Origin of the sequence: Bradyrhizobium sp. AT1 (assembly GCF_001590795.1) — a bacterium.
Classification (GTDB): Bacteria; Pseudomonadota; Alphaproteobacteria; order Rhizobiales; family Xanthobacteraceae; genus Bradyrhizobium.
In genome coordinates this window covers 4,377,012-4,421,115 of sequence record NZ_JXDL01000001.1, presented here as the reverse complement: position 1 = coordinate 4,421,115, position 44,104 = coordinate 4,377,012, and the positions used below count along the sequence as shown (strand labels likewise).

The window sequence follows — 44,104 nt, the reverse complement described above, 5'->3', positions numbered from 1 at the left end:
CTTCATGCCGCAGGGCGTTTCGGCCGATCTGATCGCCACCAAATACGGCTTCTCCCGCGACGACGTCGATGCCTATGCGGTGCAGAGCCAGCAGCGCGCGGCGAAGTCCTGGGAAGAGGGCCGCTTCGACAAGTCGATCGTGCCGGTGAAGGACATCAACGGCCTCACCATCCTCGCCAAGGACGAGCACATGCGTCCCTCGACGACGATGCAGTCGCTGGCGCAGCTGCAGCCCTCGTTCACGATGATGGCGCAGATGGGCGGCTTCGACGGCGTCGCGCTGCAGTCGCACCCGGAGATCGAGCGCGTCAATTACGTGCACCACGCCGGCAATTCCTCCGGCATCGTCGACGGCGCCGGGGCCGTGCTGCTCGGCAGCAAGGAAGCAGGTAGCAAATACGGCCTCAAGCCGCGTGCAAAAATCCGCGCGTTCGCCAATATCGGCTCGGAGCCGGCGATGATGCTGACCGGTCCGGTCGACGTCACCGAAAAGCTGTTCGCGCGCTCGGGCATGAAGAAGTCGGACATCGACCTGTTCGAGCTGAACGAGGCCTTCGCCTCCGTCGTGCTGCGCTACATCCAGGCCTTCGACATCGACAACGCCAAGATCAACGTCAATGGCGGTGCCATCGCGCTAGGCCATCCGCTTGGTGCGACCGGTGCGATGATCCTCGGCACCGTGCTCGACGAGCTCGAGCGCACCAACAAATCCACCGCCCTGGTCACGCTGTGCATCGGCGGCGGCATGGGCACCGCGACCATCATCGAGCGCGTCTAAGGGTAGGGAGCAACCAACATGGCTTACAAGAACTTCAGGGTTGAGACCGATTCCGACGGCATTGCGCTCGTCACCTGGGACATCCCGGGCCGTTCCATGAACGTGCTCGACGAAACCTCGACCAACGAGCTCGACGCCATCGTCAAGGCGACCACAGCTGACGCCGCCGTGAAGGGCGTCGTCATCACCTCCGCCAAGGACGCGTTCTGCGCCGGCGCAGATCTCTCCATGCTTGAAGGCATGAACCAGGAATATGCCAAAGTCCTGAAGGAGCAGGGCGAGACCGCGGCGAACCAGATGCTGTTCGACCAGAGCCGGCGCTTCTCGCTGGTGCTGCGCTCGATCGAGACGTCAGGCAAGCCGTGGGCGGCCGCGATCAACGGCCTCGCGCTCGGCGGCGGTTTCGAGATCACGCTGTGCTGCCACTATCGCGTCGCCGCGGAGAATCCCAAGACGCGCCTCGGCCTGCCCGAGGTCAAGGTCGGCCTGTTCCCGGGCGCCGGTGGCACGCAGCGCGTGCCGCGCCTGGTGCCGCCGCAGGACGCCATGACGATCCTGCTCAAGGGTGATCCCGTCACGGTCGAGAAGGCCAAGGCGCTGAACCTGATCCACGCCATCGTTCCCGCCGCCGATCTCATCAAGGCCGCCAAGGACTGGATCAAGGGTGGCGGCAAGGCGGTCGCGCCCTGGGACGAGAAGGGCTTCAAGCTGCCCGGCGGCCCGGTGTTCTCCAAGGCCGGCATGATGATGTTCCCCGCCGGCAACGCGATCTATCGCCGCGAGACCTATGACAACTACCCGGCCGCGCGCGCGATCATGAGCTGCGTCTATGAGGGTCTGCAGCTGCCGATCGACGCGGCGCTGCGCGTGGAGTCGCGCTACTTCACCTCCGTGCTGCGCTCGAAGGAAGCGGCTGCGATGATCCGCAGCCTGTTCCTCTCGATGCAGGAGCTCAACAAGGGCGCGCGCCGTCCGAAGGACGTGCCCGCGACCAAGGTGAAGAAGATCGCCGTGATCGGCGCCGGCTTCATGGGCGCGAGCGTCGGCTACGTGTCGGCCCGCGCCGGCCTCGACGTCGTCCTGATCGACCGCGACCAGGAAAGCGCCGACAAGGGCAAGGCGCATGCGCAGAAGGTGATCGAAGAGCAGATCAAGAAGGGCCGCGCCAAGCCTGCGGACGCCGAAGCGCTGCTCGCGCGCATCACGCCGACCGCGGATTATGCCGCACTGAAGGACGTCGACCTCGTCATCGAGGCCGTGTTCGAGGACCGCAAGGTCAAGGCGGACACCTTCGCCAAGGCGCAGGAGCACATGAAACCGGAGGTGATCTTCGCGTCCAACACCTCGACGCTGCCGATCACGTCGCTGGCCGAGAGCTTCAAGGATCAGGGCAAGTTCGTCGGCATCCACTTCTTCTCGCCGGTCGAGAAGATGATGCTGGTCGAGATCATCAAGGGCAAGAACACCGGCGATCTCGCGCTGGCGACCGCGCTCGACTACGTCCGCCAGATCGGCAAGACGCCGATCGTGGTCAACGATAGCCGCGGCTTCTTCGCCAACCGCTGCGTCGGCCGTTATGTCGCCGAGGGCAACGAGATGTTCCTCGAAGGCGTGCCGCCGGCGATGATCGAGAACTGCGCCAAGATGGCCGGCATGCCGGTCGGCCCGCTCTCGCTCTCGGACGAAGTCGCGCTCGACCTTGGCCTGAAGATCATGAAGGCGACCGAAGCCGATCTCGGCCCCAACGCCATCAACCCCGATCAGAAGAAGCTGATGGTGGAGATGGTCGAGAAGCAGGGCCGTCTCGGCCGCAAGAACAGCAAGGGCTTCTACGACTACCCCGAGAAGGGCAAGGGCTCGAAGAGCCTGTGGCCGGGCCTCTCAGCCTTGCAGCCGAAACAGCTCGACCCCGACACGCTCGATGTCGAGGAACTGAAGCAGCGTTTCCTGGTGGTGCAGGCGGTGGAGGCTGCGCGCACGGTCGAGGACCACGTCATCACCGATCCGCGCGAGGCGGATGTCGGCTCGATCCTCGGCTTCGGCTTCGCGCCGTTCACCGGCGGCACGCTGTCCTATATCGACTTCATGGGCACGAAGAAGTTCGTCGAGCTCTGCCACAAGCTGGAAGCGAAATACGGCTCGCGCTTCACGCCGCCGAAGCTGCTGGAAGAGATGGCGGCGAAGGGCGAGACCTTCTACGGCCGCTTCGCGCCGAAGAAGGCGGCGGCCTGATCTGATCTTGTAGCCCGGATGGAGCGCAGCGAAATCCGGGACAGCATCTCCTCGGATGCAGTGACCCGGATTACGCTTGCGCTCCATCCGGGCTACGCAGAATCAAAAAGGCCGGATCATCGATCCGGCCTTTCATCTTTGGAGAAGCCTTCCTCACTTCGCCTGCGCCAGCCCTTCCTTCTGCAGCGCTTCCTGCACCTGCGGCCGCGCCGCGACTCGGGCCTTGTAGGCGGCAAGGTTCGGCATCGCCGAGAGGTCGAACTTCATGCGGTCGGCCCAGGTCAGCATCGTGAACAGATAGCCGTCCGCCACCGTGAACTGCTTGCCCATCAGGTAGTCGCGGCCGGCGAGCTGGCTGTCGATATATTTCAGCTTGCCCATGACGCGATCCCTAAAGAAGGCCTTGGCCTCGTCGTTCAGGGCCGGCGCGAACAGCGGGCCAAAGCTCTTGTGCACCTCGGAGGTGAGGAAGTTCAGCCACTCCAGCAGCTTGTAGCGCTCGGAACTGCCGTGGGCCGGAGCAAGCGCCTTGGCCGCTGCCTGATCGGCGATCATCTGGACAATCACCGGGCCTTCGGTCACGATCTCGCCGCTGTCGAGGCCCAGCGCAGGGACCTGGCCCTTGGGGTTCAGCTTCAGATAATCCTCACCATTTTCGAGCTTCTTGGCCCGGATATCGACCTTGACCAGCTCATAGGGCAGGCCGGCTTCCAGGAGCGCGATGTGGGGGGACAGCGAACAGGCACCGGGCGAATAATACAGTTTCATGGAATTTCCTTCTCTTGTGCTTGGTTCGGCCGAAAGAGCGATTACATGCAGCTGCTTGGAATAGTCAAGATTGATGCAGCTGCATCAAATAGGGTAAGAGTCGGGCGACGAGCTTGAGCGGGACCATGAAACGCAAACCATCGACCGAGGCGACTTCGGCCTGGATCCGCCTGATGCGGGTGCAGAGCCGCGTGCTCGATTGCGTCGAGCAGGACTTGAAGAAGGCCGGTTTCCCGCCGCTGGCATGGTACGACGCGCTGCTCGAATTGTCGCGGGCTCCGTCGGGCGAACTGCGGCCGGTGGAGCTCGAACGGCAGATGCTGATTCCGCAATATTCCACCTCGCGCCTGATCGACCGCCTGGTCGACGAGGGCCTCGCCTCGCGGCGCGAATGCAAGATCGACAAGCGCGGCCAGTTCGTCGAGATCACCGAAGCCGGCCGCGAGCTGCAGAAGCGGATGTGGGGCGCCTATTCGGCCGCGATCGAGAAATATGTCGGTTCGAAACTGTCCGATGCCGATGCCGTCAAGCTCAGCGGTCTGCTCGACCGGCTGGGCTGCTCGTGCGGCGAGATGAAGCTGCCGCCCGTCGCCAACGTCAACGAAACCTCGCCGTCGCGATGATTGCGCGGCACACCAACTCGTCCGTGCGCCCGGTGGGTTCGCGGACCATCCCGTCACCCGCGCGCATTCGGTCGAAGCGCCTTTTGATTAGAGTTTGATATGGCGCGAGACCAGATCGATATGACGCCGCTGCAATCGCGCGACGAACTCGTCGCGTGGTTCGAGGAAGGCTGCAAGCCGGCCTCCGAGTGGCGCATGGGCACCGAGCACGAGAAGACGCCATTCACGCTCGAAGGCCACCGTCCGGTGCCTTACGAAGGCGCGCGCGGCATCGGCGCGTTGCTCGAGGGCATGAAGCTCCTGCTCGGCTGGGAGCCGATCATGGAGAAGGGCAACATCATCGGCCTCTACGACGTCACCGGGGGCGGTGCGATCTCGCTCGAGCCCGGCGGACAGTTCGAACTGTCAGGCGCGCCGGTCGAGAACGTGCACCAGACCCAGAGCGAGCTGATGGCGCATCTGGCGCAGGTGCGCGAGATCGCAACGCCGCTCGGCATCGGCTTCCTCGGTCTCGGCATGACGCCGTCCTGGTCGCGCGCGGACATCCCGATGATGCCCAAGGGCCGCTACAAGATCATGACCAATTACATGCCGAAGGTCGGCCAATACGGCCTCGACATGATGTACCGGACCTGCACGGTGCAGACCAATCTCGACTTCTCCTCCGAAGCCGACATGGTCAAGAAGCTGCGCGTGTCGCTCGCGCTTCAGCCGGTTGCGACCGCGCTGTTTGCCAATTCGCCGTTCACCGAAGGCAAGCCGAACGGCTTCCTCTCCTTCCGCTCCGAGATCTGGCGCGACACCGACAATGCGCGCTCGGGCATGATGCCGTGGGCGTTCGAGGACGGCATGGGCTTCGAGCGCTATGTCGACTACGCGCTCGACGTGCCCATGTATTTCGTCAAGCGCGACGAGGATTACATCGACGTCTCGGGCTCCTCGTTCCGCGCGTTCTTCGACGGCCGCAACAACAACCTTCCCGGCGAACGTCCGACGCTGTCGGACTGGGCCAACCATCTCTCGACGATTTTCCCGGAGGTGCGGCTCAAGCGCTACCTCGAGATGCGCGGCTCCGACGGCGGTCCGTGGGGACGGTTGCCGGCGCTGCCGGCGTTCTGGGTCGGGCTGCTCTATGACGACGTCTCGCTCGATGCGGCCTGGGAGATCGTCAAGCACTGGACCGCGGCCGAGCGTCAGGCCCTGCGCGACGACGTGCCGCGCTTCGGCTTCAAGGCGCGGATCAAGGACCGCTATCTGTTCGAGATCGCCAAGGAATGCCTCGTTCTGGCACATGCGGGCCTGCGCCGGCGCGGCCGGATCGACCAGCTGGGCCGCGACGAAACGCGGCACCTGGAGCCGCTCGACCACATCATCGATTGCGGAAGGACGCCGGCCGAGGAAATGTTGGACAAGTTCAACGGCCCCTGGAAAGGCTCGGTGGAACCGGCCTACGCGGAATACGCTTTCTAGACCATAGACCAACGACCGGATTTCAGCCGTTCATCGCCCATACAGGTTTGCGGCGATCAAATGACCGGCTGAAAAAACCTGAGCGTCGTCAATAACTCGAAAGCTGTTCCGATGTGGAAGGGCCGCCTGTCCGGGGCCGTCATGGCCAGCGCCGTGGCATGTGTCACGCTGCTGTCGCTCGCCTTCGCGAGCGTGCCGGTGCGCGCCCAGACTGCGTTCGATCGGCCCGGCGGCGACTATTTCAGCGCGCCGGTGGCATCGGGCGACCCCGAGGATTGCGCGCTGCTGTGCGAACGCGATCGCCGCTGCCGCTCGTGGAGCTTCAGCTATCCCGACGTCGAAGGCGGCTCGGCGGTGTGCTGGCTGAAGAACACCGTGCCGGCGCGCGTGCCGGGCAGCTGCTGCATCTCCGGTGTGCGCGGCGCCGGCGTGATCGAGCCGCGGGTCGAGGGCGTGGAGACGTCGATCGACCGTCCCGGCGGCGATCTGCGCAATTTCGAGCTGAAGGAAGGCGACGGCGTGGAGGCCTGCAAGGCGGCGTGCACCGCCGACAACAAATGCCGCGCCTTCACCTATGCCCGCCCCGGCTACACCGGACGCGAGGCGCGCTGCTTCCTGAAAAAGGAAATCAAGCCGCCGCGCAGGAAGGCAGGGTTCACGTCGGGCGTGGTGCGGTAGGGTTCGTCCTCGTGCCCCGGACGCAGCGCGGCGCTCCTTCAGCGCTGCGCTGCAGAGCCGGGGCCTACGCTACACCGCATTCGGTTGCACCATGGGTCCCGGCTCTGCGCCGCATCGTTTCACGATGCGTCTTGTCCGGGACACGTAGACCTATGCGGTCGCCGCGATCACCGTGAGCTCCGGCCACAGCGCTTTCCAGCGCGCGGCCTTCGCCTCGTAATTCGCGATGGAGAAATTCTGCGCCTTGTTCGGCCGCACGATCAGCCGCGCTACGTCGTCGAAGCCGTGGGGCGCATATACGTCGAAATCTCCGCCTGCGCGTCTCACTCCGAATTGCGTGTTCTGCGTGAGGAAGCGGTCGATGCCGTCGGTCGAGCGCGTCAACGGCGGGTAGGGCAGGCCGTGCTTGGCGGGGTACCACAGATGCACGCGCGCCTGGTTGCGAATCTCGATCTTGGCGCCGAGATGCGCGAGCCGCGCATGCAACTTGCGTATGACCGCATCCTCCGCCTCCCACGACGTGTCGGAATCGAAATAGAACACGTCGTAATCGGCAATGCCGTGATCGACCGCGCGGCCCGTGAGCCCATTCCACACCGACTGCACGAGGCAGCCTGCAACCAGCCACGCATCCGGCAGTGCGAGGCGATCGAGTTCATCGATGACCGCGGCGTTGACGGGATTTCTCAGCGCGAGCGCGAGGAATTCGTCGCGCTTCATGGCGCGACGGGGAGGCTCAATGCACCGCGGTGAAGAACCGCGCGAGCCGGAATCCGGACAGCCAGGTCCACACCGGCTGACCGCGCATGCCGAGATCCCAGGAGCCGAGCACCGCATCCGCGCGGCCGATCAGATTGTCGATCGGCAACAGGCCGACGCCGCCGGAGCGCAGCGGCACGCGGCTGTCGGCGGAATTGTCGCGGTTGTCGCCGAGCACGAAGAGATGGCCGGCCGGCACCGTCACTTCCTGTGTATTGTCGAGCGGCCCGTTGTCGCGCATCTTGAAGATCAGATGCGAGACGCCGTTCGGCAGCTTCTCGACATAGCGGTAGGCGGGCTCGCTGCCGCCATTGTCGTCCTCGGCAGCTCCGACGCCGTCGGGCTTCAGCTCGGCGGGACGGTCGTTGATGAAGAGCTGGCCCTGCCGCATCTGGATGCGATCGCCGGGCAGACCGACGACGCGCTTGACCCAGGCCTGCGAACGATCGCCGGGCCAGCGGAACACCACGACGTCGCCCTGCTTCGGCGTCTCCGCGAACACGCGGCCGCTCTCGGGCAGGCTGATCTGGATCGGCAGCGACGAGGTGCCGTAGCCATAGGGGAATTTCGAGGCGAGCAGCGCATCGCCGATCAATAGCGTCGGCTCCATCGAGCCCGACGGCACGTAGAACGGCTCGGCGAGCGCGCCCTTGGCGATGAAGACCGCCGCGACGATGCCGGCCAGTTGAGCGATCTGCCCGGCCCAGCCGCTGCTCTTCCGCTTGGCGGTGACGGTGATCTTTTCTTCTACGCTCATGCGCCTGTTCCACCCACCGTGATGCGTTCCATCAGCAGCGACGGCTGGCCGACGCCCACCGGTACGCCCTGTCCATTCTTGCCGCAGGTCCCGATGCCGGTATCGAGCGCAAGGTCGTTGCCGATCATGCGGATGCGATGCAGGTCGGTCGGCCCGTTGCCGATCAGCATGGCGCCCTTCAGCGGCGCGCCGATCTTGCCGTTCTCGATCTTGTAGGCCTCGGTGCACTGGAACACGTACTTGCCTGAGGTGATGTCGACCTGGCCGCCGCCAAAATTCGCGGCGAACACGCCGTTCTTCACCGAGGCCAGGATCTCTGCCGGATCGCGGTCGCCCGCGAGCATATAGGTGTTGGTCATGCGCGGCATCGGCACATGGGCATAGCCCTGACGGCGGCCGTTGCCGGTCGGCTTCATGTTCATCAGCCGCGCGTTCTGGCGGTCCTGCATGTAGCCGACCAGGATGCCGTCCTCGATCAGCACGGTGCGATTGGTCGGCGTGCCCTCGTCGTCGATCGACAGCGAGCCGCGCCGCGAGGCCATGGTGCCGTCGTCGACCACGGTGACGCCCTTGGCCGCGACCTGCTGGCCCATCAGGCCGGCAAAGGCCGACGTCTTCTTGCGGTTGAAGTCGCCCTCGAGGCCATGGCCGACTGCTTCATGCAGCATGACGCCGGGCCAGCCTGCGCCGAGCACGACGTCCATCTCGCCGGCGGGGGCGGGAATCGATTCCAGATTGACCAGCGCCTCGCGCAGGGCGCCATCGGCGGCGTCGCGCCAGTTCTTGCTCTCGATGAATTCGGCATAGCCGGCGCGGCCGCCATAACCTTTGCTGCCGCTCTCCTGGCGGTCGCCCTGGCCGGCGACGACGGAAATGTTGACGCGCACCAGCGGGCGGATGTCGCGATAGCTCTCGCCGTCGGGCCGCAGGATCTCGACCACTTGCCAGGTCGCGCCCAGGCTGACGCTGACCTGCCGCACCCTGGGATCCTTGTCGCGCAAGTAGGCGTCGATCTCGGCGAGCAGTTTGACCTTGGTCTCGAAGCCCGGCGCGTCCAGCGGATTGTCGTCGCCATAGAGGCGCACGTTGGTATGCGGCGGCGGCGCGGCGAAGCTGCCGGAATAGCCGCCGCGCACGGCCGCGACCGCGTCCGCCGCGCGAATCAGCGCCGGCAGCGACACGTCGGAGGAATGCGCATAGCCGACCGCATCGTCCTTGACGGCGCGTAAGCCAAACCCCTGCGAGGTGTCGTAGGTCGCCTGCTTCAGCCGCCCATTGTCGAACATCAGCGCTTCGGTCTGGCTGTACTCCAGGAACAGCTCACCATCGTCGGCACCGGAAAGCCCGCGTGCGACCTCGTGGCGAACCTGGTCGCGATCGAGATTGGCGCGGTCGAGCAGGGAGGTCGTGGCAGGGTTTGTCATGCGTCCGTCCATTAGCGGAAGATGTGGGGCAAGATAATGGTTTCCCGGCGGTTCCGCGAGGGGGCGGGGGGCAGATTACGGAAAGGATAGGAAGGGGCGGCGGTCGGAGCCACTAGTGGCGATAACGAAGGCCCTTGGCCACGCGTCGCCAGCACCGTACTCAGCCCGACCAAGACGAGTTGCATGCCTTGCAGGCCTATCCTGTTGCGGGTGGGGCCGCCTTCAAGATAATGTTTCCGCGAGCAAATAGCTGGCCGCGGCTGTCGGGTGCACCTGTTAGATATTTTGAGCCTTTCATTATGACGGGAGCGGCCTTGAGCCAGCCCAAGAACTATAGCGCAATTATGCTGTCGAGCACCTTCACGGACTTGAAGGAGCATCGCCAGAACGCAATCGACATCATCAACCGGTTCGACCTCAAGCCGAAGGTCATGGAACATTCGGGCGCGCAGGCGGACACGGATGTCATCGACACGTCGCTGAAGATGGTGCGGGATGCGGCGGCCTATGTCCTCGTTATCGGCCGCAAGTACGGCCAGACGCCGCGTGATCCGGTCCGAAACCCGAACGGGCTGTCGATCACTGAGCTTGAATTCAACGAAGCGATGGCGCTCGGCCGTCCGATCCTGCTGTTCATCATGAGCGACCAGCATCCCCTGACCGAAGCGGATTTCGAGTTCGATCCGGAGAAGCGAGCCAAGCTCGCCGCATTCCGTGAGCGCGCTAAACTGATGTATCGCAACTGCGAGGTGCACCGAATTTACGAGATCTTTGACAGTATGGGAAAATTTTCGACGTCGGCTGCAATTGCGATCGCCGGTTTGGTGCGGCATTTGCCGGCGCAGGGTAAGCCCGGACCTGCGATTGACAACGTGCCTTTTCGCGAACTTCGCAATTTCCTGGGTAGGGATGACGATCTGGCCGCGATCGACACTGCATTCAAGACTGGCTCCGGCCGCGCTGCCGTTAGCGCCTTGCACGGCCTGCGCGGAGTAGGCAAGACCACGCTCGCCGCCGCCTACGCCGAACGCAGACGCACTAATTATCGAGCGACTTGGTGGATCAGGGCGGGAACCGAGCACACGATACGCGCCGATCTGGTGGGTCTCGGCGTTCAACTTGGCTGGGTCGTTGACGATGCGGCGGAAGACCCGGCTATTAAGGCAGTGCTGCAGCGGCTTCGCATCGATGGAAATGGCATCTTGCTAATCTACGACAACGCAATCGGGAGAAACGAACTTACCGAATTCCTGCCCCGCGGGGGGGCATCCCACATCATCATCACTTCAAACGCACCGGACTGGCGCGGGATCGCTGATCCCGTGGAGATCGCGGTCTGGCCAAAGGAGATCGGGGCCGACTTCCTGATCGCTCGCACTGGTCGAGTCTCGGAACGCGCAGAAGCTTTGGCGCTTTCTCATGCCTTGGGAGGACTACCGCTTGCGCACGAACAGGCGTCAGCTTACTGCGATCGTGTCGGGTTGCCGTTTCGTGAGTATATTGCGCGGTTCGAAGTTACGTCTGTCGAGTTTCTGGATAAGGCGGAAGATGCGCCTCGTGATTACCGACTAACGGTGGCGAAGACTTTTGAAATTGCGATGGCGGAGGCCGCCAGCAGGCAAGCTGTCAGCTATTTCTTTCTTCTTGTTGCTGCATCGCTCGCGGCTCAGCCGATCCCAACACATTTTTTCTTTGAATGGCGAGAGAAAGTTGAAGGGGCATTTGCGGCAAACATCAAGGACGTCGACTTGGACGACGTCATCGGAACGCTCCGCGCCTTTGCGTTGATCGACCGTAGATCTATTCGCGACGAACGCGACCTTTCCGTTTGGACGGACTGTATCTCAGTGCATCCTCTGATAGGTAGGATTGCACTTGCACGGATCGGTATGGACCTTCTGAATGAAATTAGATGGGAGTCGATCAGAGCTATGGCCCTGATCTTTCCGGCTGGTGACGTTCTTTCAAATCCTGATTCATGGCCAAGAGCGAGGAGACTTGACGTAATCGCATCCTCGCTCGTCAGGTGCGATACGCTGCCTCAAGAAGCCGAGGCTGGAAATTGGCGCTCGATCATTGCAGCTTCAATGATAACTGTCTTGAATCAACTGGCTCTTTATCGCCAAACCGTTTTGGGCAGCTACGAGGAGGCTCAACGCAATTTCGAAGTGGCGCTGCTTTTGAGCGTGCGGGAACTTCTTGCGGACAATCCCTTTGAAGGCGTCATCCAGAATAATCTGGGTCGGATGTATCAAGATCTAGGTAATGTCTCTGAGGCGCGCAGTTGCTTTGAGCTAGCGGCGTCTTTTTATGAAACGAGAGGTGAGCCGAATTCCCCTGCTCTTAAAACGGTTCTGACCAATCTGGGGAGCATCCTTACCCAAGCAGGTGACTACGCGAACGCGCAATTATCTTTCGAACGTGCCTCAACAATTGCTGACGATTGCACCACTGTCTCAAGTGGGATCGCTTTACTGAATCAGCTTGCAATCCTGAAATGGAAAAGGGGGGAGCGGGATGCTGGCTTGGCTGATCTTGAGCGATCAGTTGAGAGCTGTAAGAAGATGTTTCCCCCGAATCACCCCTACATGGCGGCAACCATAGCCAGTTTGGGTGGCATTGTACTGGAACAAGGGGACCTCGCGCGGGCTGATGAACTCATAAGGAACGCGCTAGCTATTCGCGAAACCGTGCTGGGCCCAGATCACCCCGATACCGCGCTGAGTCTCTATGACTTAGGATTGCTACTGGAGGAGGGGAAAGATCTGGTGGGAGCTCGACCTTGCTACGAGCGTGCGCTGACTATCTTCGAACAAAAATTCGGACCCGCTCACCCTCGTGCGAGAAATATCGCCGAGAAATTGGTCGCACTCTTGGACCGGCTCGATGCTTCCGATCGTGCTGCCGCTGTTCGTCAGAGATTTAAATTATAAGAGCCAGCAGCTAATCCCATCTTACGGCAGCTTGTCATACCCCTCACCCAGCCCGTTCAGGCTGAGCGGAAAGCCAATCCCTTCTTCCGGGGTCTCGAAGATGATGAAGGTGGCGGTCTTGGCGGTGCGGAGCTGGCCGAGCAGCTTGTCGTCCATGACGACCTCGGCGACGCAGCCATTGGGCAGGCAGCGGACGAAGCCGGCGCGGCCGACGTCCTGATTGTCGAGCTTGAGGCCGAGACCGGAGGGCAGCAGGACCCCTAAGGGGGCCACCACGCGCATCAGGCGGCTCTTCTGGTCGGCGGTCTTCAGCACGATGACGGTCAGGCCGGCATTGGAGCGGTCTTCCGCCACCACGCTCTGGATCAGGGCGCACTGCTCGCTCTGGGCGCCGGGGGGCGTGTCGCAGCGAATCTGCCAGTCGCCATGGACGGAGCGCACTGCGCCCTGCGCATGAGCAAGGCCGGGAAGCGCCAGAAGGAGGATCGCCGCCAGCAGGCCTGCCAGCGCCGGGAGGCGGTCAGCCCGCCTTTTCGCCTGCCTTGCCATCGATTTCGAAAGCCCCATCGGGTCGGTCCCTTTGCTCGCCTGGGCCGCTCGCGCTCGGCGGACTAATCTGGCGGACTGATACGGGAATGACGGCGTCTTGAAGGCGATTCCCAAGCAAATTCCACGCCGCCTCGCACCGCCGCCGCCCGCACGAATCAGGTTCCTGCGCGGCCATCCGCCAGTGCCTAACGCGGGCAATTCCGCTGTCAAGCCGCAGCATCCCGGCCAACGGTATTTTTGTCTGATGTTACTAGGAAATATCTTGCGGGTGATGGCTGGCAGTCGGGGCTCAAGACTGCATTGCGATAGATCAAAAATTATGGTTTGAGAGGCTTGATTTCGGCGTTCTAGCGATCTGGCCCCAATTCCTCTTAGAGGTATTCTTGCGCGGCGGTTTGTCAGGCGGACGGGTCGAATAAGCGTTTCCCGGACATAGGGCGGCGCACTTGGGGTGATTTCGTAAGGGGAGCGCGAACGGCATGAGGATGTCGATGGGCCGGATGGGCCGGCAGTTGCTGGGATTGGCCGTGGCGGGTCTGACGCTGGCGACCGGCGGTTCGGCCTTCGCCGAGCTCGGGCAGCCGAAGCCGTGGGAATGGACGCTTCAGGAGTCCGGTTCCCCGGTGATGGACAACATCGTCTGGTTCCACAACTTTCTGTTCGTGCTGATCACGCTGATCACGCTGTTCGTTCTGGCGCTGCTCGTGGTGGTGGTCATCAAGTTCAACGCGCGGGCCAATCCGGTGCCGTCGCGCACCACCCACAACACGCTGATCGAGGTGGCCTGGACGCTCGTTCCGGTGCTGATCCTGGTCGGAATCTCGGTGCCGTCGTTCCGGCTTCTGTTCCTCGAGCTCGACGTGCCGAAAGCGGATATCACCGTCAAGGCGACCGGCAAGCAGTGGTACTGGTCCTACGCCTATCCGGACAACGGCAAGTTCGAGTTCGACTCGCTGATGGCGCAGGACAAGCAGCCCCGCCTGCTCGGCGTCGACAACGAGATGGTGGTGCCGGTCAACAAGGTGATTCGTGTCCAGGTCACCGGCGCGGACGTCATCCACGCCTTTGCGCTGCCGGCTTTCGGCGTCAAGATCGACGCCATTCCGGGGCGGCTGAACGAGACCTGGTTCAAGGCCACCAAGACCGGCATGTTCTACGGCCAGTGCTCGGAGCTCTGCGGCAAGGACCACGCCTTCATGCCGATCGCGATTCGCGTCGTGGAGGACCAGGAATTCGCCTCCTGGGTCGAGACCGCGAAGAAGAAATTCGCGAGCGGTGGCACCAGCACCTACGCCTCCGCGGCCGGCCCGACGCAGTAAGCGTCGGGTGACGGCTGACAGGGACTGAAGCGATATAAGGGCGGGACCTCCTGGAGGTCCGAACGGGACGCAAGGCAGGATTTGAAAATGGCAACGAGCGCAGCGGCACACGGCGATCACGCCCACGGACATGACGAGCACGCCCATCCGACCGGATGGCGGCGCTACGTCTATTCGACCAACCACAAGGACATCGGCACGATGTACCTGATCTTCGCGGTGATCGCCGGCGTCATCGGCGCCGCGATGTCGATCGCGATCCGTGCCGAGCTGATGTACCCGGGCGTGCAGATCTTCCACGAGACGCACACCTACAACGTGTTCGTGACCTCTCACGGCCTGATCATGATCTTCTTCATGGTCATGCCCGCGATGATCGGCGGCTTCGGCAATTGGTTCGTGCCGCTGATGATCGGCGCGCCCGACATGGCGTTCCCGCGCATGAACAACATCTCGTTCTGGCTGCTGCCGGCCTCGTTCGCGCTGCTGTTGATGTCGACCTTCGTCGAGGGCGAGCCGGGCGCCAACGGCGTCGGCGCCGGCTGGACCATGTACGTGCCGCTGTCGGCCTCCGGCCATCCGGGTCCGGCCGTCGACTTCGCGATCCTGTCGCTCCATCTGGCAGGCGCTTCGTCGATCCTCGGCGCCATCAACTTCATCACCACGATCTTCAACATGCGCGCGCCGGGCATGACCCTGCACAAGATGCCGCTGTTCGTGTGGTCGATCCTGGTAACGGTGTTCCTGCTGCTGCTGTCGCTGCCGGTGCTTGCCGGTGCGATCACCATGCTGCTCACCGACCGCAACTTCCACACGACGTTCTTCAACCCCGAAGGCGGCGGCGACCCCGTGCTGTTCCAGCATCTGTTCTGGTTCTTCGGCCACCCCGAGGTTTACATCCTGATCCTGCCCGCCTTCGGCATGATCAGCCAGATCGTCTCGACCTTCTCGCGCAAGCCCGTGTTCGGCTATCTCGGCATGGCCTACGCCATGGTCGCGATCGGCGGCATCGGCTTCGTGGTGTGGGCGCACCACATGTACACGGTCGGCATGTCCTCGGCGACACAGGCCTATTTCGTCGCCGCGACCATGGTCATCGCGGTTCCGACCGGCGTGAAGATCTTCTCCTGGATCGCCACGATGTGGGGCGGTTCGATCGAATTCCGGGCGCCGATGATCTGGGCGGTGGGCTTCATCTTCCTGTTCACCGTCGGTGGCGTCACCGGCGTCGTGCTGGCGAATGCCGGCGTCGACCGCGTGCTGCAGGAGACCTACTACGTCGTCGCGCACTTCCACTACGTGCTGTCGCTGGGTGCGGTGTTCGGAATCTTCGCCGGCTGGTACTACTGGTTCCCGAAGATGTCGGGCTACATGTACAACGAGACGCTCGCGAAGGCGCACTTCTGGGTGACCTTCATCGGCGTCAATCTGGTGTTCTTCCCGCAGCACTTCCTCGGCCTGTCCGGCATGCCGCGCCGCTATGTCGACTATCCCGATGCGTTCGCGGGCTGGAACCTGGTCTCGTCGGTCGGCTCCTACATCTCCGGCTTCGGCGTGCTGATCTTCCTCTACTGCGTGCTCGACGCCTTCATGAAGAAGGTGCCGGCCGGCGACAATCCGTGGGGTGCGGGTGCGACCACGCTGGAGTGGACCTTGCCCTCGCCGCCGCCGTTCCACCAGTTCGAAGTGCTGCCCCGCGTGCAGTAAGCGACCTCCCGCGGCGCCCGTGACGGGCGCCGCGACTCTATAACGAAGCGAGTTGAATTTAGTGTCCGTCCTCGATCAGAACGCCATCGACATCAATCCCCGCATCTCCGAGGCGGAGGTCGGCGACTACATCGCGCTGTTGAAGCCGCGGGTGATGTCGCTGGTGATCTTCACCGCGCTGGTCGGGATGGCCATGGCGCCGGGACACTTCCACCCGGTGCTCGCGTTCACTTCGCTGCTCTGCATCGCCGTCGGCGCCGGCGCTTCCGGCGCGCTCAATATGGCGCTCGAAGGCGACATCGATTCCAAGATGTCGCGCACGGCGAACCGGCCGATCCCGCGCGGCCGCATCACCCGCCCCGAGGCGATGGCGTTCGGCCTGACGCTGTCCTTCTTCTCGGTGATGACGCTCGGCATCCTCGTCAACTGGATCGCAGGCAGCCTGCTCGCCTTCACCATCTTCTTCTACGTAGTGATCTACACGATGGGGCTGAAGCGCTGGACCGCGCAGAACATCGTGATCGGCGGCGCCGCCGGCGCGCTGCCGCCGGTGGTGGCCTGGGCCGCCGTCACGGGCACCGTCGACGTCGAGCCGCTGCTGCTGTTCGCCATCATCTTCTTCTGGACCCCGCCGCATTTCTGGGCGCTGGCGCTGTTCCGCTCCGACGACTACGCGCGCGCCGGCATTCCGATGCTGCCAAACGTCGCCGGTCCCGATGCGACGCGCCTGCAGATCCTGCTCTACACCATCGTGCTGATCGCGGTCGCCGCCGCGCCCTGGGCGCTCGGCTATTTCGACGCGATCTACGGCATCGTCTCGCTGATCATGGGGGCCGGCATGCTGGTGCTCGCGATCAACGTCTATATGCGCCGCGAGCGAGCTGCCTCGCTGCGCGCGACCCGCAAGCTGTTCGCGTTCTCGATCCTCTATTTGTTCGTGCTGTTCGCGACCCTGCTGGCCGAGGTCGTGTTCCGGGCACTGGCTCCGATGGTTGGGGGCGCATGATCACAGCGATGGCCGACAAACCCGAGACAGACGGAATCGTCCTCACCGAGGCGCAGAAGAAGAGCCGTCGTCAGCGCTCGATCGCCATTGCCCTGGCGCTCGGCGTGCTGGTGGTGCTGTTCTTCGCCGTCACCATGGTCAAGGGACCGGCCGTTCTCGTGCGGCCGATGTAGGAAACATGGATCACGAGCCGACCATATCGCAGGATGTCAGTGCCAAGCCGGCCAATGGTCAACCGGCCAAGCGCCGCGGGCTGGGGCGTGATGTCGTGGTCGCGTCCATCTGCGGCGGCGTGGTCGCGCTGATGGTCGGTGCCTCCTACGCGGCGGTGCCGTTCTACAACTGGTTCTGCCGCGCCACCGGTTTCAACGGCACGACGCAAGTGGCGAACGCCGCGCCGGCGACGGGCCCGATCGCGCGAAAAATCTCGGTGCGCTTCGACTCCAATGTCGCGCCCGGCCTGCCCTGGAAGTTCGAGCCGGAGCAGAACGAGATCGAGGTCAATATCGGCCAGGTCGTGACCGTCTTCTACACCGTGACCAACCAGGCCGCGCGCACCACGGCGGCCCAGGCGGCCTACAACGTCGCGCCGCTGACGGTCGGCTCCTATTTCCAGAAGATCAACTGCTTCTGCTTCACCGAGCAGACCATGGCTCCGGGCGAGAAGCGCGAGATGCCGGTTGTCTTCTACGTCGATCCGTCGATCGCCGAGGATCACGAGAACGACGGGCTGAACACGATCACGCTGTCCTATACCTTCTATCCGGTGAAGGATCCCGTGGTGAAGCCGTTGGCATCGGGCGAAGGCGACAAGCGCAAGGGAAATCTCTGATCGGCGGGCGCGCGCTCGAAAGGTCGGAAACAAGGGGATAAGTGCCCGACAGGCACGGGATTGAGGAGAGAGACCGCAAATGGCAACGGCGCACACCAAGCATCACGACTATCACCTGGTCGATCCCTCTCCGTGGCCGGCCGTCGGTTCGCTCTCGGCCTTCATCATGGCGGTCGGCGCGATCTCCTGGATGCATCACATGTTCTCGGCCGCGCCGATCGTGTTCGGCGTCGGCACCGTCGGCGTGCTCTACACCATGGCGAGCTGGTGGGGCGACGTGATCAAGGAAGCCCAGTACAAGGGCGACCACACCCGCGTGGTGCAGCTGCATCACCGCTACGGCATGATCCTGTTCATCGCCTCCGAGGTGATGTTCTTCGTCGCCTGGTTCTGGGCCTATTTCAACGCCGCGCTGTTTCCGGCCGACGCCGTCCACGCCACCCGCGACGCGGTGTTTGGCTGCGGCCTCGGCACTCAGGCCGGCGCCTGCGCCGTGCCGGGCACCTGGCCGCCGCACGGCATCGAGACCTTCGATCCCTGGCATCTGCCGCTCCTCAACACGCTGATCCTGCTCACCTCGGGCACGACCGTGACCTGGGCGCACCACGCGCTGCTCGAGAACGACCGTCAGGGTCTGAAATACGGCCTGATTGTCACCGTCGTGCTCGGCGCGCTGTTCACCTGCGTGCAGGCCTATGAGTACAGCCACGCGGCGTTCTCGTTCGGCGGCAACGTCTATGGCGCGACCTTCTTCATGGCGACCGGCTTCCACGGCTTCCACGTGCTGGTCGGCACCATCTTCCTGCTGGTCTGCCTGTTCCGCGCCTATGCCGGCCATTTCACGCCGAAGCAGCATCTCGGCTTCGAGTTCGCCGCCTGGTACTGGCACTTCGTCGACGTGGTCTGGCTGTTCCTGTTCCTCTGCATCTACGTCTGGGGACACGGCGCCGAGACCATGGCCCACGGCGCGCACTAAGCCGCGACGATGAGATCAGAAAGGGCGGCCGCTGGGCCGCCCTTTCGCTTTTGGGCCGCCGGAAGTTTCGGCGAGAACTGTGATAGAGTGCGATCATGAACGACACCGCCGGCAAATCCGAGTCCGAGACCACCGTCCTGCAAAGCGCGCTGCGCGGGCTCGCCTGCAGATGCCCGCGCTGCGGCCAGGGCAAGCTCTATGCAGGCTTTCTGACGCTCGCGCCCGCCTGCGACCGCTGCGGTCTCGACTACGCCTTCATCGATACCGGCGACGGTCCGGCGATCTTCATCATCATGCTGGCCGGCGGGATCGTGGTTGCGGCCGCACTGATCGTCGAGGTCAAATACCAGCCGCCATACTGGCTGCATGCGGTGCTGTGGTTGCCGTTGATCCTGGTCACCACGCTTCTGCCGCTGCGTGCGATGAAGTCGCTGCTGATCGCGCTGCAATTCCACCACAAGGCGGCGCCGGGCCGGTTGGTCGACCGCGCGAAATGATCGAGCCTGCGCGCAAGCCCCGCGTGGCCGGCTTCGCGCTGTTCACGCTCTTTCTGACGGCCGTGTTCGTCGCGCTCGGCGTCTGGCAATTGCAGCGCCGGACCGCCAAGCACGAGCTGGTCGCGGCGCTCACCGAGCGCCTGGCCGAGGCGCCCATCGCGCTGCCGCCGCCGGCGCAATGGGCTGCGCTCGCTCCCGCGCGCGATGAATTCCGGCGCGTCAGCTTCACCGCGACCTACGCAGGGCTCCCCGATGCGATGGTCTATTCCTCCGGCTCCGCGGTGCGCAAGGACGCCTCGGGCCCGGGCACCTGGGCGTTCCTGCCGGCGCGGCTTCCCGGCGGCGAGACGGTTGTGATCGATGCGGGCTTCGTCGAGAACACCATGCAGGATCGAGGCGTCGAGGACCGCGCGGTGAAGAAGCTCGTCACGGGACAGCCGGTCGCATTCACCGGCTATTTGCGCTTTCCCGAGGTGTCCGGCTGGCTGACGCCGGCGGAGAATCGCGGCAAGCGGCTTTGGTTCGTGCGCGATCATCAGGCCATCGCAGGCGCGCTCGGCTGGGGTGCGGTCGCGCCGTTCTATGTCGATCTCGAGCAGCCGGCGCCCGAGAACGGCATTCCCCGCCCGGGGCCGCTCGACGTGCATCTGAAGGACGATCACCTGCAATATGCCATCACCTGGTTCATGCTCGCAGGCGCCGTGCTGATCGCCTTCGCGGTGTGGGCACGAGGCCGGCGACAGAACTGACCCCGTCGAAGGTCCCCGAGGGGAACCCGGTATCGCCCGGGGTTTATTATTCAGCGCACATTCACGAGTGTGGTCCTAAGCCGCCGGTGATGTCCCGCGGCAGACAGGATTGCGGCGTGAGCGATTTCGATCAGATGGGAATTGTCATCGACTGGGTGGACGCCTGCCGGAAGGGCGACCTCGCGACGTTGCTCGACCTCTATGCGGACGATGCCCAGGTCGAGTGCGCCTGTAACGGCGCGCAGCGCTATCGCGGCCGCAGCGAGCTCGAGGCCTATTGGGGGCCGCGGCTGAGCGCGTTCTTGTCGGCCGGTTTTGGCCTCGAGGAGATCAATCCGGTGCCATATGGAATCGATCTCGAATATTCCGTTGCGGGTTCGCTGCGTATTCGCGCTTCGTTTCGCTTCAGCCCGGAAGGCAAGATCCGCAGCACGCTGTGCGAGCCGGCGCGGCAGAACGCGCATGACGGCTGCTGCGCCTGCTAGCTATTGACCAGCACCTCGCGTGCCGGCTTGGCCGGAAGGTGGCAACGGACATAGGTTCGCTCGTCCACGCGCAGCAGTGACAGCGATCCGCTGAGCGCGCGCACGCGCTCATGCATGCCGGTCAGGCCGCGGCCGAAGGCATTGTCGGCGGGGAAGCCGCCGCCGTCGTCGGAGATCTCGATGACCAGTGTCTCGCCGGCGATGGTGGCCTGGACATGGGCGCCGCTGGCCTTGGCGTGGCGCAGCACGTTGGTCAGTGCTTCCTGGATCACCCGATAGACGGTCCGGGCCAACGCCCCGTCGATCACGTTGAGGTCCGGATCGATCGTATCCGTCAGGGCGATATGCGGTGCCTGCTTGCGAAAGTTCCGCAGCAGCGTCTGCACGCTGGTCGCAAGGCCCAGCTCCTCGATGTAAAGCGGCCGCAGCCGGTCGAGGATGCGCCGGTTGGTCTGCTGCAGCGCCTCGACCGATTGCAGCACCTCCTCCGCCGAATTGCCGAGATTTCCTGCTTGCGACGCGGCGTCGATGAGCGCGATCGTGCCGGCGCGAATGCTGAACAGCAGCGGTCCGAGCTCGTCATGCAGTTCGCGGGCGAGATCACGCCGCTCGTCGTCCTGGAGCGACACCAGGCGGTGCATCAGATCGCGATTGTCTTGGCTCAATTGCGCCAGCGTTGCAGCCAGCGCATTTGCTTCCGCACAGCTCTGCCGAATCTCCGGCGGCCCTCCGACCGGGATCGGCTTTGCGTAGTCGCCGCGCCGCATCCGTGTCAGGCCTTCACCGAGATGTTGCAGCGGACGCAGGGCCGATCCCGCGAAGACATAGGCGATGATTCCAGTGAGCACCGTCAGCACGGCGACGAGGCTGGTCAGTGCCAGGAAGCCGATCCATTTCTCGAACAGGTCGGCTGAGAGGTCCGGCAGGAACACGATATCGCCGATACGTCTGCCATCAATCAGCACCGGGGCCGCAGCGTCCGTGTCCGGCACCGCCAGCAGGTTGATGAACCACTGCGGTATTCCTTGCAGGTTGTGCGTGTCGCTCCTTGGCGATGGTGCAGGCGCCCCTTCCGCGGAACGGAATTGGATGTCCGAGGAGGTTGTCAAGGATTGGACAAAGGCGTCGAGTATCTTCTGCGGATTGTCCGACGCGCGCAAAGTGTTGTTGAGTGCGGTGGCGATCGTTCGGGTCGAACGTCGCGCAGGCTCGTTCTCGTCGACCAGCTGACCGCTTGCGAAGATCTGGAGCAGCACCCCGCCGAGGATCAGGGCTGCGAGAAAACTCGCGCCGAGCGGAAGAAACAGTTGCGTTCTGAAAGAGAGTCGTTGCCACATTAGGTCAATTCTAACGCGCACCGGCGGGATTTGCTCTTTCCATTTGTTCCCGTCGGTCTAAGAGTCAAAAAAAAGCGAGTGCGCGATGCAAGATACCGCCAAACCGGGGACCCGGGTTCTGATCGTCGACGACCATCCCGTGGTGCTGTCCGGTTGCCGCACCCTGTTCGCTTCGGACCATTCGATCCGGATCGACGAGGCGACGGACGCCAAATCCGGGCATCGCGCCTATGTCAGCAAGCGGCCCGACGTCACCGTGATCGATATCAGCCTGCCCGATGTTTCCGGCTTCGAGCTGATGCGACGCATCCGCAAGGACGATCCCGACGCCAAGATCATCATGTTCAGCATGAACGACGATCCGGCCTTCGTGGTGAGGGCAGTCGAGCTCGGGGCGCAGGGCTATGTCTCCAAGGGCGACGATCCCAGGATCCTGCTGAAAGCAGTGCGCAAGGTGATCGCAGGCGACAATTTCATCTCACCGCAGCTCGCCGAAGCCGTGACGTTCTCGGGCGCCGCGATCAAGGCCAACCCGGCCTCGCAGATGACGCCGCGAGAGCTCGAAATTCTCCGCCTGCTCGGACGCGGGGACAAGATCGTGGAAGTCGCCGAGGCGCTCGGCATCTCTTACAAGACAGTCGCCAACACCACGTCTCTGCTCAAGCAGAAGCTGGGGGCCAAGAACCATTCCGACCTGATCAGGATCGCGGTGGAAATCGGGATGAATTGACGGCCCGGGGCACTATCGGGCCGGGCACTGTCGTCGGCCCGGGCACTGTCGGCCCGGGCGTACCGAACCGGCTACTCCAGGATGCAGCCGGTTCGGCGGGACGGATCGGTGTCGACGCGCAGCCGGGCAATGCATGGACACCGCCGACACCTATCCGCCGACCCCAATGGACGGAGGCGGAATTCGTTCCTGCCATGTCCCGAGGATTCGGGAAGATTTGGCAAAGCGCGACGTGCAGGTGCTCGGCTATGTTTGCGAGAGCGGATCTGGGATCGGGAAAAATAGGAACATTTTCTCGCGCTCATCGTTTTCGCCCTTGACGGTTTCGTGACAGGCGACGAAAGCTGGCGCGAACAGTTTGAGGGGCGGCGACCCCGAGAGCCAAACCGGTCTGCACACATCAACGACAGACCTTCCAAGAGAGGGGCTGCGGCATCGCCGCAGCCCCTTTTCGCTGGGCCGGGCGGAGGTCGGAAGCGGTTTCCCGATGCCGCAAAACACTTTATGGTGGCCCAAAGCCTCTGGCTGTTAACAAGTAGTTTCGTAAAATCAAAGGCTTATGGATCGCGCTCAGGCCGGCCGGCCTTTGGAGGGCAGTTTGACTCGTTATATATCGACCCGGGGCGAGGCTCCCGAACTCGGCTTCTGCGATGTGATGCTGACCGGGCTCGCCCGCGATGGCGGCCTGTATGTGCCGACGGTCTGGCCGCAGCTTTCCGCGGATGCCATCGCCGGCTTCTTCGGCCGTCCCTATTGGGAGGTCGCAGTCGAGGTGATTCGTCCCTTCGTGGGCGGCGAGATCAGCGACGCCGAGCTCGGCCGCATGGCGAACGAAGCCTACGCGACCTTCCGCCATCCCGCTGTGGTGCCGCTGCGCCAGATGTCGCCGCACCAGTTCGTGCTGGAGCTGTTCCACGGCCCGACGCTCGCCTTCAAGGACGTGGCGATGCAGCTGATCTCGCGGCTGATGGACCATGTGCTCGCCAAGCGCGGCCAGCGCACCACCATCGTGGTCGCGACGTCAGGCGATACCGGCGGCGCCGCGGTGGAGGCTTTCGCCGGCCTCGAGAACGTGGATCTCATCGTGCTGTTTCCGCACGGCCGCATCTCCGAGGTGCAGCGGCGGATGATGACGACGACGGGCGCGGCCAATGTCCACGCGCTCGCCATCGAGGGCAATTTCGACGACTGCCAGGCGATGGTGAAGGGGATGTTCAACAACCATCGCTTCCGCGATGCGACCTCGCTCTCTGGCGTCAATTCCATCAACTGGGCGCGGATCGTCGCCCAGGTGGTCTATTATTTCACCTCCGCCGTTGCCGTCGGCGCGCCGGCGCGCGCGGTGGATTTCGTCGTGCCGACCGGCAATTTCGGCGACATCTTCGCCGGCTACGTCGCCAAGTGCATGGGCCTGCCGGTGCGCACCTTGCGCATCGCCGCCAACGTCAACGACATCCTGGCGCGCACGCTGAAGACGGGGATCTATGAGGTGCGCGAGGTCCACGCCACGGCATCGCCCTCGATGGACATCCAGATCTCCTCGAATTTCGAGCGGCTGATGTTCGAAGCCGGCAAGCGCGATGCCGCTGCCGTGCGCCGCCTGATGGATTCGCTGAAGCAGTCGGGACGTTTCGTGCTGCCCGATGCGACGTTGGCCGCGATCCGCGAGGAGTTCGACGCCGGGCGCGCCGACGAGACCGAGACCGCGGCTGCGATCCGCGCCGGCTGGCGCGAGGCAGGCGAGCTGGTCGATCCCCATACGGCGGTGGCGCTCGCCGTCGCCGACCGCGACACCACCGACACGCGGGTGCCGAGCATCGTGCTCTCGACCGCCCATCCGGCCAAATTCCCCGACGCTGTGGAGGCGGCCTGCGGCCAGCGGCCGCAACTGCCGGCCTGGCTCGACGGATTGATGACCAAATCCGAACACATGAAGGTGATGAAGAACGATCTGGCCGAGGTCGAGCGGTTTGTGTTGTCGGTCAGCCGCGCCGCAAAGCAGGGAGTTGCCGGATGAGCGTCGAGATTTCCAAGCTTGCCTCCGGCCTGACCGTCGTCACCGACAACATGCCTCACCTGGAGACTGCGGCGCTCGGCGTCTGGGCCGGCGTTGGCGGACGCGACGAGAAGCCGAACGAGCATGGCATTTCGCATCTGCTCGAGCACATGGCGTTCAAGGGCACGACCAAGCGCTCCTCGCGCGAGATCGTCGAGGAGATCGAGGCGGTCGGCGGCGACCTCAATGCCGGCACTTCGACCGAGACCACGTCCTATTACGCACGGGTGCTGAAGGCCGACGTGCCGCTGGCGCTCGACGTGCTGGCCGACATCCTCGCCAATCCCGCCTTCGAGCCCGACGAGCTGGAGCGCGAGAAGAACGTCATCGTGCAGGAAATCGGTGCCGCGCAGGATACGCCCGACGACGTCGTGTTCGAGCATCTCAACGAGCTCTGCTATCCCGACCAGCCGATGGGCCGCTCGCTGCTCGGCACGGCCAAGACGCTGCGCAGCTTCAATCGCGACATGCTGCGCGGCTATCTCTCGACGCATTATCGCGGGCCCGACATGGTGGTGGCGGCGGCTGGCGCGGTCGATCACAGCCAAGTGGTCGCCGAGGCCGAGAAGCGCTTTGCGAGCTTCGAAGGGACGCCGGGCCCGAAGCCGCAAACCGCCCAGTTCGGCAAGGGTGGCACCAAGGTGGTGCATCGCGAGCTGGAGCAGGCGCATCTGACGCTGGCGCTGGAAGGCGTGCCGCAGAACGATGCCTCGCTGTTTTCGCTCCAGGTCTTCACCAACATCCTCGGCGGCGGAATGTCGTCGCGCCTGTTCCAGGAGGTGCGCGAGAAGCGCGGCCTCTGCTACTCCATCTATTCGTTCCACGCGCCCTATACCGACACAGGCTTCTTCGGCCTCTACACCGGCACCGATCCGGCTGACGCGCCTGAAATGATGGAGGTCGTGGTCGACATCATGAATGATTCGGTGGAGACGCTGACCGAGGCAGAGATCGCGCGGGCCAAGGCGCAGATGAAGGCAGGCCTCCTGATGGCGCTGGAGAGCTGCTCGTCCCGGGCCGAGCAGCTCGCCCGGCATGTGCTGGCCTATGGCCGGCCGCAGACGGTCGAGGAGCTGGTCGGTCGGATCGACGCCGTCAGCGTCGAATCGACCCGGGACGCGGCCCGTGCGCTGCTGTCGCGGAGCCGGCCCGCCGTTGTCGCGTTAGGCAGCGGCAGGGGTCTGGACACGGCGGTGTCTTTTGCGGAAGGATTGACCCGGGCGCGCGCCAAGGCCCGGCTGCACTAGGAGCCGCGGAACGGCGGGACCGCCCCCGGAAAGCATCACCATGGCCCTCTTTCGCCTGCCGTCCAGTGGACCCGCCGCCCTCGCGCCGCGCGGCAATGGCTTGTTGCTGCGCGCGCCGCAGATGTCGGATTTCCTGCAATGGGCACATCTGCGTGAAACCAGCCGCGACTACCTGACGCCCTGGGAGCCGATCTGGCCGTCGGACGATCTCACCCGTTCCGGCTTCCGCCGCCGCCTGCGCCGCTATTCCGAGGACATCGCCGCGGACCGTTCCTATCCGTTTCTGATCTTCCGCGAGCTCGACGGGGCGATGGTCGGCGGCATCACGCTCGCCAATGTGCGGCGCGGCATCGTGCAGGCCGGCACCATCGGCTATTGGGTCGGTCAACCCCATGCCCATCGCGGCTACATGACGGCTGCGCTGCGGGTCCTGCTGCCGACGCTGTTCGGCGAGCTCAATTTGCACCGGGTGGAAGCCGCCTGCATCCCCACCAACGCACCGTCGATCCGGGTGCTGGAGAAGTGCGGCTTCTCCCGCGAGGGGCTGGCCCGCCGCTACCTCTGCATCAACGGGATCTGGCAGGACCATTTGCTGTTTGGCCTCCTGCACGAGGATTTCCGCGGCTGAGCCCATTCGTTCATGTGACCAAAGTCTGCCTGGCATCGTCTCGTTTGCTGCCTTGGGTTCGCCGATTTTGACGATATAACGCGCGAGGCCTCCCGGCGATCGGCCGGGGATTTGTCATGGAGTACGGGCTTTGATGGTGAAGCAGCTTCGGTCGTCGCGGAATGTGCTGCGGCGGATGCCGGCGATCGCGCTGGTCTTGTCGGTGTCGTTCGCGGCGGTTTCGCCGGTCGCCGCGCAGTCGTTGACCGACCGCTTCAAGAGCCTGTTCGGCGGCAAGTCCGACGCGCCGGCGGAGCCCAAGCCGGCGCCTGCGCCTGGCCAACCGGCCGAAGACGATCTCGATTGCCCGCAGGTGACGGTGCGCGCGGGGGCCTCGACCTACGCGGTTGGGGCCACCGGCAAGCCGGCCGTCGGCAATGAAATCCGCTTCCAGGCGACGATCACCAAGATGGCGCGCGAATGTGCCCGCAGCAGCGCCGGCATCACAGCCCGGATCGGCATCCAGGGCCGCGTGATCGCCGGCCCCGCCGGGGCACCTGCGACCGTCGAGGTGCCCCTGCGCATCGCCGTCGTGCAGGGCGGCGTCGGCGAGAAGGTGATTGCCTCGAAGGCCTACCGGACCACGGTCGATATGTCCGAGGGCGGCAGCGTGCCCTTCACTTTCGTCGTCGAGGATATGTCCTATCCGGTGCCCGCGCCCGCGGCCGCCGACAGCTACATCTTCTATGTCGGCTTCGACCCGCAGGCGCTCGCGCCCGAGCCGAAGGGGCGGAAGAAGAAGTAGGGCAAGCTGTTGCGGCACTCTCAGCTGTCATTGCCCGCGAAGGCGGGCAATCCAGTATTCCAGAGGCCGCGGTGCTTGAACCGATAAGCCGCGGCGTACTGGATCACCAGCCTTTGCGGGTGATGACACCCAGTTTGCGGCTGCAGTTCGCCCAACAAAAAAGCCGGCGCTCATCGCGCCGGCTTTTTGATGGGTGAAGGCAAACGCCTCAGTTCAGCTTCTGCCGGACTTCGCTGATGCCCTTGGCGAGCAGGTCGTCGGCGAGCTGGCCCTTGACCGACTGCGACAGGATCGTCGAGGCGGCCTGGACGGCGGCTTCCGCGGCTGCGGCGCGGACATCGGCCAGCGCCTGGGCCTCGGCGAGCGCGATCTTGCTCTCCGCGGTCTTGGTGCGGCGGGCGACGAAGTCTTCCATCTTCGCCTTGGCCTCAGTCGCGATGCGCTCGGCTTCGCTTCTGGCGTTGGCGATGATCTCGGCGGCCTCGCGTTCGGCCGAGGCGGTGCGCGCCTTGTAGTCGGCGAGCACCTTGGCTGCCTCCTGCTTGAGGCGCTGGGCGTCGTCGAGCTCGGTCTTGATGCGCTCGGCGCGCTTGTCGAGCGCCGACATCGCCGACTTGAAGACCCCGAGATAGCCGAACAGGACCATCAGGATCACGAAGGCGATGGCGACCCAGGTTTCAGGATCGAAGAACATCTCGACTAACCTTTCAGGGACGCATCGACCGCCGCATTGACCGACGCGGCGTCGGGAACGACGCCGGTGAGCTGCTGCACGATCTGACCTGCCGCATCGGCCGCGATGCCGCGGACGTTGCTCATGGCGGCGGCGCGGGTCGAGGCGATGGTCTTCTCCGCCCCGGCGAGCTTGGCCGCCAATTGTTCTTCCAGCGTCTTGCGCTCGGCGTCTGCCTGCGCATTCGCCTTGTCGCGGGATTCGTTGCCGATCGCCTGTGCCCGTGTGCGCGCCGAAGCGAGCTCGGTTTCATAGGCCTTCAGCGCGGCGTCGGACTGATCCTTCAGCGCCTGCGCCTCGGTGAGGTCGCCGTCGATCTTGTTCTGACGCGCCTCGATCGCACCGCCGACCTTCGGCAGAGCGAGCTTGGACACGATCACGTAAAGCAGGACGAAGAAGATCGCGAGCGACACCAGCTGTGAAGCGTAGTTGCTGCTCTCGAACGGCGGAAAACCGCCACCGTGGTGACCACCGTCAGCCTCGGTGTGAGCGCCCGCCGCCGGACCTTTTGCGCCGCCATGACTTTCAGCCACGGAGTTCTCCTGTTGCTGTCACACGCGCCGTCCCAAGGGAATGGAACGGCGCGAAAAACGTCGTCCTCAGAGCGGAACGAACAGCAGCAGCAGCGCGATCAGCAGCGAGAAGATGCCGAGCGCTTCGGTCACCGCGAAGCCGAAGATCAGGTTGCCGAACTGGCCCTGAGCGGCCGAGGGGTTGCGAACGGCTGCGGCGAGGTAGTTGCCGAAGATCACGCCGACGCCGACGCCCGCACCGCCCATGCCGATGCATGCGATGCCCGCGCCGATAAGTTTTGCTGCTGCCGGATCCATTTTAGACTCCTTGGAAGAAAGATTGGGTTGTGGGTGGAAATTCCCCGGACCGCTCAGTGTCCCGGATGAATGGCGTCGTTGAGGTAGATGCAGGTCAGGATCGCGAACACATAGGCCTGCAGGAACGCGACCAGGATCTCCAGGGCGTACAGCGCGACCGTGAGCGCCAGCGGCAGCACGCCGCCGACCCAGCCCAGCGCCCCGAGCGAGAAGCCCAGCATGGCGACGAAGCCGGCGAACACCTTCAGCGCGATGTGGCCGGCCAGCATGTTGGCGAACAGACGGACGCTGTGGGAGACCGGACGCAGGAAGAAAGACAGGATCTCGATGAACATCACCAGCGGCAGGATGTAGCCGGGGACGCCGTGGGGGACGAAGATCGAGAAGAATTTCATGCCGTTCTTGGCGACGCCGTAGATCAGAACGGTGAAGAAGACCAGAAGCGCAAGCGCTGCGGTGACGATCAGATGGCTCGAGATCGTGAAGGTATAGGGGATGATGCCGACCAGGTTCGAGACACAGATGAACATGAACAGCGAGAAGATCAGCGGGAAGAACTTCATGCCCTCCGCGCCGGCCGTCGAACGGATGGTGCTGGCTACGAATTCGTAGGAGATCTCGGCGACCGATTGCAGGCGCCCGGGAACCAGCTGGGTGCCGCTGGCGAGCATCAGGAGCGAGATGATCGCCACCGCCACCAGCATGTAGAGCGACGAATTGGTGAAGGCGATCGTGTGATTGCCGATATGGCCCAGGGTGAAGAGAGGCTCGATGTTGAACTGGTGGATCGGATCGATTTTCATCAGCGCGGCATCTCTTGGTCTGCCGGGCGATGCCGGCGGGTCTCGGTCTGCCGGCCGGGCCGGCCCGTACCGGCGAAACCGGTACGATCATTCCTCTCCTGGTGGGACGGCCTACGAACCACCGCGCCTGTTCTGACCCGCGCCCGCCGTTCTCACCACATTCACCACGCCGGCGACGAAGCCCAGCAACAGGAACACGATAAACCCGAAAGGCGACGTCGACAGCAAGCGGTCGAACCCCCAGCCAATCCCCGCTCCAACGACGACACCGGCGATCAACTCGGAGGATAACCGGAAACCAAGCGCCATCGCCGAGGCTCTGGCCGCTCCGTCTCCACCGTCACCTGCGGGTTGCTCGGTCTTGATCCGGCGGTCGCGAAATTCGGACAACCTCTGATCAAGACTTCCGAGCCGTTCGGAAAGCGCAGCTTCCTCGGACGATTTATCGCGATCTCCATTCTCGCCGTGTCCCGTGCCCTGTGTCATGCAACGAAGACCCGAAACGCCGCGGCTGAATGGAAATTACGCCCGCCACCCTCAAAAGCCGCGCGGACCATACTGATGGCCCATAATCAAGTCAAGCCAAGTCACGATTGCGTCGCTTTCGGTTATGTGTCTGATTTATTTGATGATATTGGCGCGTGCGGCAGCGCTGCACACAGCGTGACGCCGCACCGCAGCAGCTCGCCCTGCGCTCGGTGAACGCGGCCGCCCTTTCGCCGCGTTGCCGGGATCAAAGACATCGCTGGGATCGTTGATGTCGAGACGCGTTTTGGGCGGCGGATCGGCTCAGCGGGGTGTAGAATTTGCCGGATTGCCACCTGCACCTCGTGGCGGAGAGCGCGATGAGACCTGTGACGCCATCCACAACATCCTGGCTTGCGGCGGCGGCATTTGCCGCGGCGATGGCCGTCGGTGGCGGTCTCGAGGCCGCGCAACCCGCGCCCGACGGCGAAAACGGTCGCTACAGCATGACGCCCATTCCCGAAGGCGTGCTGCGGCTCGACACGCGCACCGGCACGATATCGACCTGCACCAAGAACGGCACCGGCTGGGCCTGCTACGCGGTGCCCGACGAACGGACCGCGCTCGACGCCGAGATCGGCAGGCTCCAGGCCGAGGTCGAGAGGCTGAAGGGGCAGCTCGCGGCGGCCCCGACGGTGTCGGGCAAGATCGACGAGGCGCTGCCGAAATCCGACCCGTTGAAGAAAGCCGAGCCCAAAAACGCCGAGCCTCGGGCCGCCGAGGGCGAGCGCAAGATCGAGATTCCGCTGCCGAGCGATCAGGACGTCGATCGCGTGATGTCGTTTCTGGAAAAGGCCTGGCGGCGGCTGATCGACATGGCCAACCGCGTCCAGAAGGACGTGTCGGGGAAGATTTGAGGACCCCTTCGCGCCATCTGCGCGTTGAGCTTTGGTAGAGTGAGCAAAGGCGCTGTTACGCCGTGCCCATGATGTCTCTACGGCGGTGAAGAAAGACGCGGGCACGTCGCTTCGCGCTTTTGCCCCATCCTACGGCAGTGTCCGATGCAGCGAGACCTTCCATGACATCAGCCAGATCCATCACGCGCTCGGCGCCATCGTCCGCGCAAGCCACCACCATTGCCTCGTCGCTGCTGACCGTGCAGACGCCGGGCTGCGGCTTCATCGATCTCACGGGCGAGGCTGCGAAGTTCGCCGCCGAGATCCGCGCGCGCGACGGCGCGCTGACGCTGTTCATCCGTCACACCTCGGCGTCGCTGACGATCCAGGAGAATGCCGATCCGTCCGTGCTCGTCGATCTCACCACGGCGCTGGCGCGGTTCGCGCCCGACGATGAAGATGCAGGCTGGACTCACGACACCGAAGGACCGGACGACATGCCGGCGCACGTCAAGACCATGCTGACGGGGACTTCGCTCCACGTGCCGGTGCTGGACGGCAAGCTCGCGCTCGGGACCTGGCAGGCAATCTATCTGATCGAGCATCGGACCCGTCCGCATCGCCGCGAGGTCGTGCTGCAATTCGTCGGCGCGTCGCGCTGACCAAAACAAAACCGGCCGCGGGATGCCGCGGCCGGTTCGTGTTTGTTGAGATCGGTGCTCTCGATCAGGTCGCCTTGATGTCGACGTCCTTGGTCTCGGGCAGGAAGAACAAGCCGATCACGACGGTGATCGATGCGAAGATGACCGGATACCAGAGACCGGCATAGATATCGCCGGTCGAGGCCACGATGGCGAAGGCGGTTGCCGGCAGCAGGCCGCCGAACCAGCCGTTGCCGATGTGGTAGGGCAGCGACATCGAGGTGTAGCGGATGCGGGTCGGGAACAGTTCGACCAGCATCGCGGCGATCGGGCCGTAAACCATGGTGACGAACAGCACCAGGACGAACAGCAGCCCGACGACCGCAGCCACCTGCGGACGGAAGATGTCGAACGGATGTGCCATCTTCACGATGCCGGCGTCGCCGGCCTTCGGATAGCCGGCTGCCTGCACGGCGGCGAGAACTGCCGGGTTGCCGTCCTTGGCGTTGGCGTAGGCGACTTCCTTACCGTTGACCATCACCTTCACGCCCGAGCCGGCGGCTCCCGGCGCGGTCGAGTACTTGACCGACGACTGCGCGAGGAAAGCACGGGCGGTGTCGCAAGGCGCGGTGAAGACGCGGGTGCCGACCGGGTTGAACAGGTCGCCGCAGCCCGCGGGATCGGCCACCACCTCGACCTTGGTCTGCTCGATGGCCTTCTCCAGCGCCGGGTTGGCGTTGGTGGTGATCATCTTGAAGATCGGGAAGAAGGTCAGTGCCGCGATCAGGCAGCCGCCGAGGATGATCGGCTTGCGGCCGATCTTGTCGGACAGCATGCCGAACACGATGAAGAAGCCGGTGCCGAGCAGCAGCGACCAGGCGATCAGCAGGTTGGCGGTGTAACCGTCGACCTTCAGGATCGATTGCAGGAAGAACAGCGCGTAGAACTGGCCGGTGTACCAGACCACGCCCTGGCCCATCACGCCGCCGAGCAGCGCGAGCAGCACGAGCTTGCCGTTCTGCCAATTGCCGAAGGCTTCGGTCAGCGGCGCCTTCGAGCTCTTGCCCTCGTCCTTCATCTTCTGGAAGATCGGGGATTCATTGAGGCGGAGCCGGATCCAGACCGAGACGCCGAGCAACAGCACCGAGACCAGGAACGGGATGCGCCAGCCCCAGGCGGCGAAGTCGGGTTCGCCGAGGGCGCTGCGGGTAAACAGGATCACCAGCAGCGACAGGAACAGGCCGAGCGTTGCCGTGGTCTGAATGAAAGAGGTGTAATAGCCGCGCTTGCCGTTCGGCGCATGCTCCGCGACGTAGGTCGCCGCACCGCCATATTCGCCGCCGAGCGCCAGGCCCTGGGCGAGGCGCAGCGCGATCAGGATGATCGGAGCCGCGATGCCGATGGTCGCCGCGTTCGGCAGCAGGCCGACGATGAAGGTCGACAGACCCATGATCAGGATGGTGACGAGGAAGGTGTATTTGCGGCCGACGATGTCGCCGACGCGGCCGAACACGATCGCGCCGAACGGACGCACCAGGAAGCCGGCTGCGAACGCGAGCAGTGCGAAGATGTCGCGGGTGGCCGGCGGATAGGCCGAGAAGAACTGGGCGCCGATGATGCCGGCCAGTGAACCGTAGAGGTAGAAATCGTACCACTCAAAGACGGTACCGAGCGAGGAGGCGAGAATGACGAACCGTTCGTCCTTCGTCATCCCTCCCGCGCTTGCTTGAGATACGGCCATTGTCGACATGTTGAGTCGCTCCCCGAAAATGCGTTTCCTCGCGCCCCGGATGTCCGGACGTGCCGGATCAACCCAGGTCTTACCCGCAAGGTAACATCGGCGTGAAACCTGCCCCAATACGACTTTCGGCCTTGCGCACTGACGCGCAGCTGACGCGCGGTATCGGGCGCCGGCCGGCAGTCACGGCGGCTCCCGGATTAACCCCTTTGCAGCAAAGGGATAATGTGCACTTGCATGCCACGGCCGCTCGGGGAAGAATTGGACAAACCCGGGATCTGTCCGCCAGCCGCGGACGACAGCAAGAGAACGATGAACGCTCCCTCGACCCATCTCGTCATCGCCGATGACCATCCGCTTTTCCGCGACGCGCTGCGACAGGCGGTGGCGGGCGTGCTGACCTCGGCCAAGATCGACGAGGCCGGATCGTTCGAGGATCTGACCAAGCTCCTGGAACAGACCTCGGACGTCGATTTGATCCTGCTCGACCTCTCGATGCCCGGGATCTCGGGCTTTTCCGGCCTGATCTATCTGCGCGCGCAATATCCCGCGATCCCGGTGGTGATCGTCTCGGCGTCCGACGACAGCGCCACGATCCGCCGCTCGCTCGATTTCGGCGCCTCGGGCTTCATCCCCAAGCGATTCGGCGTCGAGACCTTGCGCGATGCCATCCTCAAGGTGATGGAAGGCGACGTCTGGGTTCCCGCCGACACCGATCTGTCGGCAGCCGCCGACCCCGATATGACGCGCCTGCGCGACCGCCTCGTGACCCTGACGCCGCAGCAGGTCCGGGTCTTGATGATGCTGTCGGAGGGCCTCCTCAACAAGCAGATCGCCTACGAGCTCGGGGTCTCCGAGGCCACCATCAAGGCCCACGTCTCGGCGATCCTGCAAAAGCTCGGCGTCGAGAGCCGCACCCAGGCCGTGATCGCCGCCGCGAAGATTGCCGGCGGCCAGTGGAAGCAGGGCACGCCGACGGGGTGAGGCTCGCTACAATATCTTCAGAAGCGCATCGGCAGCCCGGATATCCGCAGTATCCGAACCTTCGGCAAAGCCTTCAAGCGACGATTGCAGCAATCCCTTCGCTTCCTCGCGCCGGCCGCGTTCGCTGATGAGCGCGGCGAGATCGACCGCGGCCCGCAGTTCCCAGGCTTTCGCGCCTTGGGCGCGGCTGAGGTCCAGCGCCTGCATCAGGCAGGCCTCGGCGTCCTGCATCCGCGGCGCCGGCTGGTTCAACAGGACCTTGCCTCTCATGCGCAGCAACTCGGGCCTGTAGAGGTGGTCGCCGCTCCGCTCGACCAGGCGGATCGCATCGTCAATGAGGTGCGTGCTCTGCTCGAACTGTCCGAGCGCCAGCAAGCCCTGGACCAGCGCGATGTTGAAGGTCGTGGTCAGCAGCTCGTAGCCGGCATCATGGAGCTCGCGCAGGCAAGTCGCGATCGTCTCGACGCCACCGGCGGCATCGCCGCGCCGGATCGCCAGCTCGCCTTTGACGCCGCGGCCGACCGCAAGATAAGGCCCCATCGAGCGCGAATTGGCGTGCGCGATGAAGCGGTCGATGTCCTCCTCCGCGCCGTCGAGGTCGCCGCTCCAGAGCTCGATGGCGACCGCCCAGATCAGCGCGATGCAGAGCGTGATCGGATGATCCATCTGCGCGGCCTCGGTGACCGTCTGCCGCGCCAATTGCTGCGCATCTGCGGGCCGGCCCTGCAACCAGAGCTCGCGGGCCAGGGTGATGCCGGCGCGGTTGCGATGATCGAAGCCATAGACCGTGCTGATTCGTTCCGTGCCGGGTCCCTGCCAGGCGATCTGCAGCATCTCAAGGGCGTCGCGATGCCGGCCTGCCAGATGCAGCGAGACGCCGAGGAGGGAATGGGCGAGGGCGATCGAGGCCGCATCACCCAGCGACCTTGCGACGGCGAGGCTCTGCTGCGCGTAGCCAAGCGCGGCGTCGAACTCTCCCATCCGCTCGTGAAAGATATGCATCCGGCCGAGCAGCTGGAGCTGGTTGATTTGGTCGCCGCGCGCCTCGGCGATCGCAAGGCCCCGACTCAGGGCGCTGCGCGCCGCTTCGCTGCCGCCGCGGGTGAACATCAAGGTCAGTCCGAGGGCGGCCTGGATGTGCATTTCCTCGGCGCTGCCGCGCGCGGAGGGGGCCATCGCCAGCAGCGCACGTTCCGACCAGCGCCGGCATTCGATCAACAGGGACATAGCCAGGAAGATCGGCGCCGCGGCGGCGGCGAGCACGATACCGGCGCCGAGATCGCCGCCCACGCCGAAGCACCATTCGAGCGCGGCGCGCACGTTGTGAAGCGCGGAGAAGTGAGCCGCCCGTTCGTCCGCGCTCGGTACATTGGCCCAGGTCGTGCCGGCCTGTTCCAGCCATCGCCGGTAGTAAGTCGCGTGGCGGACGGCGAGCGCCGCGTCATCAGGCTCGATCTCGCGCAGATAGGCGCGCGTGGCGTCGAGCAGGCGATAGCGCATCATGGCGCCGATCGGACGCGGGGCGACCATCGATTTGGCAACGAGACTGTCGACGGCGTCGAACAAATGGGCGTGGTCGACGCGCTCGTCCGGCACGACCTCGAGGGCCGCGTCTAGGGTGAAATGCCCGGCAAAGACCGCGAGCCTGCGCAGCACCAGGCGTTCGCGATCCGACAATAGCCCGTAGCTCCAGTCGAGCGTGGCCTGCAACGTCTTCTGCCGGGGCGGCGCCGTCCGCTGGCCTTGCCAGAGCAGGTTGAGACGCTCGTCGAGCAGTGCGGCCGTCTGCGCGAGGCCGTAGGCTTCGACCCGGCCCGCGGCGAGCTCGATCGCCAGCGCCATGCCGTCGAGCTTGCGGCAGATCCTCGCGATGAGCGCGGCATTTGCATCGTCGAGCCTGATCTGCGCGCCGCCGGCCGTGGCACGTTCGAGGAACAGTTGAAGTGCGGGATAGGTCTGTGCTGAGGCGGCGGTCAGCCCGGAGTTGTCGGGCGGGACGGCGAACGGGGCCAATCGATAGACCTGCTCGCCCTCGACGCGCAGGGCTTCGCGGCTGGTCGCGAGGATATGGACGTGCGGCGCCGCATGGAATATCTCCGCGGCCAGCGGTGCGGCCGCTGCGATGACGTGCTCGCAATTGTCGAGGATCAACAGCATCCGCTTGTCCCTGAGATGCGCGAGCAACGCGGGCAGGGGATCGTCGGCCTCCGCCGGCAGACCAAGCATCAGCAGGATCGAGGTGATCACGAGATCGGGATCGCTGAGCGAGGCAAGGTCCACGAAGTGCGCGGCATCGGAGAATGATTCGAGCAGATCGTGCGCGATCGCCACGGCGACCGCGGTCTTGCCGACGCCGCCGGGGCCGACGATCGTGACGAAGCGCGAGGCGAGGAGCTTGTCGGAGACGGCGGCGATCGCATCGACGCGCCCGACCATCCGCTGCAGCCGGTTCGGCAGTTTAACGGGCGGCAATTCCCGCCGCGGCGCGGGGCGCTGCACCGGAGCGATATTTGTCTGCGAGATCGGCGCCACAAAGCAATAGCCGCGGCCGGAGAGCGTCGTGATGTAGCGGGCGCCATCCTTGCCGTCGCCGAGCGCCTTGCGAAGCGCTGCGACATGAAAGCGCAGATTGGTCTCCTCGACGGTGATGCCGGGCCACACCAGCGCCATCAGGTCCCATTTGCTGACGACTTCATTTGGCCGCGACATCAGCGCCATCAGCGTGTCGAAGGCTTTCGCGCCGAGCGGCAACGCGACGCCGTCACGCATCACGAGCCTTTCATGCGGCGTCACGGAAAATGGCCCGAACGACAATGTTCCCGTCGCGGTGACGGTCGGCTCTGTCATGACGAAATCTTGGTCCCTTCGGAAGGACCCGATAGCCAGATGATCGCGATCCGGCAAGGCCGCTCCTGCATCGGCATCAGACCGCGGATGCGGGCCTTTGTGAGGCGCCAGGCGAGACCTCACAACTTCTCACAAGTCCAAACGGGTGTGCCGTCGCAGCCGCTGCTAGTCAGTGGCGTGACGACGAGGAGACCATGATGACGCAGGCGGGGAAGTTACTGTACACGGCCAGGACCCACACCAGCGGCGGGCGGCACGACGGCATCGCGCGCAGCTCCGACGGTCGCCTCGACGTCAAGCTGTCGCCGCCCGGCGCTGCGGGCACCGGCACCAATCCCGAGCAATTGTTCGCCGCCGGCTGGTCGGCCTGCTTCGAAGGCGCGATGGAGATCGCCGCGCGCAAGCGCAAGATCGAGCTGCCCAGGAAGAGCGCGATCGACGCGGAGATTGATCTCGTGCTCGACGACGGCGGCTATTCGCTTCGGGCACGCCTCAATGTCAGCCTGCCTGGCCTCGACCCCGAGATCGCGCGCGGCATCGTCGATGATGCGCATCAGACCTGTCCCTATTCCAAGGCCGTTCGCGGCAACATCGACGTCACGGTCACGCTGATCTGACGCAACGTTCACCAAACACCACGAGGTACACGACCATGAAGCCAAACATCGACCAGCATCGTCGCAAGTTTTTTGGCGTGGCCGCCGGAACCGTCGCCGTCGGTCTCGGTGTGATTGACTTTGCGCGTGCCGAAACGGAAGCGCCGCGATCATCCGGATCGACCGCATCCTTCGGCACGATCAAGCAGATCGATGCCGGCGTCCTCAATGTCGGCTATGCCGAGGCGGGGCCATCGAACGGCCCCGTGGCGATCCTGCTGCACGGCTGGCCCTACGACATTCACGCCTTCATCGACGTCGCGCCGATCCTGGCAAAGGCCGGCTATCGCGTCATCAGCCCTTACTTGCGCGGCTACGGCTCGACGCATTTCCTCTCCAGCGAGACGCCGCGCAACGGCGAGCCCGCCGCCATGGCCGCCGACATCATCGCGCTGATGGACAAGCTCGACATCAAGAAGGCCGTCGTGGCCGGCTTCGACTGGGGCGCGCGCACCGCCGACATCATCGCCGCGCTGTGGCCGGAGCGCTGCCGCGCGCTGGTGTCGGTCAGCGGCTATCTGATCTCGAGCCAGGCCGCCGGCAATGCGCCGCTGCCGCCATCGGCCGAATTGCAATGGTGGTATCAGTTTTATTTCGCGACCGAGCGCGGCCGGGCCGGATACGAGAAGTATACGCACGATTTCGCAAAACTGATCTGGAAGCTCGCCTCGCCGCAGTGGAAGTTCGACGACGCCACTTTCGCCCGCAGCGCGGCGGCGCTCGACAACGGGGATCATGTCGCGATCACGATCCACAATTACCGCTGGCGGCTCGGGCTCGCCCAGGGTGAGGCGAAATACGAGGATATCGAGAAGAAGCTGGCGGCCGGCCCGGTGATCAGCGTTCCCACGATCACGATGGAAGGCGATGCCAATGGCGCACCTCACCCCGAGCCGAGTGCCTATGCCAAGAAGTTTTCAGGCCGCTACGAGTTTCGCCTGATCACCGGCGGTATCGGTCACAATCTGCCGCAGGAAGCGCCGCAAGCCTTTGCCAAGGCTGTCATCGACGCCGACGGCGGCGCCTGAGAATGTTGTCCGCCTCCGGTCCAGCCCGGCTGGACCGGAGGATATCCGTCGCTCCGAGCCTGTTGAGAGATCATGACCCCGCCCGAGCCCGAAAAGAAAACCTTCGCATTCTCCACAATGATCGTTCTTGCCGTGGTTCTCGTCGTCATTCTGCTGACCTGCGTGCCGTATCTCGCCACGATCGTCTCGGCGCAGACGCCGGCTGAAAGCACGGCCGCCCACGCCTCGCCGATCTTCGGCGTCACGATCCCCGCCGGCTACAAGCAGTGGGAACTGATCGCGCCGGCGGAGGAGGCTGCGCCGCTCGACGAACTGCGCGCGGTCGTCGGCAACCAGACTGCCATCGATGCCTACCAGGCCGGCAAGCTTCCGTTCCCCGACGGGACCGTGTTGGTCAAGCGCGCTTGGAAGCGGAAGCAATCACCTGAATTTGCATCCGCGACGATCCCCGGTGCTGCTACGACGGTGCAGGTGATGGTCAAGGATTCCAAGAAATATGCCTCCACTGGAGGCTGGGGCTTTGGCCGCTTCATCAACGGCAAGCCGGTTGACGAGGCCCAGCACCGCACCTGCTGGGGCTGTCACGAAGCCCGTGCCAAGAGCCACGATTACGTGTTCACGCGGCTCGCGCCTTAAGTCCTTTCGGAGACTGGCATGAAGACCTGGTTCATCAGCGGCAGTTCGCGCGGGTTGGGGCGCGCCATCACGGAAGCCGCACTCGTTGCGGGCGACCGGGTGGTGGCCACGGCTCGCAAGCTCGACCCGCTCGAACCGCTGTGCGAACGTTTCGGGGAAAGACTGCGGCTGGCAACGCTTGATGTGACCGACGAAGCGGCAGCGCAAGCGGCGATCGACCTCGCGGTGGAAGCCTACGGCGGTCTCGACGTCGTCGTGAACAATGCCGGCTATGGCGATCTCGGCTCGGTCGAGGATACCAGCCTCGCCTCGTTCCGGCAGCAGATCGAGGCCAATCTGATCGGCACCATCATCGTCACCAAGGCGGCGATCCCGGTGCTGCGCAAGCAGCGCCGTGGGCACATCATACAGGTCTCGTCGGTCGGCGGCCGCATCGGCGCGCCGGCCCGCGCGCCCTATTCGGCGGCGAAATGGGGTATCGAAGGCTTTTCGGAATCGCTGGCGCGCGAGATGGCGCTGATCGGCGTGCATGTGACCATCGTCGAGCCCGGCGGCTTCCGGACCGGCTTTGCCCAGACCTCGCACGAGACCGACGAAGGACGTCCGGAGTACGACGCGGTGGTCGGTGCCGCCGTCAGGATGCAGCGCGACTACGATGGCCGTCAGCCCGGTGATCCCGCCAAGGCGGCCGACGTGGTATTGCAGCTCGCGAACATGGATCACCCGCCCCTGCGCATCGGGCTCGGCAGCGATGCCGTCAACGCTATCGCCGCGACGGACCGGCAGCGTCTCGACGAGCTGGAGAAATGGCGCGCGCTCAGCGTATCGACCGACTACTGACGGCGTCCTATTCCGCCGCGACCATCTGCTGCGTCCGCCATTGCCCGAGCAGCGCGCGGAGCGAGGCCGGCTTGACCGGCTTGTTGAGCACCGCGACGTTTTCGTCCCGCGCGGCGACCTGCACGGCGGGGCTGCGGTCGGCGGTGATCAGGATCGCGGGAATGCCGTCGCCGAAACGGCGGCGGATCTCGCGGATCGCGGCGATGCCGTTGCCGCGGTCGAGATGATAGTCGACCAGGAGGCCGGTGACGCGTCGTCCGGCGCTCTCGATCGCGGCGATCGCGCCTTCGGGGTCGGCGACCGCGATCACCTCGGCATCCCAAGCCTTCAGCAGCGTGCGCATGCCGTCGAGGATCGCCGCGTCGTTCTCGATGCAGACGATCAAGGCGCCCGAGATCGGCGTGCGCGCCAGCGGCGTCGCACTGGTCACGGCGGCGGTATGGGTGATCGCCTTCGCCGTCGGCACCGTCACCGAGAATACCGAGCCGCCGCTCTTGTTGCCGTCGATGGCGATGCCGTGCTTGAGCACCCGCGCCAGCCGTTCGACGATCGACAGGCCGAGCCCCAGCCCGCGCGCGATCCGCGCGCCCTGCTCGAGGCGATGGAATTCCTTGAAGATCTCGCCGCGCTTGACCTGGGGGATGCCGACGCCGGTGTCGTAGACACAGATCTTGAGCGACGGGCCCTGCCGGCGACAACCGACCAGCACGCGGCCGCGCGGGGTGTATTTGATCGCGTTCGAGATCAGGTTTTGCAGCAGGCGGCGCAGCAGCAGCCGATCCGATTCGACCGGCAGCGAGCAGGGCACGAAGGTCAGCTCCAGGTTCTTGGCGCGCGCGATCGGCGCGAACTCGATCTCCAGCGAGCGCATCAGGTCCGCCATCTTGAAGCTCGAGATCGAGGTCGTCATCGCGCCTGCGTCCAGCCTGGAGATGTCGAGCAGCGCGCCGAGGATCTCTTCGATCGCCTGCAGCGATTCGTCGATGTTCTCGACCAGCCGCGTCTCCTCGCCGCTGTGCTGGCGCTCGACCAGGCTCGTGACATAGAGCCGCGCCGCGTTCAGCGGCTGGAGGATGTCGTGGCTGGCGGCGGCGAGGAAGCGCGTCTTGGAGATGCTGGCGTCTTCCGCCGTGCTCTTGGCCAGCGCCAGCTCGGAGTTCAGCCGCGTCAGTTCCTCGGTGCGGTCGCGCACGCGCTTTTCCAGCGTCGCGTTGGCGCGCTCCAGCGCTTCCGCCGCTTCGAATGTCGGCGTGACGTCGGTGAAGGTGATGACGAAGCCGCCGCCGGGCATGCGGTTGGTGAGCACCTCGATCACCATGTGGCGTTCCGGCAGGCGTTCGAGATACGGTTCGCTGTCGGTGGTGTAGGCGATGAGCCGCCGCTCGATCATTGCCTCACGGTCGGCCTGATGGTCCGGATCGCTCACACCCATGAATTCCAGGATCTCGCGCAGGGGCGTGCCGAACTGGACGATGTGCGGGGGCACGTTGAGGAGATCGCCGAACTGCCGGTTGGAGCAGATCAGCTGCAAATCGGCGTCGAACACGGCGATGCCCTGGCGTACGTGGTTGAGCGCGGTCTGCAGGATCTCGCGGTTGAAATGCAGCGCCGCGTGCGAATCGTCGAGCAGTTTTAGCGCGGCTTTTGCCGACACCGTCCGCTTGCGCAGCAGCAGCGACATCACGAGGCGGGAGGAGGCCGCTCCGATCGAGGAGGCGATCAGGTGCTCGGCGTGCTGCAACAGCTCGAAATCAGCGGGGGCGCCGGGCTCCAGGCGGACATTGCGCCGCGCCGAGAAGGCCTCGAAGGAATGCCGTGCGCGGTCGGGGCCGAGATATTGCGCGACCGTGGTCTGGATGTCCTGCACGGTGACGGTGGTGCGCCAGCGGCGGAAACCCGGCGAGATCGGCGCGAGCGTGTTGGGCACGAACAGATCGGCCTGCAGCAGCTCGATGGACGAGGGCCTTCGCGCCAGCGACAGCAGCACGTAGGTCAGGATGTTGAGCGACAGCGACCAGATCACGCCGTGCATCAAGGGCGGCAGGTCGGCGCCGAACAGCGCCTGCGGCCGCAGGGCCTCGATGCCGAACGGGCCGTGCTGAAGCAGCAGGATGCCCGATGTCGAGGAATCCATGAAGCTCGGCATGAACAGCGTGTAGAGCCACACCGCGAAGCCGACCAGCATGCCCCCGATGGCGCCGCGCGCGGTGGCGCGCCGCCAGAGCAGGCCGCCGAAGAAGCTCGGCGCGAGCTGGGCGATGGCGGCAAAGGAGAGCAGGCCGATCGCCGCGAGCTGGGTGTTGCCGAGCGCGCGGTAATAGAAATAGGCCATCACCATGATGGCGAAGATCGCGAGCCGCCGCGAGCGCAGCAGGAAGTCGCTGAAATCGGCCCCGCCGGTGCGGCCCTCCGGCCGTCGTTGCAGCACCAGGGGCACCACGAGGTCGTTCGAGACCATGATGGAGAGCGCGACGCATTCGACGATCACCATCGCGGTCGCCGCCGACAGGCCGCCGACGAAGACGGCGACGCTGAGCAGATCCGCGCCGCCCTCCATCGGCAGCGCCAGCACATACATGTCGGGGTCGGCCGCGCCGAACGGGAAGGTGACGAGGCCGGCGATCGCGATCGGGATCACGAACAGATTGATGGCGACGAGGTACAGCGGAAACAGCCAGCGTGCGCGGCCGACCTCGGCATCCGAGGAGTTCTCGACCACGCTGACGTGGAACTGGCGCGGCAGCAGCATGATCGCGCAGAGCGACAGCAGCGTCATGGTCAGGAAGTTGCCGATCGACGGCGAATAGTTGATGGCGCGCACCGCCTCCGGCGTCTTCATCGCGCGCTCGATCAGCTCGTGCGGCGAGAACATCCAGAAGGTGACGAAGATGCCGGCGGTGAGGAAGGCGACCAGCTTGATGATGGATTCGGTCGCGACCGCCAGCATCAGGCCGTGCTGGTGCTCGGTGGCGTCGGTCTGCCGCGTGCCGAACAGCACCGCGAAGGCCGCCATCGCCAGCGTCACCATCAGCGCCATGTCGCCGAGGATCGGGATGTGGGAGAAGGCCTGGTCCTCGCTCAGGATGGTTTCGAGCGAGGAGGCAACCGCCTTGAGCTGGAGCGCGATGTAGGGCACCGAGCCGATGATCGCGATCAGCGCGACCGTGGCCGCCACCGCCTGGCTCTTGCCGTAGCGCGCCCCGATGAAATCGGCGATCGAAGTGATGTTGTGAGCCTTGGCGAGCTGGATCACGCGGCGCAGCACGCCGGCCCCGAGCCCGATCATCAGGATCGGGCCGACATAGATAGCGAGGAAGTCGGTCGAGGTGCGCGTGGCAAAACCGACCGAGCCGAAGAAGGTCCAGGAGGTGCAGTAGATCGCCAGCGACAGCGGATAGATCCACCCGGAGGCGCGGCCGCGCCCGGCCGGCGAGCGGCGGTCGCCGTGGCTCGCCACCAGGAACAGGAAGCCGATATAGCCGAAGGCGGCGGCGATCACGCCCCAATCGTGCAGCATGGCGAGGTGCGCTTCTCCCGGGGCGCTGGCCGCGCCCGTGCTCATTTTCCCTGCAAATCTAGCGCGTTGGACAGGGCGAGGCGACAGCGAAATGCCGGGTGAGGGCGGGAACCGAGGATGTCGTTAAGGTGCCTCGCTTGAGGCACTGGCCCTACCCTCCTCTGGA

41 protein-coding genes are annotated in these 44,104 nt (G+C 64.6%); 27 read left to right on the top strand and 14 right to left on the bottom strand.

Translation table 11 applies throughout. From position 1 onward, the window contains the following. The coding region (locus SE92_RS20600; protein ID WP_157095918.1) for an acetyl-CoA C-acyltransferase at positions 1–778 on the top strand (778 nt) is incomplete at its 5' end. An 18-nt stretch (positions 779–796) separates the two neighbouring features. Further along, positions 797–3,010 (top strand): FAD-dependent oxidoreductase, encoded by a 2,214-nt coding sequence (locus SE92_RS20595; protein ID WP_063197907.1) that lies wholly within the window; start codon positions 797–799, stop codon positions 3,008–3,010. Positions 3,011–3,163: 153 nt separating this feature from the next. On the opposite strand, the gene gstA is transcribed toward SE92_RS20595, so the two are convergent. After that, complete coding sequence (gene gstA, locus SE92_RS20590; RefSeq protein ID WP_063197905.1) at positions 3,164–3,778, bottom strand: glutathione transferase GstA; 615 nt, start codon at positions 3,776–3,778, stop codon at positions 3,164–3,166. 125 nt (positions 3,779–3,903) lie between these two features. Between gstA and SE92_RS20585 the strand changes: the two genes are divergently transcribed. The 3 genes from SE92_RS20585 (at position 3,904) to SE92_RS20575 (ending at position 6,549) form a co-directional block, all read left to right on the top strand. Beyond that, positions 3,904–4,401, top strand: a complete 498-nt coding sequence (locus SE92_RS20585; RefSeq protein ID WP_063197904.1) for a MarR family winged helix-turn-helix transcriptional regulator — start codon at positions 3,904–3,906, stop codon at positions 4,399–4,401. A 99-nt stretch (positions 4,402–4,500) separates the two neighbouring features. Continuing rightward, positions 4,501–5,871: a glutamate--cysteine ligase gene (locus SE92_RS20580; RefSeq protein ID WP_063197902.1), complete on the top strand. Its 1,371-nt coding sequence runs from the start codon at positions 4,501–4,503 to the stop codon at positions 5,869–5,871. Positions 5,872–5,982: 111 nt separating this feature from the next. Then, complete coding sequence (locus SE92_RS20575; RefSeq protein ID WP_063197900.1) at positions 5,983–6,549, top strand: PAN domain-containing protein; 567 nt, start codon at positions 5,983–5,985, stop codon at positions 6,547–6,549. 150 nt (positions 6,550–6,699) lie between these two features. Here the strand turns inward: SE92_RS20575 and SE92_RS20570 are convergent, their stop codons facing one another. From SE92_RS20570 to tldD, 3 genes are read right to left on the bottom strand one after another with little or no spacing between them, the layout of a single operon-like run. Next, on the bottom strand, positions 6,700–7,269 hold the full coding sequence (locus SE92_RS20570; RefSeq protein WP_063197899.1) for a nucleotidyltransferase family protein: 570 nt from the start codon (positions 7,267–7,269) through the stop codon (positions 6,700–6,702). A 16-nt stretch (positions 7,270–7,285) separates the two neighbouring features. Continuing rightward, the gene (gene lepB, locus SE92_RS20565) at positions 7,286–8,065 is read right to left on the bottom strand and encodes a signal peptidase I (protein WP_063197897.1); all 780 of its coding nucleotides are present in this window, start codon (positions 8,063–8,065) and stop codon (positions 7,286–7,288) included. Beyond that, complete coding sequence (gene tldD / locus SE92_RS20560) at positions 8,062–9,489, bottom strand: metalloprotease TldD (protein WP_063203665.1); 1,428 nt, start codon at positions 9,487–9,489, stop codon at positions 8,062–8,064. The genes lepB and tldD overlap by 4 nt, the downstream gene beginning before the upstream one ends. A 314-nt stretch (positions 9,490–9,803) precedes the next feature. Between tldD and SE92_RS20555 the strand changes: the two genes are divergently transcribed. Further along, positions 9,804–12,422 (top strand): tetratricopeptide repeat protein, encoded by a 2,619-nt coding sequence (locus tag SE92_RS20555; RefSeq protein ID WP_198172719.1) that lies wholly within the window; start codon positions 9,804–9,806, stop codon positions 12,420–12,422. A 21-nt stretch (positions 12,423–12,443) separates the two neighbouring features. Here the strand turns inward: SE92_RS20555 and SE92_RS20550 are convergent, their stop codons facing one another. Continuing rightward, positions 12,444–12,989, bottom strand: a complete 546-nt coding sequence (locus tag SE92_RS20550) for an invasion associated locus B family protein (protein ID WP_063197894.1) — start codon at positions 12,987–12,989, stop codon at positions 12,444–12,446. Positions 12,990–13,450: 461 nt separating this feature from the next. Between SE92_RS20550 and coxB the strand changes: the two genes are divergently transcribed. The 9 genes from coxB (at position 13,451) to SE92_RS20505 (ending at position 20,542) form a co-directional block, all read left to right on the top strand. After that, positions 13,451–14,290 (top strand): cytochrome c oxidase subunit II, encoded by an 840-nt coding sequence (gene coxB / locus SE92_RS20545; protein WP_063197893.1) that lies wholly within the window; start codon positions 13,451–13,453, stop codon positions 14,288–14,290. Between the two features lie 87 nt (positions 14,291–14,377). Then, positions 14,378–15,997, top strand: coding sequence for a cytochrome c oxidase subunit I (ctaD, locus tag SE92_RS20540; RefSeq protein WP_063197891.1), 1,620 nt, complete (start codon positions 14,378–14,380; stop codon positions 15,995–15,997). 61 nt (positions 15,998–16,058) lie between these two features. Beyond that, positions 16,059–17,003, top strand: a complete 945-nt coding sequence (locus tag SE92_RS20535) for a heme o synthase (RefSeq protein WP_063197890.1) — start codon at positions 16,059–16,061, stop codon at positions 17,001–17,003. Further along, positions 17,000–17,176, top strand: coding sequence for a cytochrome c oxidase system small membrane protein (locus SE92_RS20530; protein WP_063197888.1), 177 nt, complete (start codon positions 17,000–17,002; stop codon positions 17,174–17,176). Before SE92_RS20535 ends, SE92_RS20530 begins: the two co-directional genes overlap by 4 nt. A 5-nt stretch (positions 17,177–17,181) precedes the next feature. Continuing rightward, positions 17,182–17,835, top strand: coding sequence for a cytochrome c oxidase assembly protein (locus tag SE92_RS20525; protein ID WP_063197887.1), 654 nt, complete (start codon positions 17,182–17,184; stop codon positions 17,833–17,835). A 79-nt stretch (positions 17,836–17,914) separates the two neighbouring features. Beyond that, entirely contained in the window at positions 17,915–18,811 is an 897-nt protein-coding gene (locus tag SE92_RS20520) for a cytochrome c oxidase subunit 3 (protein WP_063197885.1), read from the top strand. A 95-nt stretch (positions 18,812–18,906) separates the two neighbouring features. After that, positions 18,907–19,308 (top strand): DUF983 domain-containing protein, encoded by a 402-nt coding sequence (locus tag SE92_RS20515; RefSeq protein WP_063197883.1) that lies wholly within the window; start codon positions 18,907–18,909, stop codon positions 19,306–19,308. Then, entirely contained in the window at positions 19,305–20,057 is a 753-nt protein-coding gene (locus SE92_RS20510) for an SURF1 family protein (RefSeq protein ID WP_063197882.1), read from the top strand. Before SE92_RS20515 ends, SE92_RS20510 begins: the two co-directional genes overlap by 4 nt. A gap of 116 nt (positions 20,058–20,173) precedes the next feature. Beyond that, on the top strand, positions 20,174–20,542 hold the full coding sequence (locus SE92_RS20505; protein ID WP_063203664.1) for a nuclear transport factor 2 family protein: 369 nt from the start codon (positions 20,174–20,176) through the stop codon (positions 20,540–20,542). Here SE92_RS20505 and SE92_RS20500 read toward each other — a convergent pair. Continuing rightward, a complete protein-coding gene (locus SE92_RS20500; protein WP_063197879.1) occupies positions 20,539–21,879 on the bottom strand; it encodes a histidine kinase in 1,341 nt (446 codons plus the stop codon). The genes SE92_RS20505 and SE92_RS20500 overlap by 4 nt on opposite strands. Before the next feature lie 85 nt (positions 21,880–21,964). Here SE92_RS20500 and SE92_RS20495 point away from each other — a divergent pair, with 85 nt between their 5' ends. From SE92_RS20495 to SE92_RS20475, 5 genes are all read left to right on the top strand, one after another. Then, positions 21,965–22,609: a response regulator transcription factor gene (locus SE92_RS20495; RefSeq protein ID WP_063197877.1), complete on the top strand. Its 645-nt coding sequence runs from the start codon at positions 21,965–21,967 to the stop codon at positions 22,607–22,609. A gap of 598 nt (positions 22,610–23,207) precedes the next feature. Beyond that, complete coding sequence (thrC, locus tag SE92_RS20490; protein WP_063203663.1) at positions 23,208–24,626, top strand: threonine synthase; 1,419 nt, start codon at positions 23,208–23,210, stop codon at positions 24,624–24,626. Further along, positions 24,623–25,912: a M16 family metallopeptidase gene (locus tag SE92_RS20485; protein WP_063197876.1), complete on the top strand. Its 1,290-nt coding sequence runs from the start codon at positions 24,623–24,625 to the stop codon at positions 25,910–25,912. Before thrC ends, SE92_RS20485 begins: the two co-directional genes overlap by 4 nt. A gap of 40 nt (positions 25,913–25,952) precedes the next feature. Then, the gene (locus SE92_RS20480; protein ID WP_063197874.1) at positions 25,953–26,540 is read left to right on the top strand and encodes a GNAT family N-acetyltransferase; all 588 of its coding nucleotides are present in this window, start codon (positions 25,953–25,955) and stop codon (positions 26,538–26,540) included. Between the two features lie 133 nt (positions 26,541–26,673). Then, positions 26,674–27,324, top strand: coding sequence for a hypothetical protein (locus SE92_RS20475; protein WP_063197872.1), 651 nt, complete (start codon positions 26,674–26,676; stop codon positions 27,322–27,324). A 208-nt stretch (positions 27,325–27,532) separates the two neighbouring features. Here the strand turns inward: SE92_RS20475 and SE92_RS20470 are convergent, their stop codons facing one another. The 5 genes from SE92_RS20470 to SE92_RS20450 form a co-directional block, all read right to left on the bottom strand. Beyond that, the gene (locus tag SE92_RS20470) at positions 27,533–28,018 is read right to left on the bottom strand and encodes a F0F1 ATP synthase subunit B family protein (protein WP_063197870.1); all 486 of its coding nucleotides are present in this window, start codon (positions 28,016–28,018) and stop codon (positions 27,533–27,535) included. A gap of 5 nt (positions 28,019–28,023) precedes the next feature. Beyond that, positions 28,024–28,590: a F0F1 ATP synthase subunit B family protein gene (locus SE92_RS20465; RefSeq protein ID WP_063197868.1), complete on the bottom strand. Its 567-nt coding sequence runs from the start codon at positions 28,588–28,590 to the stop codon at positions 28,024–28,026. A gap of 66 nt (positions 28,591–28,656) precedes the next feature. After that, positions 28,657–28,887: a F0F1 ATP synthase subunit C gene (locus tag SE92_RS20460; RefSeq protein WP_007599451.1), complete on the bottom strand. Its 231-nt coding sequence runs from the start codon at positions 28,885–28,887 to the stop codon at positions 28,657–28,659. Positions 28,888–28,940: 53 nt separating this feature from the next. Next, complete coding sequence (locus SE92_RS20455; RefSeq protein WP_063197866.1) at positions 28,941–29,690, bottom strand: F0F1 ATP synthase subunit A; 750 nt, start codon at positions 29,688–29,690, stop codon at positions 28,941–28,943. Between the two features lie 111 nt (positions 29,691–29,801). Further along, positions 29,802–30,176 carry an AtpZ/AtpI family protein gene (locus tag SE92_RS20450; protein WP_063197865.1) on the bottom strand — a complete coding sequence of 125 codons (375 nt, stop codon included), beginning with the start codon at positions 30,174–30,176 and terminating at the stop codon, positions 29,802–29,804. Between the two features lie 359 nt (positions 30,177–30,535). Between SE92_RS20450 and SE92_RS20445 the strand changes: the two genes are divergently transcribed. Next, positions 30,536–31,072 carry a hypothetical protein gene (locus tag SE92_RS20445; protein WP_063203662.1) on the top strand — a complete coding sequence of 179 codons (537 nt, stop codon included), beginning with the start codon at positions 30,536–30,538 and terminating at the stop codon, positions 31,070–31,072. Positions 31,073–31,233: 161 nt separating this feature from the next. Next, positions 31,234–31,713: a secondary thiamine-phosphate synthase enzyme YjbQ gene (locus tag SE92_RS20440; protein ID WP_063197863.1), complete on the top strand. Its 480-nt coding sequence runs from the start codon at positions 31,234–31,236 to the stop codon at positions 31,711–31,713. Positions 31,714–31,777: 64 nt separating this feature from the next. On the opposite strand, the gene SE92_RS20435 is transcribed toward SE92_RS20440, so the two are convergent. Beyond that, positions 31,778–33,403 (bottom strand): MFS transporter, encoded by a 1,626-nt coding sequence (locus SE92_RS20435; protein WP_198172717.1) that lies wholly within the window; start codon positions 33,401–33,403, stop codon positions 31,778–31,780. A gap of 339 nt (positions 33,404–33,742) precedes the next feature. Between SE92_RS20435 and SE92_RS20430 the strand changes: the two genes are divergently transcribed. Then, positions 33,743–34,414: a response regulator gene (locus tag SE92_RS20430; protein WP_063197860.1), complete on the top strand. Its 672-nt coding sequence runs from the start codon at positions 33,743–33,745 to the stop codon at positions 34,412–34,414. 6 nt (positions 34,415–34,420) lie between these two features. On the opposite strand, the gene SE92_RS20425 is transcribed toward SE92_RS20430, so the two are convergent. Next, a complete protein-coding gene (locus SE92_RS20425) occupies positions 34,421–37,261 on the bottom strand; it encodes an ATP-binding protein (protein WP_063197858.1) in 2,841 nt (946 codons plus the stop codon). A 197-nt stretch (positions 37,262–37,458) separates the two neighbouring features. Here SE92_RS20425 and SE92_RS20420 point away from each other — a divergent pair, with 197 nt between their 5' ends. From SE92_RS20420 to SE92_RS20405, 4 genes are all read left to right on the top strand, one after another. Beyond that, complete coding sequence (locus tag SE92_RS20420; RefSeq protein WP_063197856.1) at positions 37,459–37,878, top strand: organic hydroperoxide resistance protein; 420 nt, start codon at positions 37,459–37,461, stop codon at positions 37,876–37,878. A 35-nt stretch (positions 37,879–37,913) separates the two neighbouring features. Next, positions 37,914–38,945, top strand: coding sequence for an alpha/beta fold hydrolase (locus tag SE92_RS20415; RefSeq protein WP_063197855.1), 1,032 nt, complete (start codon positions 37,914–37,916; stop codon positions 38,943–38,945). 72 nt (positions 38,946–39,017) lie between these two features. After that, positions 39,018–39,581 (top strand): cytochrome P460 family protein, encoded by a 564-nt coding sequence (locus tag SE92_RS20410; RefSeq protein WP_157095580.1) that lies wholly within the window; start codon positions 39,018–39,020, stop codon positions 39,579–39,581. A gap of 18 nt (positions 39,582–39,599) precedes the next feature. After that, positions 39,600–40,421: an SDR family NAD(P)-dependent oxidoreductase gene (locus tag SE92_RS20405; RefSeq protein ID WP_063197853.1), complete on the top strand. Its 822-nt coding sequence runs from the start codon at positions 39,600–39,602 to the stop codon at positions 40,419–40,421. A 7-nt stretch (positions 40,422–40,428) separates the two neighbouring features. Here SE92_RS20405 and SE92_RS20400 read toward each other — a convergent pair whose 3' ends face one another. Beyond that, positions 40,429–43,938, bottom strand: a complete 3,510-nt coding sequence (locus SE92_RS20400) for a PAS domain-containing hybrid sensor histidine kinase/response regulator (RefSeq protein WP_063203660.1) — start codon at positions 43,936–43,938, stop codon at positions 40,429–40,431. Positions 43,939–44,104 lie beyond the last annotated feature (166 nt).

Coding starts and splice junctions, on each gene's coding strand:
- SE92_RS20430 (WP_063197860.1), top strand. CDS start 33,743: ATGAACGCTCCCTCGACCCATCTCGTCATCGCCGATGACCATCCGCTT.
- SE92_RS20520 (WP_063197885.1), top strand. CDS start 17,915: ATGGCAACGGCGCACACCAAGCATCACGACTATCACCTGGTCGATCCC.
- ctaD (WP_063197891.1), top strand. CDS start 14,378: ATGGCAACGAGCGCAGCGGCACACGGCGATCACGCCCACGGACATGAC.
- coxB (WP_063197893.1), top strand. CDS start 13,451: ATGAGGATGTCGATGGGCCGGATGGGCCGGCAGTTGCTGGGATTGGCC.
- SE92_RS20525 (WP_063197887.1), top strand. CDS start 17,182: ATGGATCACGAGCCGACCATATCGCAGGATGTCAGTGCCAAGCCGGCC.
- SE92_RS20405 (WP_063197853.1), top strand. CDS start 39,600: ATGAAGACCTGGTTCATCAGCGGCAGTTCGCGCGGGTTGGGGCGCGCC.
- SE92_RS20530 (WP_063197888.1), top strand. CDS start 17,000: ATGATCACAGCGATGGCCGACAAACCCGAGACAGACGGAATCGTCCTC.
- SE92_RS20440 (WP_063197863.1), top strand. CDS start 31,234: ATGACATCAGCCAGATCCATCACGCGCTCGGCGCCATCGTCCGCGCAA.
- SE92_RS20470 (WP_063197870.1), bottom strand. CDS start 28,018: ATGTTCTTCGATCCTGAAACCTGGGTCGCCATCGCCTTCGTGATCCTG.
- SE92_RS20410 (WP_157095580.1), top strand. CDS start 39,018: ATGACCCCGCCCGAGCCCGAAAAGAAAACCTTCGCATTCTCCACAATG.
- SE92_RS20475 (WP_063197872.1), top strand. CDS start 26,674: ATGGTGAAGCAGCTTCGGTCGTCGCGGAATGTGCTGCGGCGGATGCCG.
- SE92_RS20455 (WP_063197866.1), bottom strand. CDS start 29,690: ATGAAAATCGATCCGATCCACCAGTTCAACATCGAGCCTCTCTTCACC.
- SE92_RS20595 (WP_063197907.1), top strand. CDS start 797: ATGGCTTACAAGAACTTCAGGGTTGAGACCGATTCCGACGGCATTGCG.
- SE92_RS20510 (WP_063197882.1), top strand. CDS start 19,305: ATGATCGAGCCTGCGCGCAAGCCCCGCGTGGCCGGCTTCGCGCTGTTC.
- SE92_RS20500 (WP_063197879.1), bottom strand. CDS start 21,879: ATGTGGCAACGACTCTCTTTCAGAACGCAACTGTTTCTTCCGCTCGGC.
- SE92_RS20550 (WP_063197894.1), bottom strand. CDS start 12,989: ATGGGGCTTTCGAAATCGATGGCAAGGCAGGCGAAAAGGCGGGCTGAC.
- SE92_RS20435 (WP_198172717.1), bottom strand. CDS start 33,403: ATGACGAAGGACGAACGGTTCGTCATTCTCGCCTCCTCGCTCGGTACC.
- SE92_RS20485 (WP_063197876.1), top strand. CDS start 24,623: ATGAGCGTCGAGATTTCCAAGCTTGCCTCCGGCCTGACCGTCGTCACC.
- SE92_RS20425 (WP_063197858.1), bottom strand. CDS start 37,261: ATGACAGAGCCGACCGTCACCGCGACGGGAACATTGTCGTTCGGGCCA.
- SE92_RS20445 (WP_063203662.1), top strand. CDS start 30,536: ATGAGACCTGTGACGCCATCCACAACATCCTGGCTTGCGGCGGCGGCA.
- gstA (WP_063197905.1), bottom strand. CDS start 3,778: ATGAAACTGTATTATTCGCCCGGTGCCTGTTCGCTGTCCCCCCACATC.
- tldD (WP_063203665.1), bottom strand. CDS start 9,489: ATGACAAACCCTGCCACGACCTCCCTGCTCGACCGCGCCAATCTCGAT.
- SE92_RS20420 (WP_063197856.1), top strand. CDS start 37,459: ATGACGCAGGCGGGGAAGTTACTGTACACGGCCAGGACCCACACCAGC.
- SE92_RS20515 (WP_063197883.1), top strand. CDS start 18,907: ATGAACGACACCGCCGGCAAATCCGAGTCCGAGACCACCGTCCTGCAA.
- SE92_RS20400 (WP_063203660.1), bottom strand. CDS start 43,938: ATGCTGCACGATTGGGGCGTGATCGCCGCCGCCTTCGGCTATATCGGC.
- SE92_RS20460 (WP_007599451.1), bottom strand. CDS start 28,887: ATGGATCCGGCAGCAGCAAAACTTATCGGCGCGGGCATCGCATGCATC.
- SE92_RS20480 (WP_063197874.1), top strand. CDS start 25,953: ATGGCCCTCTTTCGCCTGCCGTCCAGTGGACCCGCCGCCCTCGCGCCG.
- SE92_RS20585 (WP_063197904.1), top strand. CDS start 3,904: ATGAAACGCAAACCATCGACCGAGGCGACTTCGGCCTGGATCCGCCTG.
- SE92_RS20415 (WP_063197855.1), top strand. CDS start 37,914: ATGAAGCCAAACATCGACCAGCATCGTCGCAAGTTTTTTGGCGTGGCC.
- SE92_RS20580 (WP_063197902.1), top strand. CDS start 4,501: ATGGCGCGAGACCAGATCGATATGACGCCGCTGCAATCGCGCGACGAA.
- SE92_RS20495 (WP_063197877.1), top strand. CDS start 21,965: ATGCAAGATACCGCCAAACCGGGGACCCGGGTTCTGATCGTCGACGAC.
- SE92_RS20570 (WP_063197899.1), bottom strand. CDS start 7,269: ATGAAGCGCGACGAATTCCTCGCGCTCGCGCTGAGAAATCCCGTCAAC.
- SE92_RS20450 (WP_063197865.1), bottom strand. CDS start 30,176: ATGACACAGGGCACGGGACACGGCGAGAATGGAGATCGCGATAAATCG.
- SE92_RS20575 (WP_063197900.1), top strand. CDS start 5,983: ATGTGGAAGGGCCGCCTGTCCGGGGCCGTCATGGCCAGCGCCGTGGCA.
- lepB (WP_063197897.1), bottom strand. CDS start 8,065: ATGAGCGTAGAAGAAAAGATCACCGTCACCGCCAAGCGGAAGAGCAGC.